The sequence below is a fragment of the Shinella sp. CPCC 101442 genome, from assembly GCF_024704725.1.
Classification (GTDB): domain Bacteria; phylum Pseudomonadota; class Alphaproteobacteria; order Rhizobiales; family Rhizobiaceae; genus Shinella.
Genome location: NZ_JALIQS010000003.1, coordinates 963,197 through 1,004,559 on the forward strand (window position 1 = coordinate 963,197; position 41,363 = coordinate 1,004,559).

The 41,363-nt window shown below is 63.8% G+C and carries 43 protein-coding genes, 1 tRNA gene and 1 pseudogene (1 of these 45 cut by a window edge); 15 read left to right on the forward strand and 30 right to left on the reverse strand.

Features of this window, described 5'->3' with window-relative positions; genetic code table 11:
* A protein-coding gene (iolG, locus tag MUO32_RS15130) for an inositol 2-dehydrogenase (RefSeq protein ID WP_257949156.1) crosses the window boundary here: on the forward strand, window positions 1–33 show its final stretch. The gene continues 960 nt to the left of window position 1, outside the view; 33 of the gene's 993 nt are visible here — the last part of the coding sequence; its start codon lies off the left edge, out of view; the stop codon is at window positions 31–33.
* A gap of 383 nt (window positions 34–416) precedes the next feature.
* Here the strand turns inward: iolG and MUO32_RS15135 are convergent.
* The 4 genes from MUO32_RS15135 to xylF all read right to left on the reverse strand — a co-directional run bounded on the left by MUO32_RS15135 (window position 417) and on the right by xylF (window position 4,041).
* Window positions 417–493: transfer RNA gene (locus MUO32_RS15135), tRNA-Arg, on the reverse strand.
* Window positions 494–663: 170 nt separating this feature from the next.
* Entirely contained in the window at window positions 664–1,452 is a 789-nt protein-coding gene (locus tag MUO32_RS15140) for an ATP-binding cassette domain-containing protein (RefSeq protein WP_257949157.1), read from the reverse strand.
* A 14-nt stretch (window positions 1,453–1,466) separates the two neighbouring features.
* Window positions 1,467–2,780, reverse strand: coding sequence for a sugar ABC transporter permease (locus MUO32_RS15145; RefSeq protein WP_257949159.1), 1,314 nt, complete (start codon window positions 2,778–2,780; stop codon window positions 1,467–1,469).
* A gap of 217 nt (window positions 2,781–2,997) precedes the next feature.
* Entirely contained in the window at window positions 2,998–4,041 is a 1,044-nt protein-coding gene (xylF, locus tag MUO32_RS15150) for a D-xylose ABC transporter substrate-binding protein (protein ID WP_257949160.1), read from the reverse strand.
* Window positions 4,042–4,284: 243 nt separating this feature from the next.
* Here xylF and MUO32_RS15155 point away from each other — a divergent pair, with 243 nt between their 5' ends.
* Window positions 4,285–5,505, forward strand: coding sequence for an ROK family transcriptional regulator (locus MUO32_RS15155; RefSeq protein ID WP_257949161.1), 1,221 nt, complete (start codon window positions 4,285–4,287; stop codon window positions 5,503–5,505).
* Between the two features lie 6 nt (window positions 5,506–5,511).
* On the opposite strand, the gene MUO32_RS15160 is transcribed toward MUO32_RS15155, so the two are convergent.
* The gene (locus MUO32_RS15160) at window positions 5,512–6,420 is read right to left on the reverse strand and encodes an AraC family transcriptional regulator (protein WP_257949162.1); all 909 of its coding nucleotides are present in this window, start codon (window positions 6,418–6,420) and stop codon (window positions 5,512–5,514) included.
* Between the two features lie 98 nt (window positions 6,421–6,518).
* Here MUO32_RS15160 and MUO32_RS15165 point away from each other — a divergent pair, with 98 nt between their 5' ends.
* Window positions 6,519–7,262, forward strand: a complete 744-nt coding sequence (locus tag MUO32_RS15165) for an SDR family NAD(P)-dependent oxidoreductase (RefSeq protein WP_257949163.1) — start codon at window positions 6,519–6,521, stop codon at window positions 7,260–7,262.
* A gap of 73 nt (window positions 7,263–7,335) precedes the next feature.
* Here the strand turns inward: MUO32_RS15165 and MUO32_RS15170 are convergent, their stop codons facing one another.
* The 4 genes from MUO32_RS15170 to MUO32_RS15185 all read right to left on the reverse strand — a co-directional run bounded on the left by MUO32_RS15170 (window position 7,336) and on the right by MUO32_RS15185 (window position 12,480).
* The gene (locus MUO32_RS15170) at window positions 7,336–8,901 is read right to left on the reverse strand and encodes a GumC family protein (protein ID WP_257949164.1); all 1,566 of its coding nucleotides are present in this window, start codon (window positions 8,899–8,901) and stop codon (window positions 7,336–7,338) included.
* A gap of 174 nt (window positions 8,902–9,075) precedes the next feature.
* Entirely contained in the window at window positions 9,076–10,122 is a 1,047-nt protein-coding gene (locus MUO32_RS15175; protein WP_374708655.1) for a glycoside hydrolase family 5 protein, read from the reverse strand.
* Window positions 10,122–11,177, reverse strand: coding sequence for an acyltransferase (locus MUO32_RS15180; RefSeq protein WP_257949166.1), 1,056 nt, complete (start codon window positions 11,175–11,177; stop codon window positions 10,122–10,124). The genes MUO32_RS15175 and MUO32_RS15180 overlap by 1 nt, the downstream gene beginning before the upstream one ends.
* A 46-nt stretch (window positions 11,178–11,223) precedes the next feature.
* The gene (locus MUO32_RS15185) at window positions 11,224–12,480 is read right to left on the reverse strand and encodes a hypothetical protein (RefSeq protein ID WP_257949167.1); all 1,257 of its coding nucleotides are present in this window, start codon (window positions 12,478–12,480) and stop codon (window positions 11,224–11,226) included.
* Between the two features lie 272 nt (window positions 12,481–12,752).
* Between MUO32_RS15185 and MUO32_RS15190 the strand changes: the two genes are divergently transcribed.
* Window positions 12,753–16,304 carry a putative Ig domain-containing protein gene (locus MUO32_RS15190; protein ID WP_257949168.1) on the forward strand — a complete coding sequence of 1,184 codons (3,552 nt, stop codon included), beginning with the start codon at window positions 12,753–12,755 and terminating at the stop codon, window positions 16,302–16,304.
* Window positions 16,305–16,339: 35 nt separating this feature from the next.
* On the opposite strand, the gene MUO32_RS15195 is transcribed toward MUO32_RS15190, so the two are convergent.
* From MUO32_RS15195 to MUO32_RS15205, 3 genes are read right to left on the reverse strand one after another with little or no spacing between them, the layout of a single operon-like run.
* On the reverse strand, window positions 16,340–16,894 hold the full coding sequence (locus MUO32_RS15195) for a dual specificity protein phosphatase family protein (RefSeq protein WP_257949169.1): 555 nt from the start codon (window positions 16,892–16,894) through the stop codon (window positions 16,340–16,342).
* Between the two features lie 59 nt (window positions 16,895–16,953).
* Window positions 16,954–17,637, reverse strand: coding sequence for a GNAT family N-acetyltransferase (locus MUO32_RS15200; protein WP_257949170.1), 684 nt, complete (start codon window positions 17,635–17,637; stop codon window positions 16,954–16,956).
* A complete protein-coding gene (locus tag MUO32_RS15205; protein ID WP_257949172.1) occupies window positions 17,634–18,128 on the reverse strand; it encodes a MarR family winged helix-turn-helix transcriptional regulator in 495 nt (164 codons plus the stop codon). The genes MUO32_RS15200 and MUO32_RS15205 overlap by 4 nt, the downstream gene beginning before the upstream one ends.
* A 132-nt stretch (window positions 18,129–18,260) precedes the next feature.
* Between MUO32_RS15205 and arsC the strand changes: the two genes are divergently transcribed.
* Window positions 18,261–18,683 (forward strand): arsenate reductase (glutaredoxin), encoded by a 423-nt coding sequence (arsC, locus tag MUO32_RS15210; protein ID WP_257949173.1) that lies wholly within the window; start codon window positions 18,261–18,263, stop codon window positions 18,681–18,683.
* Between the two features lie 6 nt (window positions 18,684–18,689).
* Here arsC and MUO32_RS15215 read toward each other — a convergent pair whose 3' ends face one another.
* Window positions 18,690–19,808: a hypothetical protein gene (locus tag MUO32_RS15215; protein WP_257949174.1), complete on the reverse strand. Its 1,119-nt coding sequence runs from the start codon at window positions 19,806–19,808 to the stop codon at window positions 18,690–18,692.
* 323 nt (window positions 19,809–20,131) lie between these two features.
* On the opposite strand from MUO32_RS15215, the gene MUO32_RS15220 reads away from it, so the two are divergent.
* Complete coding sequence (locus tag MUO32_RS15220) at window positions 20,132–21,148, forward strand: LacI family DNA-binding transcriptional regulator (RefSeq protein WP_257949175.1); 1,017 nt, start codon at window positions 20,132–20,134, stop codon at window positions 21,146–21,148.
* 2 nt (window positions 21,149–21,150) lie between these two features.
* Here the strand turns inward: MUO32_RS15220 and MUO32_RS15225 are convergent, their stop codons facing one another.
* From MUO32_RS15225 to MUO32_RS15240, 4 genes are all read right to left on the reverse strand, one after another.
* Window positions 21,151–22,194 carry a Gfo/Idh/MocA family protein gene (locus MUO32_RS15225; protein WP_257949176.1) on the reverse strand — a complete coding sequence of 348 codons (1,044 nt, stop codon included), beginning with the start codon at window positions 22,192–22,194 and terminating at the stop codon, window positions 21,151–21,153.
* A gap of 7 nt (window positions 22,195–22,201) precedes the next feature.
* The gene (locus tag MUO32_RS15230; RefSeq protein ID WP_257949177.1) at window positions 22,202–22,987 is read right to left on the reverse strand and encodes a ThuA domain-containing protein; all 786 of its coding nucleotides are present in this window, start codon (window positions 22,985–22,987) and stop codon (window positions 22,202–22,204) included.
* Window positions 22,988–23,095: 108 nt separating this feature from the next.
* Window positions 23,096–23,437, reverse strand: a complete 342-nt coding sequence (locus MUO32_RS15235) for a multidrug efflux SMR transporter (protein WP_257949178.1) — start codon at window positions 23,435–23,437, stop codon at window positions 23,096–23,098.
* Between the two features lie 37 nt (window positions 23,438–23,474).
* Complete coding sequence (locus tag MUO32_RS15240; protein WP_257949179.1) at window positions 23,475–24,035, reverse strand: TetR/AcrR family transcriptional regulator; 561 nt, start codon at window positions 24,033–24,035, stop codon at window positions 23,475–23,477.
* 125 nt (window positions 24,036–24,160) lie between these two features.
* Between MUO32_RS15240 and MUO32_RS15245 the strand changes: the two genes are divergently transcribed.
* The gene (locus MUO32_RS15245) at window positions 24,161–24,577 is read left to right on the forward strand and encodes a group II truncated hemoglobin (RefSeq protein ID WP_257949180.1); all 417 of its coding nucleotides are present in this window, start codon (window positions 24,161–24,163) and stop codon (window positions 24,575–24,577) included.
* Window positions 24,578–24,585: 8 nt separating this feature from the next.
* A complete protein-coding gene (locus tag MUO32_RS15250) occupies window positions 24,586–24,951 on the forward strand; it encodes a DUF423 domain-containing protein (protein WP_257949181.1) in 366 nt (121 codons plus the stop codon).
* A 9-nt stretch (window positions 24,952–24,960) separates the two neighbouring features.
* Here MUO32_RS15250 and MUO32_RS15255 read toward each other — a convergent pair whose 3' ends face one another.
* From MUO32_RS15255 to MUO32_RS15275, 5 genes are all read right to left on the reverse strand, one after another.
* Window positions 24,961–25,275, reverse strand: coding sequence for an antibiotic biosynthesis monooxygenase (locus tag MUO32_RS15255; RefSeq protein WP_257949182.1), 315 nt, complete (start codon window positions 25,273–25,275; stop codon window positions 24,961–24,963).
* Window positions 25,276–25,290: 15 nt separating this feature from the next.
* Window positions 25,291–25,560 carry a hypothetical protein gene (locus MUO32_RS15260; RefSeq protein WP_257949183.1) on the reverse strand — a complete coding sequence of 90 codons (270 nt, stop codon included), beginning with the start codon at window positions 25,558–25,560 and terminating at the stop codon, window positions 25,291–25,293.
* Window positions 25,557–25,949 carry a DUF2325 domain-containing protein gene (locus MUO32_RS15265; RefSeq protein ID WP_257949235.1) on the reverse strand — a complete coding sequence of 131 codons (393 nt, stop codon included), beginning with the start codon at window positions 25,947–25,949 and terminating at the stop codon, window positions 25,557–25,559. Before MUO32_RS15265 ends, MUO32_RS15260 begins: the two co-directional genes overlap by 4 nt.
* A gap of 425 nt (window positions 25,950–26,374) precedes the next feature.
* Window positions 26,375–27,271 (reverse strand): energy transducer TonB, encoded by an 897-nt coding sequence (locus tag MUO32_RS15270; protein ID WP_257949184.1) that lies wholly within the window; start codon window positions 27,269–27,271, stop codon window positions 26,375–26,377.
* A 53-nt stretch (window positions 27,272–27,324) separates the two neighbouring features.
* Entirely contained in the window at window positions 27,325–27,750 is a 426-nt protein-coding gene (locus MUO32_RS15275) for a hypothetical protein (RefSeq protein ID WP_257949186.1), read from the reverse strand.
* Between the two features lie 249 nt (window positions 27,751–27,999).
* Here MUO32_RS15275 and MUO32_RS15280 point away from each other — a divergent pair, with 249 nt between their 5' ends.
* The 6 genes from MUO32_RS15280 (at window position 28,000) to MUO32_RS15305 (ending at window position 32,925) form a co-directional block, all read left to right on the forward strand.
* Complete coding sequence (locus MUO32_RS15280; protein ID WP_257949187.1) at window positions 28,000–29,046, forward strand: hemin-degrading factor; 1,047 nt, start codon at window positions 28,000–28,002, stop codon at window positions 29,044–29,046.
* A gap of 13 nt (window positions 29,047–29,059) precedes the next feature.
* Window positions 29,060–30,001, forward strand: a complete 942-nt coding sequence (locus tag MUO32_RS15285; protein WP_257949188.1) for a hemin ABC transporter substrate-binding protein — start codon at window positions 29,060–29,062, stop codon at window positions 29,999–30,001.
* A complete protein-coding gene (locus MUO32_RS15290) occupies window positions 29,988–31,106 on the forward strand; it encodes a FecCD family ABC transporter permease (RefSeq protein ID WP_374708657.1) in 1,119 nt (372 codons plus the stop codon). The genes MUO32_RS15285 and MUO32_RS15290 overlap by 14 nt, the downstream gene beginning before the upstream one ends.
* Before the next feature lie 9 nt (window positions 31,107–31,115).
* On the forward strand, window positions 31,116–31,904 hold the full coding sequence (locus tag MUO32_RS15295) for a heme ABC transporter ATP-binding protein (protein WP_257949189.1): 789 nt from the start codon (window positions 31,116–31,118) through the stop codon (window positions 31,902–31,904).
* Between the two features lie 129 nt (window positions 31,905–32,033).
* Window positions 32,034–32,432, forward strand: coding sequence for a hypothetical protein (locus tag MUO32_RS15300; RefSeq protein ID WP_257949190.1), 399 nt, complete (start codon window positions 32,034–32,036; stop codon window positions 32,430–32,432).
* Window positions 32,433–32,490: 58 nt separating this feature from the next.
* The gene (locus MUO32_RS15305; protein ID WP_257949191.1) at window positions 32,491–32,925 is read left to right on the forward strand and encodes a hypothetical protein; all 435 of its coding nucleotides are present in this window, start codon (window positions 32,491–32,493) and stop codon (window positions 32,923–32,925) included.
* Window positions 32,926–32,961: 36 nt separating this feature from the next.
* Here the strand turns inward: MUO32_RS15305 and MUO32_RS15310 are convergent, their stop codons facing one another.
* From MUO32_RS15310 to MUO32_RS15320, 3 genes are all read right to left on the reverse strand, one after another.
* Complete coding sequence (locus MUO32_RS15310) at window positions 32,962–34,464, reverse strand: sensor histidine kinase (protein WP_257949237.1); 1,503 nt, start codon at window positions 34,462–34,464, stop codon at window positions 32,962–32,964.
* Window positions 34,465–34,590: 126 nt separating this feature from the next.
* Window positions 34,591–35,145 carry an RNA polymerase sigma factor gene (locus MUO32_RS15315; RefSeq protein ID WP_257949238.1) on the reverse strand — a complete coding sequence of 185 codons (555 nt, stop codon included), beginning with the start codon at window positions 35,143–35,145 and terminating at the stop codon, window positions 34,591–34,593.
* 7 nt (window positions 35,146–35,152) lie between these two features.
* Window positions 35,153–35,332 carry a NepR family anti-sigma factor gene (locus MUO32_RS15320; RefSeq protein WP_257949192.1) on the reverse strand — a complete coding sequence of 60 codons (180 nt, stop codon included), beginning with the start codon at window positions 35,330–35,332 and terminating at the stop codon, window positions 35,153–35,155.
* A gap of 164 nt (window positions 35,333–35,496) precedes the next feature.
* Here MUO32_RS15320 and MUO32_RS15325 point away from each other — a divergent pair, with 164 nt between their 5' ends.
* Window positions 35,497–36,291, forward strand: a complete 795-nt coding sequence (locus MUO32_RS15325; RefSeq protein WP_257949193.1) for a response regulator — start codon at window positions 35,497–35,499, stop codon at window positions 36,289–36,291.
* A 289-nt stretch (window positions 36,292–36,580) separates the two neighbouring features.
* On the opposite strand, the gene MUO32_RS15330 is transcribed toward MUO32_RS15325, so the two are convergent.
* The 5 genes and pseudogenes from MUO32_RS15330 to MUO32_RS15350 form a co-directional block, all read right to left on the reverse strand.
* A complete protein-coding gene (locus MUO32_RS15330) occupies window positions 36,581–38,164 on the reverse strand; it encodes an FGGY-family carbohydrate kinase (RefSeq protein ID WP_257949194.1) in 1,584 nt (527 codons plus the stop codon).
* The gene (locus MUO32_RS15335) at window positions 38,164–38,856 is read right to left on the reverse strand and encodes an HAD family phosphatase (RefSeq protein ID WP_257949195.1); all 693 of its coding nucleotides are present in this window, start codon (window positions 38,854–38,856) and stop codon (window positions 38,164–38,166) included. The genes MUO32_RS15330 and MUO32_RS15335 overlap by 1 nt, the downstream gene beginning before the upstream one ends.
* 79 nt (window positions 38,857–38,935) lie before the next feature.
* Entirely contained in the window at window positions 38,936–40,420 is a 1,485-nt protein-coding gene (locus MUO32_RS15340) for a mannitol dehydrogenase family protein (RefSeq protein ID WP_257949196.1), read from the reverse strand.
* Between the two features lie 58 nt (window positions 40,421–40,478).
* Complete coding sequence (locus tag MUO32_RS15345) at window positions 40,479–41,252, reverse strand: L-iditol 2-dehydrogenase (RefSeq protein ID WP_257949197.1); 774 nt, start codon at window positions 41,250–41,252, stop codon at window positions 40,479–40,481.
* Window positions 41,249–41,363, reverse strand: a pseudogene (locus MUO32_RS15350) (sugar ABC transporter ATP-binding protein); the annotation flags it as partial. The pseudogene MUO32_RS15350 and the gene MUO32_RS15345, both read right to left, overlap by 4 nt.

Genomic DNA, 41,363 nt, shown 5'->3' on the forward strand with positions numbered 1-41,363 from the left:
GTCGAAGAAAAGCGCCATATCTCCGTCGCCTGACGGATCAAAGCTCCCAAGGCAACTGGCCGGGCGATTATGTCGCCCGGTCTTTTTGTTGGGCAATTGATCGCGTCCGCAGGCATCGCTGCCACTCCGTTGAAGAGCGACCAAAGCCCGTGAAAGGCCAATAGCGTTAAGCCCACCGCACGATCCATCTTAATTTGCGAACGTGCCGCCCGCCCAGGTGATTTGACCAGGTGTCGGCGTATCGTCTTGGTATCACTGGATAATGCATGTGCCCGGCCAATCACGGCAGGAGTTTCGTGCACAGCCCGCAGTGTAAACACCTATGGCAGTGAGACAGATGATGACAACGATCTTTCGAATCACGATGCGATCCTCACGGGTGTCGTGGTCGACGCCTTGCAAATCGTTGAAAAAATTGGCGCACCCGACAGGATTCGAACCTGTGACCTTTGGAATCGGAATCCAACACTCTATCCAGCTGAGCTACGGGTGCATCCGTAGGCGATGACTCGCCTGTCCGATGGAAGGGTCTTAGCCCAGGTGCGGGCGGGCTTCAATCGGGAAATTGTTGAAAGGGGAGCTGTTTTTGCTTTGCAGGGTGGTTACCGGGAAATAAGCGGGCCGCCGGGGTGCCGGCGGCCCGCTTTGGGTGTGGCCGTTCGGTCAGGCCGTCTGCATGGCGCCGGGGCCGGGAATGGCCTTGGGCGGCACCTTGCCGAGGATGATCATGCCGAGGACTTCGTCCTTGGTGACGTCCTCGGTGCGGGCGTGGCCGACAACCTGGCCGTTCTTCATGACCGAGACGCGGTCGGCCAAATCGAAGACGTCGTGGATGTCGTGGCTGATCAGGAAGATGCCGATACCTTCCTTCTTCAGCTGCTTGATCAGCTCGCCGACCTGCGCCGTCTCCTGCGGGCCGAGCGCCGCCGTCGGCTCGTCCATGATCAGGATGCGGGCGTTGAACAGGATCGCCCGGGCGATCGCCACCGACTGGCGCTGGCCGCCGGAGAGCGCCTTCACCGGCTCCTTGAAGCGCTGGAAGTTCGGGTTGAGGCGGCCCATCACTTCGCGGGTCTTGGCCTCCATCGCGACATCGTCGAGCGTACCCCAGGGGGTGCGCAGTTCGCGGCCGAGATAGAGGTTGGCGGCGGCATCGACATTATCGGCCACGGCGAGCGTCTGGTAGATCGTCTCGATGCCGTATTTCTTGGCGTCGCGCGGGTTGCCGATGTCGGCGGGTTCGCCGTTGATCAGGATCTCGCCGCCATCGCGCTTGTAGGCACCGGAGAGAACCTTGATCAGCGTCGACTTGCCGGCGCCGTTATGACCGAGAAGTGCCACGACCTCGCCGGGGTAGAGATCGACCGAGGCATTGTCCACGGCGTGGATGCCGCCGAAGGAGATGGAAATGTTCTTCAGCTCCACGAGCGGCGTACGGGTGGTGTCCGTCATTGGTCCAACTCCTCTTACTTAGCGCGGGCGCGGTAGACCGTGTCGAGCCAGACGGCAACGACGAGGACCATACCGACCACGATGCGCTGGAACGGGGTGTCGATGCCAACAAGCACCATGCCCGATTGCAGCGATTGCATGACGAGGGCGCCGAGCATGGCGCCAGCGATTGTGCCCATGCCGCCCGCAAGCGACGTGCCGCCGATCACGGCGGCCGCGATCGTATAGAGCTCGTCGAGTTCGCCCTGCGCATTGGTCGCGGCATTGAGGCGGGCGGTGGAAATGGCGGCTGCGACGGCGCAGAGAATGCCCATCAGCGCGAAGATCTTGACGGTCACCCAGCGGGTCTTGATGCCCGCGAGTTCCGCCGCCTCGGGATTGCCGCCGAGCGCGAAAACGTAGCGGCCGAAGCGCAGGCGCGTCGAGATGAAGGTCATGACGATGCCGACGACGATGGCGATCAGCACGGGAATGGCGATGCCATGGGGGATGAACAATCCGCCCTCCGGCCAGGCGATGCCGTTGGCATCTGCGAATTTGCGGGCGATGGCGACGGGCCAGGGATAGCTGTTGACGATCAAGACGGCGCCGAGCACCAGCGCGCAGCCGATGGCGACCAGGAAATACTCGGCCCACATCGGACGCAGCGGGAAGCCGAAGCGTTTGCGCTGCTTGCGGGAATTGGCGATCGTCGCGACGATGGCCGCGCAGGCGAGCGCGCCGACGATCCAGCTCGCCGTTGCCCCGATCGAGCCCTCGGTGCCGCCGCCCATCAGGCGGAAGGTGGCATCCATGGGGGCCACGGTGCGGCCGCTGGTGACGAACCAGGTGGCGCCGCGCCAGACGAGCAGGCCGCCGAGCGTGACGATGAAGGAGGGAACGTTGAGGAAGGCGATGATCGAGCCATGCAGCGCGCCGATCGCGGCACCGAGCAGCAGGCCACAGAGCAGCGTGACGATCCAGATCGCCGGATGATTGAAGCCGAGCAGCTGCGGCAGCAGTTCGGCCTGCAGCACACCCATGATCATGCCGACGAAACCGAGGATGGAACCGACGGAAAGATCGATGTTGCGCGTCACGATGACCAGCACCATGCCGGTCGCCATGACGGCGACGGAGGCCGTCTGGACGGAGAGGTTCCAGAGGTTGCGGGGCGTGAGGAACAGGCCACCGGACAAGATGTTGAAGCCGATCCAGATGATCAGCAGCGCGCCGACCATGCCGAGCAGGCGCGTATCGATTTCGGTGGCGCGGAAGAAGCGCTTCACCGGGTTCTCGCTTGCCGATCGCGCACGATTGGCAGAAGCGGTCGTCGTGATGTCGGCCATGGTTTGCCGTTCCCCCACTTTTGTTGAACGTGTCGTCCGGGCGTATCCAAGAGTTGGAGAAGGATGTTCCGGAAAACCGGTTCCCACTTTTCCTCATCCTGCTTTCGAGGATGTGTCGTCGCATCATCCTCCGCCCGCTGCCCATCTTGCGCAAGCGCCGCAACGGAAGCCGCTGCGGCGCTTGTCGATGGTCAGGTCAGTACCGGATGGTCGCTACTCAGTTGCAGGCTGCAACGGAGCCGGCGGCAACGCCCTGGCAAGCCGTTTCCTTCGGGATCCAGCCGGCGTCGATGACGACGTTCAGATTGTCCTTGGTGATCGGCAGCGGCGCGAGGAAGACCGACTTCATCTCGACGCCCTTCGGGCCGCCGTTGAAGGTGGTGACGCCTTCGATCTCGTCCATGGTCTTGCCGCTGGCGAGCGTCGCTGCGATTTCCGCAGCACGCTTGCCGAGTTCACGCGAGTCTTTCCAGACCGAAACGGTCTGGGTGCCGAGAGCGACGCGGTTCAGCGCGGCGTGGTCGGCGTCCTGGCCGGAAACCGGTACGGTGCCGGCAAGGCCCTGTGCGGAAAGCGCTGCGATCGCGCCGCCGGCCGTGCCGTCGTTCGAGGCAACGACCGCGTCGACCTTGTTGTCGTTCGCCGTCAGGAACTGTTCCATGTTCTTCTGGGCGTTTTCCGGCTTCCAGCCGTCGGTGTAGGCTTCACCGACATTCTTGATCTTGCCGGCGTCGATCGCTTCCTTCAGCACTTCCTGCTGACCAGCGAAGAGGAAGTCGGCGTTCGGGTCGGACGAGGAGCCCTTGATGAAGACGTAGTTGCCTTCCGGCTTCACCTTGAACACTTCGCGGGCCTGCATGCGGCCGACTTCCTTGTTGTCGAAGGTGATGTAAAAGGCAGCCGGGTTTTCGATCAGGCGGTCGTAGCCGACGACCGGAATGCCTTCAGCGGCAGCCTTTTCGATGGCCGGACCGATGGCTTCGGAATCCTGGGCGAGAACGATGATGGCATTGGCGCCCTGGGCGATCAGCGACTCGACGTCGGTCAGCTGCTTGGCGGCAGACGACTGGGCGTCAGCAGAAATGTACTTGTCGCCGGACGCTTCGAGAGCGGCCTTGATGGCGGCTTCGTCGGTTTTCCAACGCTCTTCCTGGAAGTTCGACCAGGAAACGCCGACCACCAGATCCTTGGCGTGCGCAATACCGGAATGCAGGGAAACGATGATGGCAGCCCCTGCCATCAGCTTCAAAACGGACTTCATATTATCCTCCCAAGTGAACACCGGCCGCCTGGACGAACCTCCCGCCCAATCAACGACCAGCCACGATAACACTGTCTCGATACCCCTCCCGATGTGCTGGGACTTTTTTCTCGACAGTCGAGAAAATAAATGTCAGAACTTTTCCAGGCTGTCAACACGGCTTGAAAGGCCTTGAATGACGGCGTGACTGATGCTTTGGGAGGGGCATGGGTTGCAGCCTGTGAAAGCGAGCGGAAACAAAAGATGCTGGTGAAGTCGAGCACGGAGCTTGTGCGTCAGCAGAACAGCGCGCTCGTGCTTGCCTCGCTGCGCCGGCACGGTCCCCTCGCCCACACGGACATGTCCCAGCATACCGGCCTTGCCTCGGCGACGATCTCGGCAATCACCGCGGAACTGGAAAAGGCGGAGGTGCTGGAGCGGCGCGAACAGCAGGCATCGGCTTCGCGCGGGCGGCCGCGCGTCATCTTCGGCCAGCGGCGCGATGCCGGCTATCTCGCCACCGTGCGCATCTCCTCCGACGTCGTGCAATATTCGCTGGCCGATTATGGCGGCACGCTGCTCGACCGGTTCGAGGAGCCGCGCAACCATGCCGACACAGCCACCCAGCCCTTTGCGGATGCCTTCGTCGCCGCGCTGGAAAAGCTGGCGACACGCTCGCGCATCATGCGGGAACAGGTTCTGGTCGTCTCGATCAGCAGCAAGGGGCTGGTCGATCCGGCGGCGGCAAAACTCGTCTGGTCACCGGTCTTCGGATCGCAGCAGGTGGATTTCGCCGCCCTGCTCGCACCGCACTGGCGGGCGAAAATCCTCATCAGCAACGAGACGCTGCTCGTCGCCCATGCCATGGCGCTGCGCATGGAAAAGGCCGGTGTGAAGAACCTTCAGGCGGTCGCGGCTCTTTCGCTCGGCCACAGCATCGGGCTCGGCATCGCCCGCTTCGAGCGGACGGGGGAGCTAACCGTCACCGCCCCCAATTTCGGGCACATGCTGAACTCTTCGGACGGAAAACTGTGTCGCTGCGGATCGCAGGGCTGCATCGAGGCGTCGGCCGGCTTTTACGGCATCCTGCGCACCGCCTTTGAAGTGCCGCCCGATACGATCCCCGCGAAATTCGTGCCGCTCGCCGAGATGGACAAGATCGCGCTGCGCGCACGCCAGGGGCACCGCATGTCGGAATATGCCTTCCGCCAGGCCGGTCTTGCGCTGGGCCAAGGCCTGTCGCGGATGGTGAGCCTCTACGAAAACATGCCGATCGCCATCACGGGTCCGGGCACGCGCTATTTCGATCTCCTCCAGCGCGGCCTCGAAGAGGGGCTTGCCCAGTCGCAACAGGTCCGCCTCTTCGGCGCGCCGCCGATAACAGTCGTGCCGGAGGAGGCGACGCTGGTGCTGGAGGGCCATCTCGACCGGGCGCTGGCGGAGATGGATCACGATATCATCGCGGCGCGAACGGACAATGCCTGACCGGTATTACGAGCGCGGGGCGCCCTGCTTGGCATAGCGCCCAGGCGGTTGGCCGACATGGCGGGTGAAGGCGGTGCTGAACGTGCTGGCCGAACCATAGCCCACTCGCTCGGCGACCTCGGCGATATCGGTCTTGCGGCGGCGCAGCAGGTCCTTGGCAAGCGCCATGCGCCAGCCCAGCAGATATTCCATCGGCGCCACGCCGACATGGCGCGAAAAACGCTCGAAGAACGAGGAGCGGGAAAGCGCCGAGGCTTTGGCAAGCTCGGCCATCGTCCAGGCGCGGGCAGGATCGCCGTGCATCTGGCGGAGGGATGCGGCCAGGCGCGCATCGCCGAGGCCCCGCAGCAAACCGGCGGGCGCATCCGGCGACGGCGTCAGCCGCAGCGCTTCGACCAGCACGATTTCGACAAGCCGGGTGAGCACGAGGTCGCGACCCGGCCGATCCGAATCCGCTTCATCGATGAGCAGCCTGACCAATGTCGACAAGCGCTCGACGCCGCGCACATGCACCTGCCCCGGCAAGAGCGAGACCAGCAGCCCAGAATCCTCACCCTGGAAAACAAAGTAGCCGCCGAGGATGCGAACGTCTGGCGGGCCGTCCTGCCGGCCGTGGCGGACTTCGCCGACCGCCAGTGCCGCGGCGTGCGGATCGATGACCTGCGGCCGGACGGGCTCAAAACCCGTCATCGTGAAACCCGGCGTCTTCGGCAGCAGCACGAAATCCCCGGCCTGAAGGATCAGCTCGGGCTGTCCATCGACGGCAAGTCGGCAGGCGCCCTCGATCACGACGGCAAAACTCGGATGGCCGAAATCCGTATAGCGCACGCCCCAGCGCCCTGCCCCGCTGATGCCTTTGGTGAACACGGCATGGGGACGGAGAAGCCCGATGATTTCGGAGAGTGGGTCGACCATTTCCGGACTTTAACAAACAAAAAGCGGACCATCAATCGTATTTAGTCCGAACAAGCCGCGTTAGATTTGGATCATCAACCCAACAAGGAGATGACCTCATGAAGACCATCCTGATTACCGGCACCTCGTCCGGCTACGGCCTCGAAACGGCCCGCCATTTCCTCGCGCAGAACTGGTCCGTGATCGCAACCATGCGCACCCCGCGCGCAGATATCCTGCCGTCGTCGCCGAACCTGCGCATCCTGCCGCTCGACGTAACCGACGAGGCCAGCATCGCGGCCGCCATCGCGGCGGCCGGCCCCATTGATGCGCTCGTCAACAATGCCGGCATCGGCGTCGTCGGCGCGTTCGAGGCCACGCCGATGGCCCATATCCGCAAGGTGTTGGACGCCAACACGTTCGGCGTCATGGCCATGGCGCAGGCCGTCATTCCGCAGATGCGGGCGCGGCGGTCGGGCGTCATCGTCAATGTCACCTCGAGCGCGACGCTGGCGCCGATGCCGCTCGCCGCCGCCTATACCGCCAGCAAGCAGGCGATCGAGGGTTTTACGGGATCGCTTGCCCATGAACTCGCGCATTTCGGCATCAGCGCCAAGCTGGTCGAGCCCGGCTACGCACCGACCACGCGGTTCGCCCAGAATACATCTGTAAAGGTCGAGGACCTGATCCCGGAAGCCTATGCCGACTTCGCCGCACCGATCTTTGCACAGTTCGCGCAGCCGGCGCTGACCACCAAGGAAACCGATGTCGCAGAAGCCGTCTGGGCCGCCGTCAACGATGCCACCGGCACGCTTCGCTTCCCGGCAGGACAGGATGCGGTGGCGCTTTTCCGCGCTGCATGAGATCAGGCCGAGGCCAAAAGAGAAAGGGCGGCCCGACGGCCGCCCTTTTCATTTCTGGAGCCGGTGGACCCCGTCATGCCTCTCGCGTCATCCTCGAAAGGTTGTCGCGCAGGCGGGGGTTCCGCACCATCGTCCTGACAAGCGCGATGACAAGGCCAAGACCGAAACCGGCGATACCCCCGGCAACGAGGCCTGCGACAAGCAGGATACTGCGGCCGGGACCATCGGCCGTCTGCGGCGTCGACGCTTCGGAAAGAACACGGATATTGCTGCGGGCGAGGTTCTTCTCCTCGCTCGTCTCGCGCACGCGCTTCAGCACGGCTTCGTAGATTTCACGCGCGGCCGTCGCGCGACGCTGGAGATCGTTGAGGCCGACCTGGCGCTGCTGCGTGTTGTTCTGCAGCGACTTCTGGATGGAAAGTTCCTTGGCGACCTGCTGCTCGGACTGCTGGGCCTGCGCCAGCTCGGCGCGGGCGCGGGCAAGATTGCGCTGCAACTCTGCCTGGATTTCCGTCTGGAGGCCCTTCAGAGACGCCTTGGCGGCAAGCAACTGCGGATGACGGGCACCGAGCGCGCTTTCGAGACTGCCGACCGTCGCGGATTGCTGCGCATATTGCCGGCGAAGGTCGGTGAGCGCGGCCGACGTCTGCTGCTGCTGGCCGCCGTTGGTCGAGATCGCGTCTTCAAGCTTGAGGCTCACCGCCGCATCCACGCGCGACTTCGCCTCGATCGACGCCTTCTGCGCCGTCGTGAGCAGCTCGTTGAGCTGCACCAGCCGTTTGTCGGCGATCAGATTGCCGTCGGCGGTGACCATGTCGTTGCTGGCCTTGTAGCTTTCGACAGCCTCTTCGGCCCTCTGCACCTCTTCGCTGAGTTCGCGCAGACGGCTGTCGAGGGCGGAATTCGTGCGCTGATAGATCGAGGAATACGCCTGGTTCTCTTCCTCGAGGAACGCATCCACGAGGCCATTCGCCACTTCGGCGGAAACGCCGCCATCCGCCGTCGTCACCGAAAGCGTCACGACGTAGGAGCTGGATTCCAGCGCCACCGTCGCGGATTTTCGCAACGTCGCAACGATCGCCGCCCTGCGCGATGCGGGATCACCGGTAATGCCGGAGAAAAGGGAATTGTCCGCCAGGTTGAGCTTGTCGACCACCTGACCGATCGCTTTCGGCGACGTCAGGATCTTCGACTGGCTGTTGATCATCGACACGATGACCTCGGAGGAAGCGCCGCTCTGCGAATTCGTATCGCTGAGCTCGATCTGGCGCGGGTCGAAATAGATGCTGGTCTGCGCCGTGTACTTGCGCGGCATCGTCGGCACGAAGAGGGCGCCAAGCACGGCAAAGAGTGCCATGAGGGCAAGAATGAGCAGACGGTGGCTCCAGACGGCGCGCAACAGCGTGCCGATGTCGAGCAGCGGCGCGTTGCGCGAAGGCTCCTCCTCTACCGAAGCGGCCGTCACGGTTTCGCGTACCGGCTCGCGGGCCGCGCGCGGCAATGGCTCTGTTTCGACGGCGGAAAGCGCAGCTTCGGACACCCCTCCCCGGCGTGGCGCGGCGGCGTCATCCCGGCGGCTGAGCGTGTCGGCAGTATCGGCGGCGGGGCCACGGCGCGAGGCTGGATGGGTCGACAGCACGGGGCTGCCCCGGCGTCTGCCCGGAAGCCCCTTCAAGTCATCGTTTTTTCCAGCTCGGCTCATTAAAAATCCAGTTGATTCGTCGGCGTGGCCGAGTCGCGATCCGGTCTGGAATCTATTGCCTTATGGTTAACGAGCCGTAACTTGCGAGCGTTCTGGACACCAAAAGGGCCATCAGGCCGGCGGCATGGTCACGCAGGCCGCCGCATCCGGCTGCTTCCCGGATGTCAACGGCAACCCCGAGAGCTGTTTGCGGTCGCCCTTCGCCGTTGGCTGCACATTGTTGATCTCGGTTTCGGGCCACCATTCGCCGGCCGCCCAGTAGCTGAAGCCGAGCCAGGCGTCGGCATTGTCGTCGAGCACGGCCGTCATCGCCTTCAGGCCGGCAATGCAGGCATCGTCCTGCGAACCGCCGAACTCGCCGAGAAAACCCTTCCTGCCGGTCTCACGCAGCCAGGCCGTGACGTCGACGAGCGCCGCGGTGGCCGCGTCGGCCGCTGCACATCCGCCTTTCGTACCCGAGGAATCGGGGTCCATATATTGGTGGAATTCGTAGGCGTAGTTGTCGATGGGGTCCTTTACCCCGCGCATGACATCGGCATTCGAGCCGCCGGGATACTCGGCCCGCCAGCCATGCGCGCCGCTCCAGCGCGTACCGGGCACCAGCACGAGATTGCGCGCACCGACGCTGCGGATACCGGCGATCGCGCCATTGGCGATGGCAAGCCATTCGGTCGCGGGAATGTCATAGGGCTCGTTCATCAGGCCGAAGAGCACGTCGGGCTCGTTGGCAAACTCCGCAGCGAGACGGATCCAGAGATCGGCGAAGGCAAAGCCCGGCGCTTCAGGCGTGCCGAGCCGCGCCTTGTCGTAGTAGCCGAAGGCGTGCGGATCGAGCAGCACCGTCATGCCGTGATCGCGCAGCCGCTGTACGGCCGCCTTGAGCCGATCGACCTCCACGACGCTCAGCGGGCTGTTCAGCGTTGGCTGCAGGCGTTCCCAGGAAAAGGGAAGCCGGACGATGTTCATACCCTTGCCGGCAAAATAGGCGACGGTCTTTTCCGATGGATAGGTGAAATTCAGGTTTTCGACGCCATGGCGATCGCCGTATTCCGCCCCCGAAAGATTGACACCCTTGAAGCACACACCGGCGGCGGCCGCCGGTTGAGCTGCGACAACGACAGCGGCAAGTGCCGCAAACAAGGATCGCATGGACGACATCAGACCGGCCTCGCTGGAGACAGTCGCGCCGGCGCCTGGCGGCGGTTGCGCAGGAAACGATCCATCGGCTTCTCGAAGAGCATGTGCAGCAGCACGGCTGCGACCGACGAGGCGACGAGGCAGAGTACGACGAAGAGCACCTCGTTGCGCATCCAGTCGAAGGGCAGCTTGCCATAGATCATGCGCGCACCGGCGAGCACGAAGATATGGCTGAGATAGAGGCTGAAGGAGGCGTCGCCGAGAAGATTGAGCCAGCCGATCACCGGCTTGCGGGAAAAATCGACGAGCGCCACGCAGCCGACGACGATGGCGGCGGGCACGCCGACCGAGAACAGGCGTGGCACATCCCATTCCATCCAGTCGTTGTAGACCATGACGGCCCCGGCGACGGCGATGAGCGGCCAGGCAACGGTTCCGCCAAGGCGCCGGCCGTCCAGATAGATCTTGCCGATCAGCACGCCGAGCACGAATTCGAAGATGACGGAATCGCCGTAGAAACGCGCGGCCGTCACATCCTGCGGCAGCAATTGGCAAAGCAGGAAGATGACGAGGAGCAGACCCGCCAGCGCATAGGGGCGGACGGCCTTCGACAGGCCGAGAAGCGCGCCGAAAAGCAGGTAGAAGTACATCTCGTAGTTCAGCGTCCAGCCCGGGACGATGACGGGCGCGATCATGTATCCGGCCGGGTCCGCGGGGTTGATCCAGGGCAGGAAGAGCAGCGTCGCGATGACATGCGGCAGGTCGAAGACCGTCGATTTCAGGATCGATGGGACGACGAAGGCGACGAAGGCCGCCAGCAGCGACAGCGCCCAGTAGAGCGGCACGATGCGAAGGATGCGGCGGATATAGAATTCGCGCGCGCCGATCGCCTTGTCCGCCGTGGTGATCCACATGACGAAACCGCTCAGCACGAAGAACAGGTCGACCCCGCTCTTGCCGAAAAGCGCGCCGTTCAGCAGCGCGTCGGGCTGAACGTTGCGAAGCTGGAGGATGGCGTGGAAATAGACCACCATGAGGGCGGCGATCGCACGCAGATACTGGAGCTGTACAAGCATTGCCTATCCTGAGCGGGCCGGACGCCGCGCAACCGGCCGCTTGGCCCTACGTCTGCTTGCGGACCGAGGCGGCACCTGCCTGCAACGCGGGCGTACGGTCATGGCTTTCGCGGCCGCCCGGCGCAAATTTGAGGTAGCCGGCCAGGAACCAGAGCAGCGCTGCCACCTTGATCGAGAACACGGCGTTTCCGCCAATCATCATGTTCACGAAAAGAAAAATAGAAAGTAAATGCGCGAACCGGCGCTGCTCGGCCGTCTGGCCGGCCGGGAAGAGACAGACGAAGAGCCAGAAGAGCACGAGCCCGAAGACCGTTCCCGCATAGACGGCATAGACATAGCCGCTGTCGGCGAACTGCGCCGCCTTGGCGGCCTCGAGGCCGAGCAGCGCGAAGACGTCGATCTCCATGATATGCTTGACGGTCAGCACGACGCGCCCGTCCAGCGTATCGCCGTCCGCGCCGGGGCGCAGGAAGTAGACGACGAAACCGAGCACCAGCACCAGCGGCATGTAGACGAGCGTCCAGGCCGTCGGAATGCGCGGGAAGAGAAAATAGCCGGCAAGGCAGACGAACGAGAACATCAGCATGGTGCGGGAATCGTTCGTCAGCAGGATCAGGATGATCGTCGCGAAGAACAGCAGCCGCTCGCCGCGTTTCAGGTTGCCCCAGAATGTGGTGAGGAAAATGAGCAAAACGCCGCAGAAATTGGCGAGCGACACCTGCTCGAGGAAGATCGAGGCGGCGCGATGATCGATGATGCCGAAGGAGAAGCGGCCGGGAATGCGCAGCACGTTCTGGAACAGCTTGCTGCCGTCGAAGGAGATCTGTTCCAGGCCGCGCGTGTTCTCGAAATAGCTCATCGGGTAGAACAGCGTTCCGTAGAGATCGAGCAGGAAGATCTCGATCATCAGGCCGCCGAGCACGCACCAGCACGACCATTTGAACGCGGTGCGCACCGTTCCCCGGTTGGCCCATGTCCCGAGGATGGCAAAGCAGAAGATGATGAGCACGTTGCGGAAATAGTCGATGAAGACGGTGCGGTTGACCGCCGACATGTAGGCCGCCATCGCCAGTGTGAAGGCGGCGAAGAGAAGGACGCCGATATCCTCCTCGTAGAGCCCTTTGCGCAGGATGAAGACGAGGCCGGCGAAGAGGATGAGAATTTCCGTCAGTGCCACATGGGCAAAACCGAGCCGCATCACGTTCGCGTTGATCATCGCGAGCACGCAATTGTAGAGTACGGAAGAAAGCACGACGCCGATCACATAGTAATCGCGCGTCTCCAGGGTTCTGTTGTCTATCACTGCGCCCGACGCCGACGAATCGCTATCCGCGAAGGATAACAGAGCCGCGCATCGGGAAAAAGCGACGCCCGGCCCGAGGCGGGCGACAATTCAAAACAACCATCACGTTTACTTTCTCCGTCGCCGGATTGCACAGGCCTACGCAAGATGGTAGCTGTGTAGATACGCCATACGGGGAAGGCGCACTGCACCAGAACGAGAATGACATGGACCTGGCGGCCTCGCCGCCGGGTCGGAAGCTTGCGGCGCGATCTTGCCTTTGGGGACAGGCCATGACAGTCGCAGGCACGGACGAGATGCTCGTCAACAGCTATGTGGACGGCGCTCAGAGCGGGCCGCGCATCGCCGTGACGGACAATGGCGGCTGGGTGGTGACATGGATGTCCGACGGCCAGGACGGGTCGGACTTTGGCGTCTACCAGCAGGCCTTCTCCGCGGCCGGTCAGCCGCTCGGCTCCGAACGCCAGGTAAACGCCACACCGGACAACAAGCAGTATCAACAGCAGATCGCCGTCCTGCAGGGTGGCGGATGGGTGGTCGTCTGGCAATCCACCGGACAGGACGGATCGGGCAACGGCATCTACCAGCAGGTCTTCGACGCTGCAGGCGATCCAACGGGGCCTGAGACCCTTGTCAATTCCACCACGACCAACAGCCAGATCCTGCCGCAGATTGCCGCCCTTCCCGGCGGCGGCTGGGTCGTCACCTGGCAGTCCTATGGGCAGGATGGCTCCAACTGGGGCGTTTACCAGCAGGTCTACGGCGCCGATGGCCAGACGGTCGGCGCCGAGGCGCGCGTCAATGTAGCGACCGCCGGCGGCCAATCCGACGCCCGGATTGCTCTTCTCGCCAGTGGCGGCTGGGTGGTGATCTGGCATTCCGAAAGCCAGAACCAGGGCGGCCTGGATATCTTCCAGCGGGTTTTTGCCGCCGACGGCATCGCCCTCACCTCCGAAATGCGCGTCCATGTCGCCAGCGCCGGACACCAGACGAATGGACAGGTCACACTGCTTTCGGATGACGGATGGGTCGTCACATGGCAGGCGCCGGGCGCCTCGGGGCTCGACATTTTCCAGCGAGCCTTCAACGTCGATGGAACCGCACGCACCCCGGATATCCGCGTCAGCAGCCATGATTCCGGTGACCAGGTCTTGCCGAAAATCACGGCGCTCGCCGACGGATGGGTCGTCACATGGCAATCCGGCGGCCAGGACGACACGCTCAGCACCGGCATCTACCAGCAGGTCTTCGACAGCCAGGGCAACGCGCTCGGCGAGGAGCGGCAGGTCAATACCCATACGCCAGCCGATCAGGTCGAACCGGGGATCACCACGCTTTCGAATGGCGGATGGGTCGTCACATGGAACTCCTTCTATCAGGACGGCGACGTCGGGGGCGTCTATCAACAGGCCTTCAACGCAAACGGCGAGCCCGTCGGCGACGAGATCCGCATCAACATCCATACGACAGGGAGCCAGCTCCTGCCCGAAGTTAAGGCGCTGCCGAACGATGCCTGGATCGTCGCCTGGGAATCCAGCGACCAGGACGGCTCCGGCAACGGCATCTACCAGCGCGTCTTCTGGATCAACGACGCACCGACGGCAGAGGCCATCCCGCAACAGACCGCGCCGGAGGACCAGCCGTTCAGCTTCACGCTGGCGGCAAACACCTTCAAGGACCCGGATACGTTCGACAGTTTCACCCGAAGCGCGAAGCTGGAAAGCGGCGCTCCGCTTCCGGCCTGGCTGCATTTCGATCCGGCCACGGGAACATTTTCCGGCACGCCCGGGAATGACGATGTCGGCACGCTCCTCATCCGTGTGACTGCGACCGATACCAGCGGCGCGGCCGGATCGGAAACTCTCACGCTGGTCGTGCAGAATGTGAACGATGATCCGCAGGTCGTCGCCGCAATTCCGACGCGGACGGCGACCGAAGACCAGCCCTTCAGCTACACCGTTCCCGCCGGCACCTTCATCGATCCCGACACATCAGACACACTGGCCTACAGTACAAAACTCGCCAATGGCAGCGCCCTGCCAGCATGGCTCAAGTTCAATCCCACCACGCGCACGTTCTCGGGCACACCCGACAATGACGCCGTCGGTACTCTCGCCATCCGGATGACGGCGACCGACGCCAGCGGGAAAACGGCAGGCACCACGTTCAATCTGACAGTCACCAATGTGAACGACGACCCGCAGGTTGCCGCAACCATTCCCGCCCAGACAGCGACCGAAGACAAGGCCTTCACCTACACCGCCCCTTCCGGCATCTTCATCGACCCCGACAAGGCCGACACGTTGAGCTACAGCGCCAAGCTTGCAAGTGGCAGTGCCCTGCCCGGCTGGCTCAAATTCAATCCAGCCACGCGCACCTTCTCGGGCACGCCCGACAACGATGCCGTCGGCACGCTCGCCGTCCGCATGATAGCCGCCGACACCGGCGGGCGAACGGCACAAACCACCTTCAATCTGACCGTCGCCAATGTGAACGACGCCCCGCAGATCGCAGCCGTCATTCCCGCCCAGAAGGCAACGGAGGACAAGGCCTATACCTATTCCGTGCCTTCAACCGTCTTCGTCGATCCCGACAAGGCCGACACGCTGACCTACAGTGCGAAGCTTGCAAGCGGCAGCGCTCTGCCCGGTTGGCTCAAGTTCAATCCGGCAACGCGCACCTTCTCCGGCACGCCCGACAACGATGCCGTGGGTGTCCTCAGCATCCGCATGATCGCAACCGACACCGGCGGACGGACGGCGCAAACCACCTTCGCGCTCACCGTCGCCAATGTGAACGACCGGCCTATTCTACCGGCAACCACCGCCGCTGCCACCTTCGAGAACGCACCGCTCTTCCTCAACGTGCTTTCCCGCGCGCATGACGACGACGGCGATGTTCTCACGGTGACAGCCGCATCCGTCCGCTCCGGTTTCGGCAGCGTTTCCATCGCTGCGGACGGACGGCTGCGCTACGATCCGACCCTTGCCGCCAATCAGAACATCGGCGCTGGCGAGGCGAAGGCCGTTGTCATTCGTTATACCGTTTCCGACGGCAAGGGCGGCACGGCGGCGGCCGACATCACCCTCACGGTCAAAGGCATCTCGCCGGATATCTTCAAGGGCGGCGCCGGCAACGACACGCTGCGCGGCAGCAAGGACGGCGACGTCCTCTACGGCTATTCCGGCCACGATACGCTCGATGGCGGCACGGGTGCCGACCGCCTGTATGGCAGCATCGGCAACGACACCTACGTCGTCGACAATCTGAAAGACGTGACGGGCGAAAATGCCAATGAAGGCACCGACCTCGTCAAGGCCTCCATCAACTGGACCCTGAGCGCGAATACCGAGAACCTGACATTGACAGGCGCGGCACGGATCAACGGGATAGGCAACACCGTCGCAAACACGCTCGTCGGGAATACCGGCGACAACGTGCTCGATGGCCGCGCCGGCGACGACACGCTGACGGGCGGACGCGGCGCCGACGATCTCTATGGCGGGGCGGGCAAGGACCTCTTCGTTTTCCTCACCGCCGCGGATTCCACCGTGGCGACGGCGGGGCGCGATACGATCTTCGACTTCACCAAGGGCGACAGGATGGACCTGCGCCCTATTGACGCGAACCTGAAGCTCGCCGCCGACCAGGCCTTCACCTTCATCGGCACGGAAAAATTCCACAAGAAGGCGGGGGAGTTGCGCTACGACAAGGCGCTGTCCGACACCTATATCTACGGCGATACGAATGGCGATGGCCTTGCCGACTTCGCGATCCACCTCGACGATCCCGTCATCCTGGTGGCGGGCGATTTTATGCTCTAGCTTTTCCTGATCGCGTTATACGGTCCGGAGATGCTCTATGTACCGGCCATTTCCAGCGCTTCCCAGCTTTCGTCCATGGCGTAGGTCGGCGATAGCACCGGAATGCCGATATGACCGTAACGCACCGAAAGCTGTCGCTCGGCCGTCGCCTCATCCACCTTGGCAACCTTTGCGAGGTAGATGACGGAGACGAGGCCCGTGCGGTCGGCGCCGGACCGGCAATGGATGAGGATCGGTCGGGGAGCGTCCTTCAGGATCGCGACGAGCCGTGCGGCACCCTGCGCATCCAGGTGCTGGTCGGCAACCATCGGGAAATCGACGAGCCCGATTCCCAGGCGTTTTGCGGCCGCCACCTCATCCTCGTACCAGGCGGCATTTTCCTCCCGGCCCCGAAGATTGATGATCGTGCGGATACCGTAGCGTCCGGCATAGGCGGCGATATCGGCCGCCGTCGGTTGGTTCGAACGGTAGACTTCGCCGGGCACGACGGCTGCAAAATTGCCCGTGAGCTGAATGGTCACGAGATAGGTGCCGAGTGCTGCGGCGCCTAGGCCGAGGAAGAGTGCCGCCGTCTTGAAAAGTCCGTTCATCTGCGATCCTGCCGTTGATGGCTGCAGGATCGGTCATGCGGCTGACAGGGCGCTGAACGTCAGTCCGGCCGGCGCAGGGCCGCCACATGCATGGACCGCCGCTGCGAAAATCCGATCGCCTCGTAGAGCCCGATGGCGGCCGTGTTGCTGGCATAGGCATGAAGATACGGCTGGGCACCAGCCTCGAGGATCCGGGCGGCGACGTGGAGCGACAAGCGCCGCGCATGGCCCTTGCCGCGATGGTCGGGATGGGTGCAGACGCCGCTGAGTTCGGTATAGCCCGGCTGCTTCATGCGCTCGCCGGCCATCGCGACGATCCGCCCGCCCTCGCGCACGCCCCAGAAGCGGCCGAGCTCCTGCGATTTCAGCGAAAACGGCCCCGGCTTGGTGAGGGTGGCAAGTGTCATCATCTCTTCGGCGTCGCCCTCCCCGAGCGCCACGATGGCCTCGTCCGGTACAGCGGCGGGAACATTCTGCGCGACCATCTGAACCGCCTCCGCCGCGACCAGCACCTCGAAGCCGGCAGCTGGCGGAACGGGGTCGGCCTGTAGAAAATAGAGGGTTTCGCCGGGACGCACGAGCGCGGCAAAGTCGGCCATCGCCTCAGGCGTATCCATCTCCGTACCGGCAAAAGCCAGGAGCCCCGGCCTATAGCGGCGCGCAAGGCCGGCACCTTCGCCGAGCGCGGCATGAACGGTTGCAAGGGCGCTCCAGATCGGCCGATCGAGCAGGGTGTTCCTCATGGGCGGGTTCCTTCCGTATCGAGGGCGCGGCGGTGAAGCGGTTTTTCCCGAAGCGCATCCTCCAACTGGTCGAGCCGGTCGAGCAGGCTGCCATCGAGGGCATCGCAGACATTGCGCACCGCCGCTTCGATCACGGGCCAGATTTCCTGTTTCGAGCGGGCGACCAGCGCCTCGCCTTCGGGTGTCAGCGAGAGGCGGCGAATGCGCTGGTCGCTCTTCTCCTTGCGCGCGGTGAGGTAGCCTGCTTCGGCCAAGAGGCCCGCCGCGCGAGTGACGCCCGGCTGCGTGACGCCGAGCGCCTCCGAGAGCTCGCCGACCGACAACGGCCCCAGCCGGTCGATGGCGGCCAGCAACGGGTACTGCCCGGCCTGCAAGGTTACGTCCAGACGCTCCATGATGCGCTGGGTATCCGACTGCACCTGCTCTCCGATGCGCTTGAGGCGGCTGCCGAGGCAGAGGTAGCCGAGCATGCGCACAATATCGTCCGACATGAGTTCCATTCCCAGTTATATAACAAGTTATATTTATGATCGCACCTTCCGTCAAGTTGCGTCACGTCTTGACGTTCGCCGCATGACGCGTATGGCCTTCTCTGGACATGTGCTTGTGAAAAGGCCCGAAACATGGACGCGACGATCTATCACAACCCGAAATGCGGCACCTCGCGTAACACGCTGGCCCTCATCCGCAATGCGGGCATCGAGCCGACGATCATCGATTATCTCGCCACGCCGCCGTCAAAGGCCGAGCTGGCTGCGATGATCGCCGCAGCAGGGCTCACCATCCGAGAGGCCGTGCGCGAGAAGGACACGCCCTTTTCGGTGCTCGGCCTTGCCGACCCATCGCTCTCCGATGAAGCCTTGCTCGACCACATGATCGCCCATCCCATCCTCATCAACCGGCCCTTCGTCAAGACGCCGCTCGGCACGCGGCTCTGCCGTCCGTCGGAACAGGTGCTCGATATCCTTCCCGATACGCATTCAGGCCCCTTCGCGAAGGAAGACGGTGAGCAAGTGATCGGCGAGGACGGCAAGCGTCTCATCTGAGACCGCTCACGCTTCGGCCGCAACCGTTCTCGCGGCAAGCCCCAAAGCAGCGCGCAGCCGCGTCTCGCTTTGAAGAGTGAAGTCGCGGGCCATACGTCGCCCCCGCATCGCATCGTGCGGCGGCAGTGGACCGGCGAGACGAAGCGCGACGCCCTCCGCTGTCGCAGCCACATGCGGAATGTTTTCCACGGCGCAAAGGCGATGCGCGAGCGACCCCTCCCGCACGAAGACGGGAATGCCGAGCTGCGCGGCCCGACCGAGAACACCCGTGGCATGATCGCCAACCGGCGGATAAAGACACCAGACCAAATCGCTCGCCGCATAGGCGCCGAGCAGTTCGGCATCCGAGATGACGCGGTCGACGACCACCCCGCCCGCCCCGCGAAACGCCGTGGCGCGGTCGGCAAGCGCTGGTACCACCTTGCCGCAGGCAATGAAGCGGAAGCGGTCGCGCAACCCGGCGCAACGCCCGTAGCTTTCGGTGAAAAGATCGAACCCCTTCCGCGCACTCTGCCGGCCAAGGGACGTCAGGACCAGCCGATCGCCCGGCCGTCGTTCCTGCCGCAGGCATTCCACCGCCGCGCGCTCCTCATCCGTCAGGTCCCAAAGCTCGATGTCATAGATCCAGTCCCTTGCGACAAAGGCCGCCGCCGGAAGCACCGTGAAGGGAAGAATGGTCAGCGTCTGGACCGCTTCGAGACGCTTGAGCCAATGCAGAAGCGTGCGCTTGATCCGGTAGTGTAGGCGGCTCGACGCCACGAGGGGCATGGGACGCAGAAGCAGCCCCGCCGTTCGCCTGCCGACGGCCGCGCGCAACAGGCAGATGACGATGTAAGAAATGAAGGCGTCCTCGATCATCAGAAAGAGCACGGGCGCACGCGACAGAAGGATCCTGCCGAGGCCGGCTCGCCGGGCGCCGAACAGGCGATCCAGTGTGCGAAGATAGGCAGGCCGGCGTCCGGTCTGCGTGGCGCTGTAGACCAGAAACGTCTCCGGTCGACAGGGCGACTGTGCTGCCCCCATCCACCGAAACCAGCCGCTTGCCGCGCTCCGGCCCTCCTCCGCGACGAGATCCGACCGCGCAGACGGACCTGCTGCGGCAGCCCCATCTGTGCCCGCCAGCATGGCATCCCCCCGAAAATGATCGCCAAACTTTCCGCGCCGTCGCGCTGAAGGCGTTTTCCAGGACGCAGGTCAACGCCGCCTGCGCCATATAAAACCCGCATGCGCGTCCGGTCGAACCTTGTCCGAAACACAACCTTATCGTTAATAATATTACTTTAGCGTGCTATTTTGAGAATACAAGCAGCATTGTGCAACCTGACATCAGCGGCTTCTGAGAGCCGGCACCGGTCCCCCGAAAGAGATTCGCCCCTCCTCCGCACCTTCGCTTGCTGCATCGTATCGGACGGTTCATAAAGGCGGCGAACGACCGTCAGGGACGAAGGATGAACCTCAAGGAGTTTGCCGCTCGCATCGGCCTTTCCCAGACGACGGTAAGCCGTGCGATGAGCGGATATCCGGAGGTGAGGCCCGAGACGCGGGCGCGCGTGCTGGAAGCCGCGGAACGGCTCGGTTATCGGCCCAATATCAGTGCGCAGCGACTGGCGACCGGCCGCGCCGGCGCGATCGGCATCGTCTTCCGGGGCGGCGGGCGTTTCGGGCCGCATTCCAGCGAATTCATGGGCGGTCTTTCAACGCGCCTGCAAAAGGATGGCATCGATATTCTCCTCTCGACCGTCGAGACGGAGGACGACGAGGCCGCTGCCTATCGCCGGCTTGCCGCAAGCAAGAGAGTGGATGCCGTCATTGTTCATACACCCGCCTGCACGGACGACCGTATCGTGCTTCTTCGGGCACTCGGTCTGCCGTTCATCCTGCATGGACGCAGCGAGGCCAAAAAACCCTTCGCCTATCTCGACATCGACAATTTCGGCGCCATCGAAACGGCGACCCGGTACCTTGCCGGTCTCGGCCACCGCCGCATCGCGCTGATCAACGGCGATACCGCCAGCACCTATGCACGCGACCGCGACGACGGTTTTCGCGCCGCGCTCGAGGTTTGCGGCCTGTCGCTCGATGCTGCCCTCACCGGCCATGGCGAGTTCACGGACGAGACCGGCTTTCGGCTGATGCAAGCCTTCCTCGCCTTGCCCGCCCCACCGACCGCCGTCATCGCGGGCTCCATGATGTCGGCACTCGGTGCCATGCGAGCGATCCGCATCGCCGGGCTGACCGTCGGTCGCGACGTCTCGCTCATCGCCCATGACGACGTGTTCCCCTATCTGAGCCCCGACAATCTCATGCCGGCGCTCACCACGACGCAATCGCCGATCCGCGCGGCTGGCGAGCGGATCGGCGACATGGTCTTGCGGATGTTACAGGGCGAAGCGGTCGAGACCTTGCAGGAGGTGTGGCCGGTCGAATTCATCGTCCGCGGCTCGACAGGTCCGGCGCCGGCCTGACCTCAGACCTTCATTTCCCGACGCTCTTTCTCAGTCTCGATGGCGAGATCGAGAATCTTCTGCAGTTCCGCAGCATGGCGGAAACCGGGCTCGACCTGCTCGCCGGCCGCGACCGCCGCAGCGAAACGCTGATAGTTGGTCAGCACCGTACCGGCATCGATATCCCGCCATATTGCCTTCTCGACATCCTCGCCGAGGCAGCCGCGCAGTTGAGATCCCTCCGTCGAATGGATGACCTCCAGCGCGCCCTTGTCGCCATGCATGCGCAGGCGAAGCTCGTTGAGATGGCCCGTCGCCCAGCGGCTGGAGTGAATGACGCCGAGTGCGCCATTGGCGAAATCCACGGTCATGGTGAAGCTGTCATTGGCGTCGAGATCATATTCGCCGATGCGGTTGTCCGGCGCCTTGTCGAAGGCCTTGAGCCGGGCGAAGACGTGTTCCACGTCGCTGCCCGCGCCATAGCTGGCGAAATCGAGGATATGGATGCCGACGTCGCCGAGCACGCCGTTCGAGCCGTGCCGGGTGGAAAGACGCCAGAGCCATTGGCTTTCCGTCGCCCAGTTGCCCCAGGCCTTGGAGACGAGCCAGCTTTGCAGGTAGGAGGCTTCGACGTGGCGCACGCGGCCGATCTCGCCCGCCAGCACCATTTCGCGCGCCCTCTGCAAGGGTGCGACATTGCGATAGGTGAGGTTGACCATGGTGACCAGCCCGGAGGCTTCGGCCGCACGCGCCATCTCGTCGGCCTTGGCGTAGGTCTCCGCCAAGGGCTTCTCGCACATGACATGTTTGCCCGCAGCCAGCAGCGCCAGCGTCGTCGGATGATGCGCGCGGTCGGGCGTCACATTGGTTGCCGCGTCGAATTCGCCCCAGGCGATCGCGTCTTCCAGCGAGGTGAAGACGTTGGGAATGCCGTGCGTATCAGCAAACGCTTTTGCGCGCGAGGGGTCCACATCGACGGCGCCGACCAGTTCGACGCCATCGATTGCGGCAAAGTGCTGGGCATGGGTATTGGCCATGCCGCCGGTTCCAAGAATGAGAAGACGCATGAAAACCTCAGCGGTATCCGGCTTCGCCGGCCTGGTGGAGTCTCGGGCCGCGCTCGACGATCGGCTCCAGCGCATTCTCGACCGGTACATTCGGCGCATCGTGGATGGCCGTATAGGTGCCCTGCGGGTTGAAGGCCCATTTCACGCCGTTGACCAGCACCTTCTGGACATTGGCATCGTGATAGGTCGGATAGGTCTCGTGGCCGGGGCGGAAATAGAAGATGTTGCCCGCACCACGGCGCCAGGTCAGGCCCGAACGGAAGACCTCGCCGCCGGCAAACCAGGAAATGAACACCGTCTCGAGCGGCTCGGGAACGGAAAACTGCTCGCCGTACATTTCCTCGTTTTCAAGCACGAAATTGTCGCCGAGGCCCTCGGTTATGGGATGGCGCGGATTGATGTTCCACAGCCGCTCGCGCTCGCCGGCCTCGCGCCATTTCAATGCGCAGGGCGTGCCCATCAGCCGCTTGAAGATTTTCGAGAAGTGGCCGGAATGCAGCACGAGAAGGCCCATGCCCTCCCAGACGCGCTTTGCGACGCGCTCGACCACCGCGTCATCGACGGCGCCGTGGTCCTTATGCCCCCACCAGATCAGCACGTCCGTCTCGGCAAGACGCGCTTCCGTCAGGCCGTGTTCCGGCTCTTGAAGAGTCGCGGTCGTCGCCGAAATCGCGGCATCCCTGTTCAGCGCATCCGCGATCGTGTTGTGCATGCCGTTCGGATAGATCGAGCGGACGACTTCATTCGTCTGCTCGTGAATATTCTCACCCCATACGATGGTGCGGATTGCCATGGGTCTTACCTCTCGATTCCGTAAAATTGAAAGCGGTTTCAAATTTACGGAATCGATAAGGCCCGGCCCCGCTTTTGGCAAGCGGGTGCGTTTCAATTCCAGCCTCTTTCAATGAAAAGTCGACTTGGAGAAAAGGTTCAGCACAAGAACGCCGGCAATGATGAGGCCGAGACCACAAATGGCGGCGAAATCGAGCTTCTGGCCGAAAACGAAGTAGCCCACGACCGAGATCAGCACGATGCCGAGGCCACTCCAGATGGCGTAGGCGATGCCGACGGGAATGTAGCGCAGGCTCCACGACAGGAAGAAGAAAGCGATGGCGTAGCAGACGATCATCATGGCCGTCGGCACCACGCGGGTAAAATGCTGCGCGGCCTGCATGGCGGACGTGCCGAGCACTTCAAAGACGATGGCGACGACGAGAACGGCATAGACGACGGTGAGGTTCATGGGTCTGTCTCCGGCGCGGGGCGCCCAAAAATTCGGGTCAGAGGCGTGAGATCGCCAGCAGCTTGTCCATCATGGCGGCGCGGTTTGCCGCGTCGATCGTGGGCGAGCCAAGCAGGTCGGCAAGCCAGAGGCCGTCCACCGCATAGCGCACCAGCATGGCATCGAGCGCCGAGTCCGTACCGACATTCTCCGAAAGATGGCGTTCCACCCAATGGCGCCAGCGCTCGCGCAGGTGCGGTTCCGAAATCAGCGCGATCGTCAGCACCTGCCACTTCTCGCCATCCGCCATGCCCTCGGGCTGGAAGAAAACCGAGACATAGGCGCGGGTGAAACGGCCCTTCGGCTCGGGATCGTCGCGCATTTTCTCGGCCAGCGCCTGGTCGAGCCTGTCCGTGAGGTCGGCGAAAAGGCCGTCGAGCAGCGACAGCTTGTTGGGAAAGTGATGCAGCAGGCCACCCTTGCTGACGCCAGCCGCCTGTGAGACCGCATCGAGCGTGACGCTCGCCGGCCCCTTCTCCAGCGACAGCTTTGCCGCGACCTCCAGCAATTGCTGGCGGACGGCTTCGGGATGTTTTTTGCGATGGTGTGCCTGGCTCATTCTTAAAACATACCGTCTGGACGGTTTCTTGTCAATCCACTGAAAACACGCTGCTTGGCGCGCTTCGTCGCAGTCGATCGGGTCGGCATTGCCTGCGGCGGAACGCGGCGCTAAGACCTTGGGCCATGACGGATACGAACGAGAACCAAAGCAAGCAGGGCGAGACGATCACGCTCTATGAAGCCGTCGGCGGCGATGCCGCCGTGCGGGCGCTGACGCGCCGCTTCTACGCGCTGATGGACACCCTGCCGGAGGCCGCGCGCTGCCGCGCAATCCATCCTCCGGATCTCTCCGGAAGCGAGGAAAAGCTCTACGAATACCTGACGGGCTGGCTCGGCGGGCCACCCCTCTATACGGAAAAGCGCGGCCATCCCATGCTGCGCCGCCGCCATTTCGCCGCACCGATCGGCCCGGCCGAGCGCGACGAATGGTTGCTCTGCTTCGTCCAGGCTCTGGAGGAAACGGTGCCGGGCGAAGGCCTGCGGAAAATCATTCTCGAGCCCGTAACAAGGCTCGCCCATCACATGCAGAACCAGGAATAGGAAGCCCCATGTCGTTTTCGCTGCGCTCTGCCAGCCTTCTCGTTGCCGGCCTGATGGGGCTGGCGGGCGTCGTTGCCGCCGCCGCCGCCTCGCATGGCAGCGATCCGCGCCTGATGGCCGGCGCCTCGGCCATGTGCCTCGCGCACGCACCGGCGCTGGTGGCGCTCTATGCCGCGTGGCCGTCGATGCGTGCCGCCCCCTTCGCGGCGATCCTGCTCGCGCTCGGCACCGCGCTCTTTGCCGGAGACCTCGTTTTCCGCCATTCGACAGGATACGGGCTCTTCCCCATGTCGGCGCCGACGGGCGGAGTGATCATGATGGCGGGATGGCTGGTGGTGGCGCTCGCGCCGTTCCTGCCGAGGAAAGACAACTGAGGCTGGGCCTCAAGCGCCTTCGACGGCGCTGAAACCTTCGAATTTCGGCGGCCCGAGATAGATCGCCTTGTTCTCGGTCGCATTCTTGTGGGCAGCCCGGAAATTCTCCGACTTCGTCCAGGCGACGAAGTCGTCCTTGCTGGCCCAGATCGAATGGGAGGCGAAGAGGGTAAAACCCTCTTCGGTATTCGTGTCGCCCCGCAGGAGATGGAAGGACTGGAAGCCCGGCATCTCCGCCAGGCTCGACTCCCGCCCCTTCCATATCGCCTCGAACGCCTCTTCGTGGCCGATGGCGATCCGGAAGCGGTTCATGGCGAAGAACATGTCAAACCTCAGTCGTTAGACGGAATCCCGCCGGATACGGCGCGGTGCGGGAAAGGCTACGACATTGTCGTTGCGCGCTTCAAGTGCGCGCGTGTCTTCGAAGCTTGTGGCACGCGCCGGCGGGCGGGCGCTCGCCAGCGGGAACTCCGTGACATTCTCGCTCTCCAGCATGTCGGCGCGGCGGGTCAGAAGAGCATACAATTCCGGCACCAGGCCGTCGCCGTTCTGTGCGGCCAGTTTATGCAGGCCGATCATCATGAAGGCTTCGGGTCTTTCGTCACTCACTGCGCATTGTCTCCCTGGCTCATGCTCTGCAGGGCGCGCTCGAAGGAGGATTTGCTGCCGTTGCGCAGCGGCACGAAGGCCTTTTCCCACTTCTTGCAGCCCGTTTTCACGCGGATGCAGGCATCATGGCTGATACAGTCGATGGGGCAGAAGACGCAGTCGACCGAAGGCAGCACGTTGTCGATGCGCGACACCGCTTCGCGCAGGCCGCCATCATGGTGGATGAGATTCGCGCCGTAGGAGCTGGCGATCTGGCGCAGATGGGCCACCTGGCAATCCCGGCCGCCGACATAGAGGAAGCTGCGCCCCTCGAGTCCTGCCTTGGCATCGGCCTTGTCGCCCGTCTCGGCCTCCCGGCGGGCCTGCTGCTGCCTGTGCTTCTCGCGCATCGCCTTCCTCTCCGCTTCGCCGGTCCGGCGTTTGACTTTGCTGATTTCCACGCTGCGGGGTGCCGGCTGCGCCTGCACCTCGATACGCGGCGCAGCCTCAACGACCACTGCCGCGGCGCCTTGTGCAGCCACCGGCGCGTCCGGCACTGCGGCGGCCATCTGCTTCTTCAGCGCGTTAAGCTGGCGCTCCAGATCGGCGATCCGCCGGTCGCGCTCGGCAATCGCCGCCTTCAAGACCGATTCGATACGGCCAGCCGTCATTCCATTCATGCAGCATTCCCCTTTGGCACTCCGCATTGACGGAGCCTCAGTTCGGCTGCAACCTACAAAACATGAGTATCAGAGTAAAGTATAAACATGACTATGAAAGTCATATTTTCGTGCAAAAAATTCCCGCCGGATCGCTCGCGGCGGGAACTGGCATCCTACTTAAAGACAATCGGCACATTGAAGGGCCAGCTCGACCGTCCCGCACCTTCCGGAATCTTCGGGAAGGGCGATGCGCGCTGCACCGATTCGAGCGCCGCCTGGTCGAGCGCAGCGGAGCCGGAACTGCGCGCCACCCGGACGCCGCTCGCCTGCCCGCCCGCGCTGACCGTGAAGCTGACCACCACGGTGCCGCGGTCGCCGCCCTTGACCCGCCGCTTGGCGCGGTTGATCTTGTTGCGGACCTTGCCCTTGTAGTTGCTGACGGCGGCATCGCCCGCCACGGACGAATTGCCCTTCTTCTGGCCGCCGACAGCCTCGGTCTTCGCCTCGTCCGAGCCATCGATCGAACCCTTCTTGAGGCTCTGGGCGGACTTGCCGTCGTCGCCGGCCTTCCTGACCGGCTTTTCCTTCGGCTTTTTGCGTTCGACCTTCTTGACCGGCTTTTCCTTCTTCACCTCGGGGACCGGCTTGATCTCTTCTTCCGGCTCGATTTCCGGCTTGATCTCAGGGACCGGAACGGCGGCGATCTCCACGTCCGCGGAGGGAACGATCAGCTCCTGCACCGGTTCCGACACGACGGGATCGGTCGGCGAGACGATCTCGGTCGTCTCCGGCTGGATTTCGGTCGGCTGGATTTCCGTCACTTGCTGAGGCTCGGGCTCGCTCACATCGGGCTCGACGGTCTCAGGCTTGATGACATCCTCGATCTTGCCCGATTCCATGGCGTCGAAGGCGTTGCTACCCAGCATCGCCACTTCCGCGACGACGCCGCCGGCGATCATCGCCGGCTCCTCTTCCTGTGCGGGCGACATGGTCAGGATGGCTGCGGCGGTCGCATGCGCCAGCAGGGAAAGTGCGCCACCGCCGAACCAAAGCCACTTGCTTCCAGACATCTTGCTCACCCGTCATTCATTTACGCATTCGGCGCGTCATGCGCCCGATAGTATCAACCCTCGAGGCCGGCCGCCGCCTTGCTGCGCGTGACGATGCCATCCATGCAGCGGCCCTTTTCGATGTCCGCGCCTTCGCAGACCGGCGCGTCGTTGATCAGCAGGTTCTTCACGCTCTCGCACTTGACGCCGGGCACGTCGAACTGACGCACCTTGGATTTTCCAGCCGGCAGGTCGCGGAAATCAAGCAGCGCCAGGCGCTCGACCGTGCCCTTGTCGTTGAAGATCACGAATTCGAAGGAGACCTTGGAAAGATCGTTTTCCAGCCCGTTTCCGGCGACGAAGGTGAAAAGGCACCCCTTCTGCGAACTCGCCAGCGCGTTCAGCTCCACGTCCAGCCCCTTGGCAGCCTCCTGGGCTGCAACGCCGGAAACGGCGGCAGCGGACAAGAGCGCGGATAGAAGAAGCGTGCGTACGGTCATGGTGTCGCCTGTGCTAAAGTGCGGTTCGGGTGCCGGCCGAAGGTCCCGGCCACGATCATCAGCCCGCCGCCATCGGAAGAATTAACATGACTTTAAGGCGCCGGTATTGCGTGCATAGATAAATATGAGTAATGAAGTCAAGATAGTAATCGCCAATTTCCCGGCAAACCACTGTTCTGCCTACATAATTTTCCGGCGGAAAAGATTGGGCACGGGAAGGCGCCCTGCATAGCGACGAAGGCCGAGCCCATGACTGAAACGACCCGACCGACCCCTGCCGAAATCCGCGCCTTCCGCGCCGAAAACCCGAAGATGCGCGAGCGCGACATCGCCGCCCAGCTCAACATCTCCGAAGCCGCCCTCGTCGCGGCTGAAGTCGGGCTCACCGCGATCCGCATCGATGCCGATGCCAACCGGTTCCTGGAGCGCTCCGAGGCGCTTGGCGAGATCATGGCGCTGACCCGCAACGAGAGCGTGGTGCACGAGAAGATCGGCGTTTTCGAAAAGATCACCACGGGCAAACACGCCTCGATCGTACTCGGCGAGAACATCGACCTGCGCATCTTCCCCGGCACATGGGCGCATGGCTTCGCCGTCACCAAGACGGATGGCGATCAGGTCCGGCGCAGCCTGCAGTTCTTCGACAAGGCCGGCATGGCCGTGCACAAGGTGCACCTGCGCCCCGCCTCCAACCTCGAAGCCTATGAGGCGATCGTCGCCGATTTCCGCCTGGAAGACCAGTCGCAGGACTTCACCGAAGTCGTCTCCACCAAGGTCGAGGAGACCGGTCCGGTCGATGTCGCGGCACTGCGCGAAAGCTGGGCAGCCATGACCGATACGCACCAGTTCTTCGGTCTGCTGCGCAAACTGAAGATCGCCCGCCAGGATGCCGTGCGCAGCGTCGGCGAGGATTTCGCCCATGAGGTGCGCGCCGATGCCGTCGGCGACCTGATGCGCGGTGCCGCCGAGCGCGATGCCGACATCATGTGCTTCGTCGGCAATCACGGCACGATCCAGATCCACACCGGCACCGTGAAGAACATCCAGCCGATGGGCCCGTGGCTCAACGTCATGGACCCGACCTTCCACATGCACCTGCGCATGGACCATATCGCCGAGTGCTGGGTCGTGCGCAAGCCGACCGTCGACGGCTTCGTCACCTCGCTCGAAGCCTATGACGCGAGCGGCGAAATGATCATCCAGTTCTTCGGCAAGCGGAAAGAAGGCATGACCGAGCGTGCCGACTGGCGCGAAATCCTCGCCAGCCTGCCGCGTCCCGACAGCGTCGCAGCGTAAGAAGGATCCGACCATGAGCAAGAGCTTCGACTTCCGCCGCGCCCGCCCGTGGGAAGTGGCACTGACCGTCTTCGCCCTGTCCGCACCGCTGCTTCTGCCGCTCGCCGCACCCGGCGCCGGTGGTTTTATCCGCAAGGCGGTGGCCGAGGACATGCAGAAGGTCGATAGCTCGAAGCTCGTGGCGATCGGCGGCGCGGTAACGGAAATCGTCTATGCGCTTGGCGAAGGCGGCCGGCTGGTCGCGCGCGATTCCACCAGCACCTTCCCCGAGGAAGCGCTGAAGCTGCCCGATGTCGGCTACATGCGCCAGCTCTCGCCGGAGGGTGTTATCGCCGTCAACCCGACCGCGATCCTTGCCGTCGAAGGCAGTGGCCCGCCGGATGCGCTGGCGGTGCTGAAGAGCGCCGGCATCCCCTTCGAGACCGTGCCCGAGGGGTATGACCGCGCAGCGATCCTGAAGAAGATCGACGTCGTCGGCAAATTCCTCGGTGCGGAAGACAAGGCGAAGGAATTGGAAGCGCAGGTCGGCGCCGACCTCGATGCAGCCATCGCCGATGCCGCCAAGCGGCCGGAAACCGAACGCAAGCGCGTGCTCTTCATCCTGAGCTTCCAGAACGGCAAGGTGATGGCGGCGGGTGGCCACACGGCCGCCGCCGGCATCATCGCCCTAGCCGGGGCGGTCAATGCGACGGAAGGCTCTTTCGAAGGCTACAAACCGCTCACCGACGAGGCGATCATCGAGGCGAAGCCCGATGTGATCATGGTCATGAGCCGCCCCGGCAGCGGTGCAAGCGACGCGGAAATTCTGGCGCACCCCGCCATCTCCGTGACGCCGGCTGCGGCAAAAAAGGCGATCCTGCGCATGAACAGCCTGCATCTTCTGGGCTTCGGGCCCCGCACGGCCTCCGCTATCCGCGATCTCAACAAAGAACTTTACGGCAATGTCTCTCAATGATGCCGTGCGCGGCAACAGCGCGCGCGGACTTTCCCTGATGCGCTCCGCCCAGTCCCCGGTCGCCGGCGACCGGGCGGCGATCGCACGCCTGACGCTCGCCGTTCTGGTCGTCGTCTCGCTCGCCGCACTCGCGCTGTCGATCACGACCGGCGCCTCCGACGCTTCGGCGATCAATGTGATCGCCGCGCTGTTCAGCGGCGCGGAAGAGACGGCGCTGAGCGTGCGCGACCGTATCATCGTCTTCGACATCCGCATGCCCCGCGCGCTGCTGGGTTTCCTGATCGGTGCGGCCCTTGCCATGTCCGGCGCGGTCATGCAGGGCCTGTTCCGCAATCCGCTTGCCGATCCCGGCCTTGTGGGCATCTCCTCGGGCTCGGCGCTCGGCGCGGTGCTGATGATCGTGCTCGGCGCGAGCCTGCCGGCCGGTCTGATGCTGACGCTCGGCGCCTTCGCCCTGCCGCTTGCCGCCTTCATTGGCGGCCTCCTGACGACGCTCCTGCTCTACCGCATCGCCACGCGCAGCGGGCAGACCTCCGTCGCGACGATGCTCCTGGCCGGCATCGCCATTGCCGCCCTTGCCGGCGCCGTCACCGGCATCCTCATCTACATGGCCGATGACAAGCAGCTGCGCGACATCACCTTCTGGAGCCTCGGTTCGCTCTCGGGCATGACCTGGGCGAAGCTTTTTGCCGCCGGACCGATCATCCTGCTTGCACTCCTTGTCGTTCCCTTCCTGTCGCGCGGTCTCAACGCCATCACGCTCGGCGAGGCGGCGGCCTTCCACATGGGCGTGAAGGTGCAGCGGCTGAAATACATTGCCGTTGTCGCGGTGGCCGGCGCCGTCGGCGCCTCCGTCGCCGTCAGTGGCGGCATCGGCTTCGTCGGCATCGTCGTGCCGCATCTCCTGCGCATCGTCATCGGCCCGGATCACCGCTACCTGCTGCCGGCGTCCGCCCTCTTCGGCGGCGTGCTGATGCTCGGCGCGGACATGCTGGCACGCACCATCGTCGCGCCCGCCGAGCTGCCGATCGGCATCATCACGGCGCTCGCCGGTGCGCCCTTCTTCCTCTGGGTCCTCCTGCGCGACCGCACGCGCAGCGGCTGATAGGCACTCATGATCACCGCAAAGAACCTCACGGTCGCCCTGTCCGGCAAGACCATCGTGCATGGCGTGTCGCTCACCGCCAAGGCCGGCGAACTGACCGCCATCGTCGGCCCCAACGGCTCCGGCAAGACGACGACGATGAAGGCGCTGGCCGGCGAACTGCCGAGCAAGGGCGAAATTACCATCAACGGCCATGCCCTTGGGGCGCTCGAACCCTGGCAGCTCGCCGTCAAGCGTGCGGTGCTGCCGCAGGCCGCGACCATCGCCTTTCCCTTCACCGTGCGCGAGATCGTGCGCATGGGCCTCACCGTCGGCCCGAACCGCCATGCCGAGCGCATCGAGGCCATCACGGCCGAAGCACTTGCCGCCGTCGACCTGTCTGGTTTCGCCGGCCGCTTCTACCAGGAACTTTCGGGCGGCGAGCAGCAGCGCGTGCAGCTCGCGCGCGTGCTCTCGCAGATCTGGGAGCCGGTGCTCGACGGCGAACCCTGCTTCCTGATGCTCGACGAGCCGGTTTCCGCCCTCGACATCCGCCACCAGCTCACCATCATGACCCTCGCCCGGCGCTATTGCGAAGGCGGCGGCGGGGTGATCGCCGTCATGCACGACCTCAACCTCACCGCCATGTTCGCCGACCATATGGTGATGATGAAGAACGGCCGGATCGAACGGTCGGGCGCACCTGCCGAAGTCATGACAGACGACTCCATGGAAGCCGTTTTCGGCTGCCGCATGCGTATCAACGGCGTGCCGGCCTCCGGCGTGCCCTTCGTGCTGCCCCATACCGCTTCGGCCTGATTTTCCAGCGTCTTACGGAACCTTTTGCGTCCTGCCCCGTTGTTTGTCCGGAAAACCGTTCCGCCAAGGGGGTGGAGCGACGTTCGATCCGCGCGCCCCGCGCAGGCGACACGCAAAAGGAGAAACGGCATGGCCACCGGATTGTTTTCAACACGCAAGAAGAGCCTCCGCAATGGATTGCAGGACGAGGCGCAGGCTGTCGAAGACCAGATCGCCGAGCTGCGCGACGAAATCGCAGCACTCGCCCGCGTTCTCGCAAGCGATGCCTCCACCGGCGCGGGCGGCATCCGCAAGAAGGCCCGTGCTGTGAAGGCCGACGTGAGCGACGCCGCCCACGACCTCAAGGGCCGAGCCGAAACCGATATCCGTGACCTGATCGCCGCCGGCGAGGATATTCTGACCGACTTCCAGGACCGTTATCGCGATTCCGGCCGCAAGGCACGCAAGGCCGTGCGGGACAATCCGCTGGCGACGCTCGGCATCGCAGCCGCCGCCGGCTTCCTGCTCGCCGCCCTGCTGCGGCGCTGAATTCCCCTTGATAGGTCAGGGACGCCATCCGGCGTCCCTCATGCGGAGCACGAACGGCATGCTTTCACTGGGAGCCATCCTCCTGCAGAACCTCGTCACCCGTGTCACCGACCGGGTAGACGAGACCGTTGACGCGGCAAAGCGCAACGTCATCGCCGGCCTGGTCATCGGCCTCCTCATCGCCACCGCCTACGGCCTCGCGGTGGTCGCAACCGCCGTGTTGCTGGCCGAACGCTACGGCACCGTACCGGCTCTCTTCAGCCTTGCCGGCGGCTTTCTTCTGCTTGCATTGGTCGTGCTTGCCGTCGTTGCCATGCGCAACAAGCGGGAGCGGGAACTGCGCCGCATTCGGCGCGACCAGCTTGCGGCCCGGCGAGACCTGATGGCGGCCGCAGCCACCGTCGCCACCAGGCGGCCTCTCGCCGCAACCGGGATCGCACTTGCGCTTGGCTTCCTGCTCGCGCCAAAATCCCGCCGCCGCGGCGACGACTGACAGTTTTTCAAGTTGTTGATGCAAAGCGATGCCGCTTCAGAGCGGCATCCGTATGACGGCAGTCACGCCCTTGGGCAGATATTCGACATGCACGCTGCTGCCGAGAATCTTGTCGAGGCTGCGCTCGATGAGCACCGAACCGAAGCCACGGCGACCACCCGGATCGACCGGCGGACCACCGACCTCGTGCCAGGTCATGTTGAGCACCCGCTGCCCTTCCTCGTTGACCACGCGCGCCGCGATCACCACCTTGCCGCTGCGAACCGAAAGCGCACCGTACTTGCGGGCATTGGTGGCAAGCTCGTGCAATACGAGGCCGAGGCCGACGGCCTGATCCGGCCCCAGCTCCACCTCGTCCTTGTGGATCTCGATCTGGCTTTCGTAGTCCATGGCATAGGGCATGATCTGCTTCTGGAGCAGCATTTTCAGATGGATGACACCCCATTCGTGGTCGGAGAGCAAACCATGCGCCTCGGACAGCGATTGCAGGCGGCCCGCGAAGGCATCCATGAACTCGACCGGATCGTTCGTCTGGCGCAGCGTCTGGCGCGCAAGAGATTGCAGCATGGCGAGGGTGTTCTTGACCCGGTGGTTGAGTTCCCGCAACAACAGCCTTGTGCGTTCGGAGGCAAGCTGGCCATCGGTCACATCGACATTGATGCCGAGGAACACGGTCGGCCGCCCTTCCGCATCCCATTCGTGTACGCGCCCGCGCCCGAGCAGCCAGCGCCCCGATTTCGCAGCACGGAACACACCGTCATATTCCTTGCCGGTGGCGAGCGCGCTGCGCAGCCGGCCGATTGTCGCCTTCCGGTCCAGGGGATGCACGGCCGTAAAGAATCTACGGGCGCTCATCGGCTTTGGCGGCTTGATGCCGAGCATCCGGTAGAAGGTCTCGTTGCCGGACACGATGCCCGCAGAAACATCCCAAAGCCAGCTGGCGACATTGGCGGCGTCCAGCGCCAACGCATGGCGCTTCTCTTCACGCGACAACATCTCGGCCGCCAGCGCGCGCCGGCGCGCCTCCTCCTTCAGCTTGAGCAGCGAAGCGGCAAGCGAGGCGAGCCGTTTCAGCTTTGGCAGGAGATCGGGCGGTGTTTCTTCATGCGGCTCGACGTCGAAGACACAGACCGTACCGATCGGCTGATCGTCCACGACGACGGGGGCACCGGCATAGAAGCGCAAATACGGTTCGCCCGTGACGCTGGGAAGACAGGCGAAATCAGGGTTCCTGCTCGCATCGGCAACAACCATCGGATCGTCGCCCCTGGCGATCATCCGGGCACAGAAGGAATCCTCCGACGGCGCGCGGATTTCCCGCGTGCCTTCGCGGGCGAGAAACCACTGGTCGGTGCGGCCCAGGATCGAGACGAGGGAAATCGGGACGGAGAACAGCTGAGCCGCAAGGCTGGCGATATCGTCGAAATCAGGATCGGGGCCAGTGAAAATCGGCACGGCGGCGTCGAGCGCCATCAGCCGGTCCGGCGTTCCCAGAACCGCAGCGACATCGGACGACAGTGGCTGAACATTGTCCTTCATATGCTTTCGATAGACGATCGTGCGCCCCGCTTCACTCTCCGGTCCGGCCGGAAGACGCATTCCTCGCCCCAATCCCCTCAATTCTTGGCTCGCCCGCCATGATGGCGGGCGGCTCTTTGTTTTCCGTCAGGAGGCGAAGGCGCGCGACGTGATCGGCGCCGAGACGGCGTCCGGACCGTAGTCGCTTTCGCCGTTCACCTGCAAGAGCTCTTGAAGGCGCTGGCGGGCGCGGTTCACGCGGCTCTTGATCGTGCCGAGCGCGCAGCCGCAGATTTCCGCCGCTTCCTCATAGGAAAAGCCCGACGCGCCGACGAGGATGATGGCCTCGCGCTGTTCGTCCGGCAGCTTTTCCAGCGCCTTCTTGAAATCCTGCATGTCGAGGGAACCATATTGCGAAGGATGTTGCGCAAGATTCTCCGTGAAGAAACCATCGCTGTCCTGCACTTCGCGGCCGCGCTTGCGCATCTTGCTGTAGAGTTCGTTGCGCAGGATCGTGAAGAGCCAGGCCTTCATGTTGGTGCCCATCTCGAACTGTTCCTGCTTCGCCCAGGCTTTCATGATCGTGTCCTGAACGAGATCGTCGGCCTGGTCGTGGCGGCCGATGAGGGAAATGGCGAAGGCGCGCAGGCTCGGCAGGACCGCCAGCAGTTCACGCTTGAAAGTCGTCTGTCCCTGTTCCATCGTGTCCTCACTCGGCCCGTTGAACGCTGTTTTCAACAGCATCCAATTTTTCGAGAAGATCCAGGAACCGCTGGGGAAGCGTCTCGTCCTGCACCGAATGATAGAAGGCGCGCAACTTCGTTGCGATCTGCGCATTCGGATCATCCGCCCTCTTGGGAGGTTTTCTCCCGGTCTTTTGACTATCCAAACTATTCACTCTTGGCCACTTTCATTGTTGCTGGGCGCCATAAGTCCAATTCAGCGTGGAAATGCCCCTCAGCAAAAAAAGTTCCCGCTTCCGGAACCTAAATTTGGTTGCCGCGTTCAAATCGTCAACTGCCATTGCAGCAAATCGAAAACAGGGGACACATCATGCCGATTTCCGACCGTATTGGACCGCATCTTCCGGCGTTGCGCCGCTATGCTCGCGCGCTGACGGGCACCCAATCTTCCGGCGACGCCTATGTCGCCGCCACTCTTGAGACGATCCTCATCGACCCCTCGGTCATGCCGCAGGGCGGGGACGACAAGGCGACGCTGTTTGGCCTGCTCAGCCGGATCATCTCCTCCCTCCCCGTCTCGATGAGCCGCGGCGCGGGCTCCCTCAGGCCCGGCGCCGAGGTCCCGTTCGACCTCTCCGGCGTTCCCCCGCTCGGCCGCCAGGCTTTGCTGCTCGCCACGGTCGAGGGTTTCGCCGTCGACAAGACCGCCGAAATCCTCGAAGCGGATGTTACCGTCATCCGCGCCCTGCTCGATGCCGTCTTCGCGGAAATCGCCGCCCAGACGGAGACGGGCATCATGATCATCGAGGACGAGCCGCTGATCGCGCTCGACCTGGCCCATATGGTCAGCGGCATGGGCCACCGCGTCACAGGCATTGCGCGCACGCAGGCGGAAGCCGAGCTTCTGTGGAGCGACAGCCGTCCCGGTCTCGTGCTTGCCGATGTCCGGCTGGCCGATGGCTCCTCGGGTATCGACGCGGTCAACACGATCCTTTCCCGCACCGACATTCCCGTCATTTTCATCACCGCATACCCCGAACGGCTCCTGACGGGCGAACGGCCGGAGCCGGCCTTCCTCATTTCGAAACCGTTCAATCCGGAACAGGTGAAGGTCCTGATCAACCAGGCCCTTCTCTTCACGCCGCAGACCCGCGCAGCGGCCTGATCCCGCTCCCGGATAGCCGCAGCGGCGGCGCGGCAGGCAGCGGTGGGACGGCACGCCCACCGCTGCCTTTTCATCTCCGAAAACAGTCATGGGCACGAAAGAAAACAGCCAGCGCCTCGAAGGCACTGGCTGCTTGAGTATCCACGGACCGGAGGGGGACACGGTATCGTGGTCGATCACCGGTCGAGGGCCTCGCATCTTGGGGGCTATGCGCAGACCGGTGACGCCTGAAAAACACGTGAACTGAAAATTGGTTCCAGCCGGCCTCCGATTTTTTTCAAATTATTTTTCAAGCGATCGCTTCGAGTTCCGCACGGTGCCGGTAGAGGGCCAGAAAGCGGCGATAGTCGCGATCGTAGCCAGCCTTGCGCGCGGGGTCCGGGTGGTACTCGCTGCCACCCGGATACATGCCCGAGCCGGCAGCCGGAAAATCCGGATAGAGCCCACCGGCAACCGCTGCCACCATCGCCGTCCCCAGCAGCACCGCGTCGTTCGTGTCCGGCACCACGACGCGGCAGCCGGTGACGTCGCGATAAAGCTCGATCAGCAGCGGGTTGCGCACATGGCCGCCGGTGACATGCAGCGTATCGAGCGGATAGCCGCGCTCACCGAGCTTGTCGAGGATATGGCGGATGCCGAGCGCGATCGCGACCGCGGTACGCCAATAGAGGCGGCAGAGCCCGTCGAAGGATGCATCTAGCGCGAGACCACTGATGACGCCGAGCGCATGGGGATCGGCAAGCGGCGAGCGGTTGCCGTGAAAATCCGGCAGCACATGCAGGCGTGCGGCAAAAAGCTCCCCCTCCTCCCCCTGAAGCTCACGGATGCGGGCGACGACGCGGGCGTGGTTGGCCGCGGTCGGCTCACCGCCGGCGCTGTGCGTGCGCAGGATATGATCGAGCAGCGCGCCTGTCGCCGACTGGCCGCCCTCGACCAGCCACCAGCCCGGCAACACGGCCTCGTAATAGGGGCCCCACATGCCGAAGCCGAACCGTTTTTCGCGCGAGAAGGCGACGATGCAGCTCGAGGTGCCGCCGATCAGCGCGAGCTGGCGCTCCAGGGCCTCGGGCTCGCCGGCAAAGGGGGCGAGCACCCCGAAGGTGCCGGCATAGGCGTCGATCAGGCCTGCCGCAACGACGCAGTCCGTATCCAGCCCAAGCGCTGTCGCCGCCTCCGGCGTCAGCCGGCCGACCGCCTCGCCGACGGCCAGTGTCTCCGTCGGAAGCGAACCGCGTTCCTGCACGTCCTCAAGCCCGATCGCCTTCAGGAAACTTTCGTTCCACGGCTGCTCCTCATGGGACAGGTAATTCCATTTGGCGGTCATCGTGCCGCGCGAACGAGCATTCGAGCCCGTCGCCCGCCAGGTGATGAAGTCCGCGAGATCGAAGAAGTAGCCGGACCGCGCCCATTCTTCCGGCCGGTTGCGCTTCAGCCACATCAGCTTGGGCATCTCCATTTCCGGCGACATGACGAGGCCGGAATGAGCAAGCACCGGATGGCCCGTCGCCGTGCAGAAATCCGCTTCGACATGCGCGCGGTGATCGAGCCAGACGATCGTGTCCCAGCGCGCCTCCTCGCCGCCTGAAACGGCGAGCGGTGCCCCGGCCTTGTCGCGCACCACCAGCGAACAGGTCGCATCGACGCCGAGCGCCGCAACGCGTGCGGACGGCACGCCCGCGACGGCACAAGCCGCCTTCACCGCGGTGCAGACGGCGTCCCAGATATTTTCGGAATCATGTTCGGCATGGTCGGCGCTCGGCCGTCGCATGGCGATCGGATGTTCGGCCCGACCGAACAGCGCACCGTTGCGGTCGAACACACCGGCGCGGGCACTACCCGTGCCGATGTCCACCGCAACGATCAGATCGCGCATCAATACTCTTTCCCGCCGGCCTTTTCGTTGCGGACAAACTGTAACAATTCCCGCATGTCGTCAAACAGGGCGTCGGGTTCAAGGTTAAGCAGCGCCTCGCGATGGCGCGGCGTGCGTGCGTGGGAACCGCCGGTGAAGGCAACAACCCGCATGCCCGCGGATTTTGCCGCCGCGATGCCGGCCGGGCTGTCTTCCACAACGACGCAGCACGTGGGCTCCACGCCCATCGCCGCACTCGCATGGAGGAAGAGATCGGGCGCCGGCTTTCCGCGCGAGACCATCGTGGCACTGAAAATATGGGGCTCGAACCGGTCGATGAGACCCGTCACGGAAAGCGACAGGCGGATACGCTCCGGCTGGCTCGAAGAGGCCACGCAATGGGCGACGCCGAGCCGGTCCACCGTCTCGGCAATGCCGTCGATCGGCTGCAACTCCGCGCGAAAGCGCTCGTAGAGCACCTTGCGCATGGAATCGAGAAAGGCGGCGTCGATCGCGAGCCCATATTCTTCGTGCAGGATTTCCGACATGCTCTTGAGGCTGCGGCCGAGGAAGCGGTCGTGCGCGTCCTCCTCGCTCATTGCCACGCCCGCCGCGGCAAGCGCCTCGACCAGAACGGCAAGCGAGATCGGTTCACTGTCAACGAGCACGCCGTCGCAATCGAAAATGACGAGTTCTGTCGCTTTGGCGGCCATGGCTTTCCGTTCCGTGTTCAGGCCCCCGTCCTACTGTCTGGCCTCCACGATGGAAAGCCCCGGAATGCTTGGGTTGTCCTCACGTCGCCAGTCGGTCTTCCAGATAGAGCTTCAATGTTGCCCGCGTACCGCTGCGCTGGAGGGATTTCAGCGCATTGGCGAAGCGCTTGCGGAAGAGAGCCGACTCCGCCACGGCGCCAAAAATGTCGTGCAGTTCGAGGAAGGCGTCGGGATCGGCCTTCGCCGCCATTGCCGCCGCATGGATGCGGTCGATATTGGGATCGTTGAAACCGATCGTCTTGCCGCTATCCGTCGTACCGGCGAGATAATGGCACCACAGCGCCGAGACGAGCGAGAGGCCGACGACATCCTCGTTGCGCGACAGGCGGTCGGCGGTCGATGGCAGGATGAATTTCGGCTGACGGTTGGAACCGTCCTGCGCCAGACGCGGGATCGTGTCGGCGATCTTGGGATTGGAAAAACGGCGCTCGATGAGGCCGAAATAATCCCTGAGATCCGTGTCCGGCACAGGCGGGATCACCGGCACGATCTCATCTAGTTCCAGCTTGGCGAGGAAGGCGCGGATGTCGGGATCCTCCATCGCCTCATGCACGAAGTGGATGTCGAGCAGCGCCGCCGGATAGGCGATCGCCGCATGGCCGCCATTCAAGATGCGGATCTTCATATGCTCGTAGGGTGCGACATCGGGCACGAACTGCACACCGACCTTTTCCAGCGCCGGACGCCCCTCAGGGAAACGATCCTCCAGCACCCATTGCTTGAACTCCTCGCAGAAGACCGGCCAGGCGTCGTCGATGCCGTAATCGTCGGCCACGATGCCAATCTCGCGCGGCCCCGTCGCCGGAGTGATGCGGTCGACCATGCCGTTGGGGAAGGCGACGTTCGCGTCGATCCAGTCGGCAAGCGCAGGATCGGAAAGACGCGCCAGGCCGGAAACGGCAGCATGCGTGACCTTGCCGTTGTGCGGAATGTTGTCACAGGACATGACCGTGTAGGGCGCAGTGCCGTTCTCCCTGCGAGCCTTTAGACCGGCGAGGATCAGGCCGAAAACGGTCTTCGGATCCGAGGGATTGGCGGTGTCGGCGGCGATTGCCGGATGGGTCGGGTCGAAGACGCCGGAGGCCGGGTTGATGAAGTAGCCACCCTCGGTGATCGTCAGCGAAACGATGCGGATCGCGGCATCGGCCAGCTGCGCGACGGTCGCCGTAGCGTTTCCAGGGGCAAGATAGTCGATCATCGCGCCGGTGACACGCGCGCCGGACCTGTTGTTGTCCTGCTCGACGACGGTCGTCAAGAAGTCCTGGCCGGCGAGTTTGTCGCGCATAGCCGCATCGGACGGCAGCACACCGGCGCCGATCAGCGCCCAGTCGTGGTCGAGGCCGAGATTGAACAGGTCGTCGAGATAGACCGCCTGGTGCGCCCGGTGGAAATTGCCGACCCCGAAGTGGACGATGCCCGCCTTGAGGCGCCCGCGCTCATAGGCCGGGACGCTTGCGGTCTTGGAGACCGCCGGGAGAGTGGCGAGCGACAGTTTCGTGGTCATGGTCCATTCCTTCCGGTTTGTTCCGGTCTATGCATCGGCCGGGCGCGCGGCTGCGCGTTCAGCTCATCCAGTTGCCGCCATCGACATTGTAGGTCTGCGCGACGACGTAGTTGCTCTCCTGCGAGGCGAGGAAGATCGCCATGCCGGTGAGATCGTCGGCGGTTCCCATGCGGCCGAAAGGCACGTCCGCGCCGACGAGGCGCTTCTTTTCGCCGAGCGGGCGGTTTTCGTATTTGGCGAAGAGCGCATCGACACCGTCCCAATGCTCGCCATCGACCACGCCGGGCGCGATCGCGTTGACGTTGATGCCGTGCCTGATGAGGTTCAGCCCCGCCGACTGAGTGAGGCTGATCACCGCCGCCTTGGTCGCGCAGTAGACGCCGACCAGCGCCTCGCCGCGCCGCCCGGCCTGGCTCGCCATGTTGATGATCTTGCCGCCGCGCCCCTGTGCGATCATCTGTTTTGCGACCGCCTGCAGGGTGAAAAGCGTGCCGGCGACATTGATCGAAAAGAGCCGGTCATAGCTTTCGCGCGTGATCTCGACGATCGGCTGGAGGTCGAAGAGCGCTGCGTTGTTGATCAGGATATCGAGCCCGTCGGCCTCCTTCACGCAGGTTCCGATGGCGGCATCGATGGACTCCTGCCGCGTCACGTCCATCTGCACGGCATAGGCTGCCGGACCGATCTCCTGCGCCGTCGTGACGGCCCGCTCCAGATTGATATCGGCGATCGCGACACGCGCGCCTTCCCGCACATAGGCTTCCGCAAAGGCGCGGCCGATGCCGCGCGCCGATCCGGTGATCAGCGCGCTTTTTCCCTCAAGCCTTTTCATCGGATCGCCAGTCCCTTGTCATCGAACCTGTGGATTCGTGTTGTGTCGGGCGTGAGCCATACGGTATCGCCGTGGGTGACGGGGAAGTCGCCGTCGGCGCGTACGGTCATC

Excerpts from the sequence above, each read along its gene's own strand:
- MUO32_RS15195 (WP_257949169.1), bottom strand. The coding sequence starts at position 16,894 with ATGAACGGACTTTTCAAGACGGCGGCACTCTTCCTCGGCCTAGGCGCC.
- MUO32_RS15145 (WP_257949159.1), bottom strand. The coding sequence starts at position 2,780 with ATGGCCGACATCACGACGACCGCTTCTGCCAATCGTGCGCGATCGGCA.
- MUO32_RS15290 (WP_374708657.1), top strand. The coding sequence starts at position 29,988 with ATGTCTCTCAATGATGCCGTGCGCGGCAACAGCGCGCGCGGACTTTCC.
- MUO32_RS15330 (WP_257949194.1), bottom strand. The coding sequence starts at position 38,164 with ATGCGCGATCTGATCGTTGCGGTGGACATCGGCACGGGTAGTGCCCGC.
- MUO32_RS15265 (WP_257949235.1), bottom strand. The coding sequence starts at position 25,949 with ATGCGCGAGAAGCACAGGCAGCAGCAGGCCCGCCGGGAGGCCGAGACG.
- MUO32_RS15225 (WP_257949176.1), bottom strand. The coding sequence starts at position 22,194 with ATGCGTCTTCTCATTCTTGGAACCGGCGGCATGGCCAATACCCATGCC.
- MUO32_RS15255 (WP_257949182.1), bottom strand. The coding sequence starts at position 25,275 with ATGTTCTTCGCCATGAACCGCTTCCGGATCGCCATCGGCCACGAAGAG.
- MUO32_RS15335 (WP_257949195.1), bottom strand. The coding sequence starts at position 38,856 with ATGGCCGCCAAAGCGACAGAACTCGTCATTTTCGATTGCGACGGCGTG.
- MUO32_RS15310 (WP_257949237.1), bottom strand. The coding sequence starts at position 34,464 with ATGAAGGACAATGTTCAGCCACTGTCGTCCGATGTCGCTGCGGTTCTG.
- MUO32_RS15175 (WP_374708655.1), bottom strand. The coding sequence starts at position 10,122 with ATGTCGTCCATGCGATCCTTGTTTGCGGCACTTGCCGCTGTCGTTGTC.
- MUO32_RS15285 (WP_257949188.1), top strand. The coding sequence starts at position 29,060 with ATGAGCAAGAGCTTCGACTTCCGCCGCGCCCGCCCGTGGGAAGTGGCA.
- MUO32_RS15275 (WP_257949186.1), bottom strand. The coding sequence starts at position 27,750 with ATGACCGTACGCACGCTTCTTCTATCCGCGCTCTTGTCCGCTGCCGCC.
- MUO32_RS15230 (WP_257949177.1), bottom strand. The coding sequence starts at position 22,987 with ATGGCAATCCGCACCATCGTATGGGGTGAGAATATTCACGAGCAGACG.
- MUO32_RS15190 (WP_257949168.1), top strand. The coding sequence starts at position 12,753 with ATGACAGTCGCAGGCACGGACGAGATGCTCGTCAACAGCTATGTGGAC.
- MUO32_RS15165 (WP_257949163.1), top strand. The coding sequence starts at position 6,519 with ATGAAGACCATCCTGATTACCGGCACCTCGTCCGGCTACGGCCTCGAA.
- MUO32_RS15300 (WP_257949190.1), top strand. The coding sequence starts at position 32,034 with ATGGCCACCGGATTGTTTTCAACACGCAAGAAGAGCCTCCGCAATGGA.
- MUO32_RS15235 (WP_257949178.1), bottom strand. The coding sequence starts at position 23,437 with ATGAACCTCACCGTCGTCTATGCCGTTCTCGTCGTCGCCATCGTCTTT.
- MUO32_RS15205 (WP_257949172.1), bottom strand. The coding sequence starts at position 18,128 with ATGTCGGACGATATTGTGCGCATGCTCGGCTACCTCTGCCTCGGCAGC.
- MUO32_RS15340 (WP_257949196.1), bottom strand. The coding sequence starts at position 40,420 with ATGACCACGAAACTGTCGCTCGCCACTCTCCCGGCGGTCTCCAAGACC.
- MUO32_RS15315 (WP_257949238.1), bottom strand. The coding sequence starts at position 35,145 with ATGGAACAGGGACAGACGACTTTCAAGCGTGAACTGCTGGCGGTCCTG.
- MUO32_RS15200 (WP_257949170.1), bottom strand. The coding sequence starts at position 17,637 with ATGAGGAACACCCTGCTCGATCGGCCGATCTGGAGCGCCCTTGCAACC.
- MUO32_RS15245 (WP_257949180.1), top strand. The coding sequence starts at position 24,161 with ATGACGGATACGAACGAGAACCAAAGCAAGCAGGGCGAGACGATCACG.
- MUO32_RS15305 (WP_257949191.1), top strand. The coding sequence starts at position 32,491 with ATGCTTTCACTGGGAGCCATCCTCCTGCAGAACCTCGTCACCCGTGTC.
- MUO32_RS15140 (WP_257949157.1), bottom strand. The coding sequence starts at position 1,452 with ATGACGGACACCACCCGTACGCCGCTCGTGGAGCTGAAGAACATTTCC.
- MUO32_RS15295 (WP_257949189.1), top strand. The coding sequence starts at position 31,116 with ATGATCACCGCAAAGAACCTCACGGTCGCCCTGTCCGGCAAGACCATC.
- MUO32_RS15180 (WP_257949166.1), bottom strand. The coding sequence starts at position 11,177 with ATGCTTGTACAGCTCCAGTATCTGCGTGCGATCGCCGCCCTCATGGTG.
- arsC (WP_257949173.1), top strand. The coding sequence starts at position 18,261 with ATGGACGCGACGATCTATCACAACCCGAAATGCGGCACCTCGCGTAAC.
- MUO32_RS15280 (WP_257949187.1), top strand. The coding sequence starts at position 28,000 with ATGACTGAAACGACCCGACCGACCCCTGCCGAAATCCGCGCCTTCCGC.
- xylF (WP_257949160.1), bottom strand. The coding sequence starts at position 4,041 with ATGAAGTCCGTTTTGAAGCTGATGGCAGGGGCTGCCATCATCGTTTCC.
- MUO32_RS15215 (WP_257949174.1), bottom strand. The coding sequence starts at position 19,808 with ATGCTGGCGGGCACAGATGGGGCTGCCGCAGCAGGTCCGTCTGCGCGG.
- MUO32_RS15345 (WP_257949197.1), bottom strand. The coding sequence starts at position 41,252 with ATGAAAAGGCTTGAGGGAAAAAGCGCGCTGATCACCGGATCGGCGCGC.
- MUO32_RS15160 (WP_257949162.1), bottom strand. The coding sequence starts at position 6,420 with ATGGTCGACCCACTCTCCGAAATCATCGGGCTTCTCCGTCCCCATGCC.
- MUO32_RS15325 (WP_257949193.1), top strand. The coding sequence starts at position 35,497 with ATGCCGATTTCCGACCGTATTGGACCGCATCTTCCGGCGTTGCGCCGC.
- MUO32_RS15250 (WP_257949181.1), top strand. The coding sequence starts at position 24,586 with ATGTCGTTTTCGCTGCGCTCTGCCAGCCTTCTCGTTGCCGGCCTGATG.
- MUO32_RS15220 (WP_257949175.1), top strand. The coding sequence starts at position 20,132 with ATGAACCTCAAGGAGTTTGCCGCTCGCATCGGCCTTTCCCAGACGACG.
- MUO32_RS15155 (WP_257949161.1), top strand. The coding sequence starts at position 4,285 with ATGCTGGTGAAGTCGAGCACGGAGCTTGTGCGTCAGCAGAACAGCGCG.
- MUO32_RS15240 (WP_257949179.1), bottom strand. The coding sequence starts at position 24,035 with ATGAGCCAGGCACACCATCGCAAAAAACATCCCGAAGCCGTCCGCCAG.
- MUO32_RS15270 (WP_257949184.1), bottom strand. The coding sequence starts at position 27,271 with ATGTCTGGAAGCAAGTGGCTTTGGTTCGGCGGTGGCGCACTTTCCCTG.